Genomic DNA, 57,671 nt, shown 5'->3' on the forward strand with positions numbered 1-57,671 from the left:
GCTACCACCCGGTGATGGCCTGCGAGCTGGAGTTCTACCTGCTGGACCAGCAACCTGATGCCCAGGGCCGCCCGCAACCGGCACTGGACAATGACGGCGGCCGCCCACGCACCACCCAGGTGTATGGCCTGCGCGAACTGGAGCAGATCGAGCCGTTCCTTGCCGACCTTTACGCCGCCTGCAAGGCCCAGGGCATCCCGGCACGCACGGCGATTTCGGAATACGCCCCCGGCCAGGTGGAGATCACCCTCGAGCACGGCGACGCCTTGCAGGCGATGGACCAGGCCGTGCGCTACAAGCGCCTAGTCAAAGGCATTGCCCACGCCCATGGCATGCAGGCCTGTTTCATGGCCAAGCCGTTCGCGCAACTGGCCGGCACCGGCATGCACATGCACCTGAGCCTGGCCGACAGCGCCGGCAACAACCTGTTCGCCAGTGAGGACAAGGCCGGTACCCCGCTGCTGCGCCAGGCCGTGGCAGGCATGTTGCGACACCTGCGCGACTCGCTGCTGCTGTTCTGCCCCAACGCCAACTCGTTCCGCCGCTTCCAGGCCAACAGCTATGCCCCGCTGGCGCCAACCTGGGGCGTCGACAACCGCACCGTGAGCCTGCGCATACCGGGCGGTCCGGCCAACAGCCGGCACGTGGAGCACCGCATCTGCGGCGCCGATGCCAACCCCTACCTGGCCGCTGCGGCGATCCTTGCCGCCAGCCACTGGGGCATTCGCCAACAGCTGGACCCGGGGGCACCGGTGGAAGGCAATGGCTATGCCCAGGCCACCGAACACCTGCCCACCGACTGGCTGACTGCCCTCGACGCCCTGCAGCATTCGAGCTGGGCTCGCGAAGCACTGGGCGAGGACTTCCTTGGCGTATACCTGAAGGTCAAGCGCGCCGAGTACCGCCAGTTCATGGCCGAAGTCAGTGAGCAGGACTGGCGCTGGTATCTGCACCAGGCCTGATCCCCGGATAACAAGGAACACCCATGAATGCAGCATTGAACAAAGGGCCGGCGCAACGCGCGCCGTCCTACTACAGCGCCACCCTCAACGACCACACCGAGTACCCGCAGCTCAAGGGCACGGTACAGGTGGATGTGGCGATCATCGGCGGCGGCTTCACCGGCGTGGCCACGGCGGTGGAGCTGGCCGAGCGTGGCCTGAAGGTGGCCATCGTCGAAACCAACCGCATCGGCTGGGGTGCCAGCGGGCGCAACGGCGGCCAGGTCACCGGCAGCCTGTCGGGCGACGAAGCCATGCGCTCGCAGATGCGCAACCGCCTCGGTACCGAGGTCGATGACTTCATCTGGCACTTGCGTTGGCGCGGGCACCAGGTGATCGAGCAGCGCGTGGCACGCTACAACATCGACTGCGACCTCAAGCGCGGCCACCTGCACGCGGCCATGAAGCCCTCGCACATGGACGAGCTGCGCGCATTCGAAGCCGAGGCCCGGCGGCGCGGCATGGGCGAGCAGGTACAACTGCTGGACCGCGATGGCGTGGCCGAGCACCTGCAAAGCCCGCTGTACCTGGGCGCGCTGAAAAACCTGCGCAACCTGCACCTGCACCCGCTCAACCTGTGCCTGGGCGAGGCCCGTGCTGCCCATGGCCTGGGGGCGCTGATTTTCGAAAACTCCGAAGTGCTGGACATCGTCCACGGCCCGCGCCCGGCGGTAGTCACCGCCCACGGGCGGGTCGAGGCGCGCCAGGTGATGCTGGCCGGCGATGTGTACCACAAACTGGAAAAGCGCCAGCTCAAGGGCAAGATCTTCCCGGCCATGGGCGGCATCGTCACCACCGCACCGCTGGGGGAGCTGGCCGAACAGATCAACCCGCAGGACCTGGCGGTATACGACTGCCGCTTCGTGCTCGATTACTACCGCCTGACCGCCGACAAGCGCCTGCTGTTCGGCGGTGGCGCCAACTATTCCGGCCGTGATTCACGGGATATCGAAGGCGAACTGCGCCCGTGCATCGAGCGCACCTTCCCGGCGTTGAAAGGCGTGCCGATCGAGTTCCAGTGGAGCTGCGCCATGGGCATCGTGGTCAACCGCATCCCGCAGCTGGGCAAGCTGTCGGACAACGTTTGGTATTGCCAGGGTTATTCGGGGCACGGCATTGCCACCAGCCACATTATGGGCGAGATCATGGCCGAGGCGTTGACCGGGACGCTGGAGAAGTTCGACACCTTCGCCCAGTGCAAGCATGTGCGGGTGCCGATGGGGGATTTGCTGGGCAATCCGCTGCTGGCGGCGGGGATGTGGTACTACCAGATGCTGGAGAAACTGCGCTGAACCTGAGGCCTGCGCAACCTCTGTAGGAGCGGCCTCGTGTCGCGATCGGGCCGCGAAGCGGCCCCAGCAATTTCAGCATCACGGCTGAAAACCTGGGGCCGCTTCGCGACCCGATCGCGACACAAGGCCGCTCCTACACAGACCGCGCTGGCTGGGCGTCAGGCGATCTTCTTCAAGCCCTGTTTCTTCAGCTCTTCATCGCGCAGTTCGCGGCGCAGGATCTTGCCAACGTTGGTGGTCGGCAGCGCGTCGCGGAACTCGATCTGGCGCGGGACCTTGTAGCCGGTGACGTTGGCGCGCATGTGCTCCATCACCTGTTCCTTGGTCAGGGTCATGCCCGGCTTGACCACGATGAACACCTTGATCACTTCACCGGACTTCTCGTCCGGCACGCCGATGGCCGCGCACTGCAGCACGCCCGGCAGGGCCGCCAGCACATCTTCCAGCTCGTTGGGGTAAACGTTGAAGCCCGAGACCAGGATCATGTCCTTCTTGCGGTCGACGATGCGCATGTAACCATCTGGCTGGATCACGGCGATGTCGCCGGTCTTCAGCCAGCCATCGCTGTCGAGAATCTCGGCAGTGGCCTCCTCACGCTGCCAGTAGCCCTTCATCACCTGCGGGCCCTTGACGCACAACTCGCCCACCTCGCCCAGCGGCAGCTCGTTGCCGTTGTCGTCGATGACCTTGCACAGGGTGGACGGCACCGGAATACCGATGGTGCCGACCTGGTTGGCCTCCGCCGGGTTCACCGCAGCCACCGGGCTGGTCTCGGTCATGCCATAGCCTTCGCAGATGGCGCAGCCGGTCACGGCCTTCCAGCGCTCGGCCACGCTCAGTTGCAGGGCCATGCCACCGGAGAGGGTGATCTTCAGCGCCGAGAAGTCCAGGGCACGGAACGCCTCGTTGTTGCACAAGGCAACGAACAGAGTGTTGAGGCCGACGAAGCCGCTGAACTTCCACTTGCCCAGTTCCTTGACCATGGCTGGCAGGTCACGCGGGTTGCTGATCAGCACGTTGTGGTTGCCGATCAGCATCATTGCCATGCAATGGAAGGTAAAGGCGTAGATGTGGTACAGCGGCAGCGGGGTGATGAGGATTTCGCAGCCTTCGTGCAGGTTGGAGCCCATCAGCGCCCGGCACTGCAGCATGTTGGCCACAAGGTTGCGGTGGGTAAGCATCGCGCCCTTGGCCACGCCGGTGGTGCCACCGGTGTACTGCAGCACCGCCACGTCGTTAGCCTGCGGGTTGGCCTCGGTCACCGGCTGGCCCTTGCCCTGCGCCAGAGCGTCGTTGAAGCGTACGGCACGCGGCAGGTTGTAGGCCGGCACCATCTTCTTCACGTACTTGATCACGCTGTTGATCAGCAGGCGCTTGAGCGGCGTCAGCAGGTCGGCCACTTCGGTGACGATGACGTGCCTGACCTGGGTCTTGGGCACCACCTTCTCGGCCAGGTGGGCCATGTTGGCCAGGCACACCAAAGCCTTGGCGCCGGAGTCGTTGAACTGGTGTTCCATTTCCCGTGCGGTGTACAGCGGGTTGGTGTTGACCACGATCAGCCCGGCACGCATGGCACCGAATACCGCCACCGGGTATTGCAGTACGTTGGGCAGCTGCACGGCAATGCGGTCACCCGGCTTGAGGTCGGTATGCTGCTGCAACCAGGCGGCAAACGCTCCCGACAGCGCATACAGCTCGCCATAAGTGATAGTCTTGCCCAGGTTGCTAAAGGCCGGTTTGTCGGCAAAGCGTTGGCAGGATTGCTTGAGTACCGCCTGGATATTGGGGAATTCGTCAGGATTGATTTCCGCCGTAATCCCGGCTGGGTACTTATCCTTCCAAAAATTTTCGATCATGGAAGCCCACTCCTTCAGCAACAGCGAAGTTCGATTCACGCGTCGATGCGCTTATTATTGATATGGGATGACGGCTCGTTGCAAACCGGATCATCTGAAAGCGGGCCGAGAGTAACAGCTTTGCCTGGGGTCGCCTAGAGGCCAAAACAGGCCTCACGGTCACAAAAATGACTCAATGAACAATACAGGTCATTTTTAGAGTAATTATCCAAAATGTCGCACATCGGGCTATAAATAGCCTGTTAGAGCGGTTTCACGGCATTCGCGGGCTTGCCCGCTCCCACAGGGACCTCACAGTTCTCGAATGCTGTGCAGTACCTGTGGGAGCGGGCAAGCCCGCGAAGAAGCCAACCCCGGTATCAAGCTATGTCGCGCAGCTCCCGCCGCAGGATCTTGCCCACCGGCGTCATCGGCAACGACTCGCGCAGCACGATGTGCTTGGGCACCTTGTAGCCGGTGAAGTTGGCCTTGCAGTAGGCCTTCAGCTCATCCACGCTCAGCCCGCCCTCGCGCGGCACAACGAACAGCTTCACCGCCTCGCCGGAGCGCTCGTCCGGTACGCCGATGGCCGCGCAGTTGGCGACCTTGGGATGGCCCATCACCACATCCTCGATCTCGTTGGGGTACACGTTGAAACCCGATACGATGATCATGTCCTTCTTGCGGTCGACGATTCGGGTGAAGCCGTCCGGGTCGATCACCGCGATGTCGCCGGTCTTGAACCAGCCCTCCGCATCCAGGGCCTGGGCCGTGGCCTCGGGCTGCTGCCAGTAGCCTTTCATCACCTGCGGGCCCTTGATGCACAGCTCGCCCCGCTCGCCCAGCGGCAGCTCGTTGCCGTCATCGTCGATCACCTTGAAGGCGGTGCCCGCCACCGGGATGCCCACCGTACCCAGACGCGCCAGCTGGCCATAGGGGTTGGTGCTGGCCACCGGCGAGGTTTCGGTCAGGCCGTAGCCTTCGACGATGCGGCAACCGGTAAGCGCCTCCCAGCGCTCGGCGGTGGCCTTCACCAGTGCGGTACCGCCGGAGTTGGTGACCTTCAGCGCCGAAAAGTCGAGCTGGCGGAAGCCCGGGTGGTCCATCAGTGCGACGAACAGCGTGTTCAGGCCCAGCAAGGCGGAGAAACGCCATTTGCCCAGCTCCTTGATGAAGCCGGAAATATCCCGCGGGTTGGTGATCAGCACGTTGTGGTTGCCGGTGACCATCATGCACATGCAGTTCGCGGTAAAGGCATAGATGTGGTACAGCGGCAGCGGCGCGATCATCACTTCCTGGCCGTCCTTGATCAGCTTCTGCCCGTCCGGCCCGTGCTGCGAGAAGCAGGCCAGCACCTGCAGCATGTTGGCCACCAGGTTGCCGTGGGTGAGCATGGCGCCCTTGGCCAGGCCGGTGGTGCCACCGGTGTATTGCAGCACGGCAGTGTCGTCCAGGCTGAGCGGCACCGGCTTGTGAGGCAGCTCGCGGCCCTGGCGCAGCACCTGCTTGAACGACACCGCCTGGGGCAGCTGGTAGGCCGGCACCATCTTCTTGACCTTGTCGACCACGGTGTTGACCAGCCAGCCCTTGGCGGTGGGCAGCAGGTCGCCCATCCTCGCCTCGATCAGGTACTCGATGCCGGTATCGGGCAATACCTCCTGCACGCGCTTGCCGAACATGTTCAGGTACACCAGCGCACGCGCGCCGCTGTCCTTGAACTGATGGCGCATCTCGCGCTCTGTGTACAGCGGGTTGGTGTTGACCACGATCAGGCCAGCGCGCAGGGCACCGAACACAGCGATGGGGTATTGCAGCACATTGGGCATCTGCACCGCGATGCGGTCGCCCGGCTTGAGGTCGGTGTGCTGCTGTAGCCAGGCGGCGAAGGCCGCCGAATGGCGTTCCAGGTCCGCGTAGGTCAGGGTTACGCCCAAATTGCTGAAGGCCGGGCGGTCGGCGAAGCGTTTGCAGGAGCGCTCGAACACCTCGACGACCGAGGTGTAGGCATTGATGTCGATGGTGGAAGGCACGCCCGCCGGGCGCTTGTCATTCCAGAAGTCGGCTTGCATTTATTATTGTTCCTCTGCCTGGACCTGCTGTGAGTCCTGTAATCCTTTCACCTGCCCGCCCGAAAGCGAAAAGGCGTTGATCCGACGTTAGCAGGTAAGCCCAAGGTGGCATATACGCCAAGTGCCGCCATTAACATTGTGAATCTTATTTGTGCCCTTCCTGCAATCCGGTCGGTTGTGCATACACTGTTCGGGTACCTGTGCGCACAAGGACCCGCCATGCCTCACGACGCCTTCTGGTTACCCGCCAGCGAGCACTGCAGCCTGTATGTGCACCAATGGTTGCCGGCCACACCGGTAAAAGCCGTGGTGCTGCTGGCCCACGGCATGGCCGAGCACGCCGGGCGCTACCAGCACCTGGGCCATGCCTTGAGCGAGGCCGGTTTCGCCCTGTTCGCCCCCGACCAGCGCGGCCATGGACGCACGGCCGAGCTGGGCAGCCTCGGCCTGTTCGCCCGCCATCATGGCTGGAATGCCGTGGTCAACGACATCGGGCTGCTGGCCCAGCACATCGGTCAGCAATTCCCGTGCACACCGCTGTTCCTGTTCGGCCACAGCATGGGCAGCTACATCGCCCAGGCCTACCTGCTGCACCACAGTGGCAGCCTGCATGGGGCGATCCTCAGTGGCTCCAACTACCAGCCGGCAGCGCTCTACCGTGTGGCGCGCCTGATTGCCCGGCTGGAGGCCTGGCGCCAAGGGCCGCTGGGAAAGAGCGCGCTCATAGAATGGTTGTCGTTCGGCTCGTTCAACAAGGCCTTCAAGCCCAACCGCACGGCGTTCGACTGGCTCAGCCGCGACCCGGCGCAGGTCGACCTGTATGTCAACGACCCGCTCTGCGGCTTTCGCTGCAGCAACCAATTGTGGCTTGACCTGCTGCAAGGCTTGGCGCAGATCAGCCAGCCGAGTAACCTCGCGCAGATCGATCCGAACCTGCCGCTGCTGGTGATCGGTGGTGAATGTGATCCGGTCAGTGCCGGCAAGCGTCTCACCCATCTGGCCGACGCCCTGCGCGCGACCGGCAATCGACATGTACAGCTGCGCGTCTATCCTGAGGCGCGGCACGAAGTACTCAACGAAACCAACCGTAACGAGGTCACCGCCGATATTCTCGTCTGGCTTGAACAGGCGCTGGCTCTTGGCCGCCCTGTGCGCAGTGAATGATAGCCGCCCTCGCCTACCGCTTAAGGAAGCCCCGATGTCCCAGGTCACCAACACGCCTTACGAAGCCCTCGAAGTCGGCCAGAAGGCCGAGTACAAGAAGTCCGTCGAAGAACGCGACATCCAGTTGTTCGCCGCGATGTCCGGTGACCACAACCCGGTACACCTGGACGCCGAGTTCGCTGCCAAGAGCATGTTCCGCGAGCGCATTGCCCACGGCATGTTCAGCGGCGCGCTGATCAGTGCTGCCGTGGCCTGCACCCTGCCTGGCCCTGGCACCATCTACCTGGGCCAGCAGATGAGCTTCCAGAAGCCGGTGAAAATTGGCGATACCCTGACCGTGCGCCTGGAAATCCTGGAGAAGCTGCCCAAGTTCAAGGTACGTATCGCCACCAATGTCTACAACCAGAACGATGAGCTGGTGGTTCAGGGCGAGGCCGAGATCCTGGCACCGCGCAAGCAGCAGACCGTCGAGCTGGTGTCGCCGCCGAATTTTGTGGCTAGCTGAAAAGTGATGTAGGCAGTACCGGCCTCTTCGCGGGCACGCCCGCTCCCACAGGGATTGCATAGCCTTCAACCCAGTGGAAAACCTGTGGGAGCGGGCGTGCCCGCGAAGAGGCCAGTCCAGCCAACATCATTCAATCGCTTGCAACCGCCGCTCGATATGCCTGCGCTCCGGCTCCTGCCGGGTCAACGCCAGCGCCTGCAGCCAGGCCGCCCGGGCCTCTTCTACATGCCCCAGCTGGTAATGCAGCTCACCCCGCGTCGCATGCGCCAGGTGATAGTCCAGCAACTCTCCCCGCGCCAGAATCCCTTCGACCTCCCGCAGGCCAACCTCAGGCCCATCCCGCTTCGCCAGCGCCACGGCCCTGTTCAGTTCAACCACAGCTGACGGCCAATGCCGCTGCAGCACGTCATACAGCCCGACGATCTCCGCCCAGTCGGTCGCTTCGGCTGTCGCCGCTTCGGCATGCACCGCGGCAATCGCCGCCTGCACGGTATAAGCACCGAACGCCCGGCTTTGCAGGGCCTGGCGCACCAGTTCGCAACCTTCGGCAATGCGTTGCCGGTCCCACAGGCTACGATCCTGCTGCTCGAGCAATACCAGATTGCCCCGGCCATCGGTACGCGCCCGCTGCCGGGATGCCTGCAGCAACATCAAGGCCAGCAGGCCGACCGCCTCCGGGTCGGGCAGCAACTGCACCAACAGGCGCGCCAGGCGAATGGCTTCATCGCTCAGCTCCTGCTGCAACAGCGCCTCGCCCGACGACGCCGAATAGCCCTCGTTGAACACCAGGTAGATCACCCGCAGCACACTCTCCAGGCGCTCGGGCAGTTCGTTCAGCTCCGGCACCTGGTAAGGGATGCCGGCATCGCGGATCTTGGCCTTGGCGCGCACGATACGCTGTGCGATGGTGGCCGGGCTCTGCAGGAAAGCACGGGCGATCTGCTCGGTGGTCAGGTCGCAGACTTCACGCAGGGTCAGCGGCACCTGGGCATCGGCGGACAAGGCCGGGTGGCAGCAGGTGAAGATCAGCCGCAAGCGGTCGTCGGCCAGCAGCTCTTCTTCGCTGGGGTCCTGCGCCTGGCCGTCGAGCAGCATGCTCAGGTCCGCCTGGGAACGGTCGAACCGGGCGTGCCGACGCAGCACATCGATGGCCTTGAAGCGGCCAGTGGACACCAGCCACGCCCGCGGGTTATCGGGAATACCGTCGCGCTGCCAGCGTTCGACTGCGATGAAGAAGGCATCGTGCATGGCCTCCTCGGCCAGGTCGAAATCACCCAACAGGCGGATCAGCGTCGCCAGGATGCGCCGTGACTCGTTTCGGTAGACCGCCTCGACCTCGGCGCGCACCTGCGCCAGTGCCGTCATCAGTCGGGCATCCGCTGGGTCACTACCTCCACCAGGCGGTCCAGGCTTTCTCCCCAGCCCTGGTGGAAGCCCATTTCCTCATGGGCGCGGCAGTCGGCGGCATTCCAGTGCCAGGCGCGGGCGGTGTAGCGAGTTTTGCCTTGCTCCTCGTCAAAACTGATCACGGCAGTCATGAACGCCTTGTCCGAAGGCACCCAGCCTGGGCCGAAGGCATCGGTGAACACCAGCCGTCGCGGAGCAGCAATCTCCAGGAATACGCCCTGGTTCGGGTAATCGCTGCCATCCGGCGCCCGCATCACGGTGCGGAACAGGCCACCGATCCACAACTGCATCTCACATTCCGGGGTGGTCATGCCGTGCGGCCCCCACCATTGCATCAGCCACTGAGGGTCGGTCCAGGCGCGGAACACCTTGGACGGCGGTGCGTCGATCAGGCGACTGATGGACAGCTCGTGCTGCACTTGCGCGGGGTGTGCCAGGCTCATGCTGGGAAGTCTCCATTGCTGTCAGGGTTGCAGTTCGCGCACCGGTCGCACCTCGACACTGCCGACCCGCGCGGCGGGGATGCCCTCGGCGATGTTCAGCGCCTCGTTCAGGTCGCGGGCTTCCACCAGGTAGAAGCCCGCCAACTGCTCCTTGGTCTCGGCGAACGGGCCGTCGGTCAGGCTCATGTGCCCGTTGCGCATGCGCACTGTGGTGGCGGTCTGCACCGGCTTCAGCGCCTCGGCCGCCAGCATTCGCCCGGAGCCTTGGATGGATTCGGCATACGCCATGCATTCGGCGTCTTCCGGGCTGTCGGGCAGGCTGTGCAGCAGCCCCTCGTCACAATAGACCAGGCACAGGTATTTCATGGTCGCCTCCAGGGCATTGGCAAAGTGCGTTTGGCGATAACGGCTCAGGGCTTGAGATCGAACAGGGCTTTCTGGGTTTCCATGTCGAATGGCGCCGACCAGTGTTCGTGGATTACCTGCCACTGGCCACCTTGACGACGATAGCCCACGGTGGCGCGCATGAAGCCGCACTGGCTTTCGTTGTCCGCGGGGCCGCAGCGGTTAAGCCAGTGGGCCAGGGCCAGGTCGCCAGCGGCATGCACGGTGAGTTCGGCGTATTCGAAAACCATGGGGCCGGGGCACATGCCCATGCACATTTCCCAGTGCGCCTGGTAGGTTGCCTTGCCCTTGAACTGCAGGGCCTGGATGGCATCGAAGGCGACGATGTCGTCGGCATAGGGAGCGATGATGTTGGGGATGTCGCGATCGCGCACGGCCTGCATCCAGCGCTCGATCAATTGGCGTATCTCGGTTTCGGCTGCGGTGCTCATCGGGGGTTCCTCCGACAGGTCATGGGTGATTGGGCACGGGGGGCAACGTGCTCTCACCTATTGGTCGAACGGGAACTGGAGGAATCGACAGGCAACGGAAACTATTCTGCATGAGTAATTGCAGAATACCCGCGAGTAACGAAAGCAGGCTTGGTCAGGCCATTGCGGCTTGTTCGAAGACCTCGTCGGCCCACTGGTTGAGGCTTTTGCCGGCGGCACGGGCAGCAACACTCGCGGCAGCATGAACTTCGGGCCGGATACGCAGCATTACTTTGCCCGAGGCAGGCTTTTCCGGCGCAATGCCCTGCTCTGCACAATCGGCCAGGTAATCTTCCAGCGCATCGCGAAACGCCTCATGCAGCTCGGGCACCGAGCTTGCGTGAAAACTGATGATGTCACGCATACCAAGCACACGGCCGACGAAGATATCGTCACGCGCGTCGTACTCGATACGGGCGGCGTAGCCTTTGTAGCGCATGCAACTCATATCCTGACTCCTGCCCGCGAGAGGAATTCACGGGCTTCTTCAATCTGATACCGCTTGGCTTCCTTGCCTGGATGAGGCCGATGGCATCTCCAGCATTGGCCACCCAGCACCAGCTTGACCCTGGAGCCTTGCCGCTCCAGCACCTCACCGCCCAGATGGAGTACCAATGCCTCGATCTCGGAGAAAGCCAACGACGCCGTGGTCGGCGTTCGGAAAATTGCGTCGAGGACTTTGCGGTATCGAGTGTTCATCGAAAAATGCTATCAAATTAAGATAGCACTTTTTCCTCGATATTCATTCAGGATTTTTCTGTTGCTCGAACTGCAAGACGGTTGATGGCCCCGTCACCAGCAAGCCGGCGAAAGGGCCATCAACACCAGGCAAGAGCCCGATCAACCCTGCTGGCACCCCTCACCCATCGCCCGGTACTGGATGGTGTGCACCTGGCCCTGGTGGTCTTCGTAGGTCATGGTCGCAGGTACCACTTCGCAGACGTTGGGGATGGTCGACAGGTTGATCACCCGCTTGATGTCCAGGTTCATGGAGTAGTCGTACTGCTGGGCGACGGGCTCGCTGGAGACGGGTCTGGCCTCATCGGCGAGGGCGAACGAGGACATACCGACCAATGCAAGAATCAGTAATGGTTTCATGTGAGTTTGCCTTTTGAGCATTCAAGCTGATCGATTGACTTCTATAGCCGTGCCCGGCGCGGAGAAGTTGCCATCTGCGGTGAAGATGGCACGAAGTACCGATCCCGCTTCGTACTGCCAGTGGGGATGGCTAAAAGTCTACTCCCGGCCTGGAATAGTTGAACCCCGAACTCGGACATTCACCCTTGCCAGATATGCAACAATCTGCGACAAGTTCACCGCAAAACATCGGGCCAGAGCCTCTGGCCACCTTTCAGGGCAGGGCGCGCAATTTCTGAAAATTTGTACTGTTCGAAACTTTCGGCCCCGGAACGCCGGCTGCTGGACCACTTTTACCGCCAGCACGGCTCACGCATGCGTGCTGCGGGCGATGCTGAGCTGTGGGTGGCGCGGGGCCCCGGCATCATCGCAGGCTTGAGCCTGAGCCCGGTGGGCGATGGCTTGTGGCTGACCGGGTTGTTCGTCGACCCGCAGCGGCGCAGCCAGGGCGTGGCCGGGCGGTTGGTCGAGGCGGCGCTGGCGCAGGCTGGCGGGCCCACCTGGCTGTTCTGCCACCCGGACCTTGCGCCCTTCTACCAGCGCCTGGGCTTCGACATGGCTCTGCAACTGCCGGAAACCCTGGCTGGCCGCCTGCAGCGCTACCAGCGCAGCAAACGCCTGGTGGCACTGCAACGAGGTCAGTCGTCGCTGGCGTCGAGCCCGGGGAACAGCACCTCGGTGTAGCCGAACCGGGAAAAGTCCTGGATGCGTGACGGGTAAAGCCGGCCGATCAAGTGGTCGCATTCATGCTGCACCACCCGCGCATGGAAGCCGTCGGCAAAACGGTTGATCGGGTTGCCCTGGGGGTCGATGCCTTCATAGCAGATGTGCTTGAAACGCGGTACCACACCGCGCAGGCCGGGCACCGACAGGCAGCCTTCCCAACCGTCCTCGATCTCGCTGGATGTGGGCGTGATGACCGGGTTGAGCAGGATAGTCTGCGGCACCGGTTCGGCATCCGGGTAACGCTCGCTGCGCTCGAAGCCGAAGATCACCAGTTGCAGGTCTATGCCGATCTGCGGTGCGGCCAGGCCGACACCGCCCACATGGCGCATGGTTTCGAACATGTCGTCGATCAGTTGCTGCAGTTCGGCGCTGCCGATCATGTGCTCGGGCACTGGCGGGGCGATGCGCAGCAGGCGTTCGTCGCCCATCTTGAGAATGTCACGGATCATCTGGGGTTCGGCTCTGAAGATTGGTGCTCGCTCGGAACGGGGTGCTCATGGCCCAGCACGGTAATGGTTTCGCGGGGTTTGTGCTCATCGACGTCCTTTTCGCCAGGGTTCTTGCCCTCGCTCGACATGTGCTCGATCACTGCGTTCATCTCCGCGCCCAGCAGCAAAACGGCAGCGGAGATATAGAAATACAGCAATAGCACGATGATTGCACCGATACTGCCGTACATCGCGTTGTAGTCGGCAAAGGTCTTCACGTAGTAGGCAAAGCCCAGCGACGCCAAGATCCACACCACCACCGCCAGCACCGAACCCGGGGTGATGAAGCGGAACTGCTGCTTCACATCGGGCATCACGTAGTAGATCAGCGCCACCGCCACCATCATCAGGATGATGATCGCCGGCCAGCGCAGGATGGTCCACACCGTGACGATCACCTCCTGCATGCCTACCTGGGCGGCAATCCACTCCATCACCTGCGGGCCCAGCACCATCAGCGCCGCTGCCACCAGCAACATGCCGGCAATGCCCACGGTATAGATGATCGACAACGGAATGCGCTTCCACACCGGGCGGCCCTCGGGCACATCGTAGGCGGCGTTCATCGCGCTCATCATCAGGCGCACACCAGCCGATGCGGTCCACAAGGCAATTACGATACCTACTGACAGCAGCCCGCCCTTGGACTGCTGCAACTGGTCGATCACCGGGTTGACCTGCTCCAGCGCCTGGGGTGGCAGCACCAGTTCCGATTGCAGGCGCAGCCAGGAGAAGAAGTCCGGCAGGTGCAGGAAACCGATCAGGGCGATCAGGAACAGCAGGAACGGGAACAACGAGAACAGCATCTGGTAGGCCAATGCGGAAGCGTAGGTCGACATCTCGTCGTCGAGGAATTCCTTGACGGTGCGTACCAACACGCGGTGCAGGGGCAGGCCGCGCAGGTCGGGGAAAATCATAGCGTCTCCTTTCGCCGCTTGATTCGTGGGTACCACGGGTAAGTCTAATAGACCATGCCGCTGCTGTGCTGATCCCGGCCATGCTGCAAGAATTTGCTTACGCCAGTAGCGGCCTCTTCGCGGGCACGCCCGCGAAAAGGCCGGGACAGGCCAGTCACATCAAGGTTTTTTCACCGCGTCCTTCACATTGCCCTTGATCTGTTGCCCCTCGCCCTTGAGCTCCTGCGCTTCACCCTCGGCCCGCAGCCGCTCGTTGTCGGTCACTTTGCCGACACCCTGCTTGACGTTGCCGATCGCTTCGTTGGCCAAGCCTTTCGCTTTGTCTTTGGTACCGCTCATGGCAAAACTCCTGCAATTGGGGGCACGTGGACCGTGCCGACAGTCGGTGGACCCGACGCCTTCGCCAAGCGTTCCAACAGTTTTTTCGCCTTCGAACCGAGCGGCAAGGCGGTTGGCAAACCTTGCTCCGCTACCCGCCACCCCTCACAATGCAGGCCTTCATAGCGTCAACCCGCAGGAACCTGCATGAAACTCGACAAACCCGCCGCCATCGCCCGGCGTAACGAAGCACTGGCCCGCCCGGTGCTGACCAGCAGCAACACCCTGTTCGCCATCCTCGACCGCAAGCGCAACCTGTGGTGGTTCGAGGTGCCGGTGGCGCTGCTGCGCAAGGGCCAGCCCGACTGGGTCAACCTGCTGCTGCACACCCCGGAAAGCGACGAGCTGCAGCACCTGAAGGTGCCGACCAACTTCCTGCGCGCTCACCAGGAACAGATGGAAGTGCGCAACCCCGGCAAGCGCCGCTCGACCATCAGCCTGGCCCTCAGCGCCGACCGCGACTCGCTGCTGCGCGACACCCGACCGGGTGGCGAGCAGCTGGACTTCCGTACCTTCGTGCAGGCCTGATCAGGCCTTTTCGATGCGATCGTCATGGATGACGATGCGGCCCTGCTTGAACAGCCCGCCAATGGCCTTCTTGAAGTTGCCCTTGCTGACGTTGAACAGCTTGCTGATCAGCGCCGGGTCGCTCTTGTCGCACACCCCCAGCACCCCACCTTCGGCCTCCAGGCGCGCCATGATCTGCTCCTGCAGGCTGTCGGCCAGGGCAGCACCCACCGGTTGCAGGCTCAAGGCGATCTTGCCGTCCGCGCGCACTTCCTTGATAAAGCCCTTCTCGTGCATGCCCGAGCGCAGGAACTTGAACACCTCGTTCTTGTGGATCAGGCCCCAGTGGCGGTTGTTGATGATCGCCTTGAAGCCCATCGGTGTCTCGCCGGCCACCAGCAGCTCGACCGGCTGGCCCACCTGGTAGTCCGCCGGGGTACGGTCCAGGTAGCGGTCCAGGCGTGAGGTGGCGGTGATGCGGCGGGTGCGCTTGTCGAGATACACGTGTACCACGCAGTAGTCGCCGATTTTCAGCGGCCGCGCCTCTTCCGAGTACGGCATCAGCAGGTCCTTGGACAGGCCCCAGTCGAGGAAGATGCCGGCACCGTTGATATCCTTGACCTTGAGGCTGGCGAACTCGCCAACCTGCACCTTGGGCTTCTCGGTGGTGGCGATCAGCTGGTCTTCGCTGTCCAGGTAGATGAACACGTTCAGCCAGTCATCCACTTCGGTTTCGGCGTTTTTCGGGATGTAGCGCCCGGGCAGCAGGATCTCGCCGTCGGCGCCGCCGTCCAGGTACAGGCCGAAGTCCACGTGTTTCACGATTTGCAAACTGTTGTAACGCCCAAGCAGAGCCATTTCCGATGTTCCTCAAGACAAGGCGGCTATTCTACACCTGAAGCCAGCGCGCCGCCCGACCGCTGATGCAGTGGAACCGTCAGCGTTCCTCTTGCGTCTACCGACGGGCAAGCACCCGCAAGGAGCAGCCCATGCCGCTACGCCTGTCCAAAGCCCTGCTCGTCGCCATCGGCTGCGCCCTGGCCCTGGCCGCCTGCAGCCGTATCGACCTGGCCTACCGCAACCTCGACCGCCTGGTGCCGTGGTCGCTGGGCGACTACCTGGCCATGAACAGCGAGCAGAAGGCCATGCTTGACGACCGCCTGCGGGAGCACCTGGCCTGGCATTGCAAGACCCAGCTGCCTGGTTACCTCGACTGGCTGGACCGGGTACGCGGCATGGTCGCCGACGACCAGGTGACCGACCAATCCCTGCAGCAGCGTACCCGCGAAGCCCGCGAGGCGATTGGCCGGGTAGCCGAGGAAATCACCCCTTCGGCCACCGAGCTGCTGCGCGGCATGAGCGATGCCCAGGTGGCGGAGATGCGCGAGGCGTTCCGCGAAGACATCAGCGAACGGCAGAAGAAGTATGTGGATACGCCGTTGGACAAGCAGATCGCCCGCCGTACCGAACGCATGGAGAAACGCCTGACGCCGTGGTTTGGCGAGCTGACCGCGGTACAGAAGCAGCGCGTGCAGGCCTGGTCCCAGGCGCTGGGCGACCAGAACCGCGAATGGATCGCCAACCGCGCGCACTGGCAGCAGCAATTGCTGCTGGCGATGAACCAGCGCAACGACGCCAGCTTCGAGCCGCGCCTGGCAACGCTGTTGCAGCGCAAGGAGAGTTTGTGGACGCCGGAGTACCGGGCGGCGTATCAGAATACCGAGCAGCAGGCGCGCAGCTTGCTGGTGGACCTGGTGCACCAGAGTACCCCGCAGCAGCGGCGGTACCTGCTGGAACGGTTGAGCAAGGTGCGTACCGATTTCAGTGAATTGAAGTGTTTGAAGGGGTAATTGGGAAAAGCAGGCCCGGCCTCTTCGCGGGCTTGCCCGCTCCCACAGGAACCCACTGCCCTCGAGAGCTGTGATGTACCTGTGGGAGCGGGCAAGCCCGCGAAGAGGCCGGGCCTGCTAAAGCACAGTCACCGCCCCTTGCGCCTATACGGAAACACATCGATCACCTTCCCGTCACGAATCGCCGCCTGCAGCCCCTTCCAGTAATCCGCGTCGTACAACTCCCCATGCAGGCGGCTGAACAAGCGCCGCTGGCCGATATCGGCAAACAGGAACGGCGGAAACTCCTCGGGGAACACGTCATGCGGCCCGATCGAGTACCACGGCTCGCCCGACATCTCGTCCTCCGGGTAACGCGGCGGCGGGATATGGCGGAAGTTCACCTCGGTCAGGAAGCTGATCTCGTCATAGTCATAGAACACCACCCGGCCATGGCGGGTTACGCCAAAGTTCTTCAGCAGCATGTCGCCAGGGAAGATATTCGCCGCCGCCAGCTGCTTGATGGCCAGGCCGTAATCCTCCAGGGCCTCCAGCACCTGGCCCTCGCTGGCGTGTTCCAGGTACAGGTTCAGCGGCGTCATGCGCCGCTCGGTCCAGCAGTGGCGGATCAGCACCGTGTCACCCTCGAGCGCCACGGTCGATGGCGCCACCTCCAGCAGTTCGGCCAGGCACTCCGGCTCGAACTTGCTACGCGGGAATCGAAAATCGGCGAACTCCTGGGTATCGGCCATGCGCCCGACGCGGTCGACGCTTTTCACCAGCCGGTACTTGTCTATCACCGTGGCACGGTCGACCGTCTTCGACGGTGAAAAACGGTCCTTGATGATCTTGAACACGGTGTTGAAGCCCGGCAGGGTGAACACGCTCATGACCATGCCGCGCACCCCGGGCGCCATGACGAAGCGGTCGTCGCTGCTGGCCAGGTGGTTGATCAGCGCCCGGTAGAACTCCGACTTGCCATGCTTGTAGAAACCGATGGAGGTATACAGCTCGGCAATGTGCTTGCCCGGCAAGATGCGTTTGAGGAAGTTGACGAACTCCGCAGGCACCGGCACATCGACCATGAAGTACGAGCGGGTGAAGGAAAAGATGATCGACACCTCGGCCTCGTCGGTGATCAGCGCATCGGCCTCGATACCGTGCCCTTCGCGGTGCAGCAGCGGGATTACCAGCGGCCATTGCTCATCGCTGTTGAACAGACGGCCGACCAGGTATGCACCCTTGTTGCGGTAAAGCACCGGCACAAACAGCTCCAACGCCAAGGTCGGATCCTTGCATACCCAGTCCGGCAGGCAGTCGCGCAACTGATCCTCCAGGCGCACCAGGTCGCCCTCCAGGTCGCCGTACGGCACATCGAACGGGTAATCGCTGAACACCGCCCGCAGCAGGCCCTTGAGCCCACCGTCAGGCCGATAGGTACGGGTTTGCGCGGCGCGCTCACGGCTGCGCATGGACGGTCGGGTGGTGTGGATGAACATGCAGCCGTCGCTGATCAGGTCGTGGCTGAACAGGCTGCAGAACAGCGAGTTGTACCAGGTCTCGGACAGCTCGTCGTCCAGCCTTGGGTCGATCAGGTGGATATAGGCGTTCTTCACCAACGGCCATTGCTCCACATCCAGCAGCACGTCCTCGGCAAAGCTCTGGCGCAGCCAGCCGTTGACCTCGGCGACCTTCTCTTCATAGAGATTGATACGGGCGGCGGCGGCACGCTGGATATCCTGCCAGCGCGCCTGCTCGAAGCGCTGGCGGGCACCGAGGGTGATGCGCTGGAAGTGGTCGCGGTAGTCGTCGAAGCCGGCAAGGATCGTCCGGGCGATTTCGACAGCGGGCCAGGGCTGGGGCATGCGAGGACCTCGGTGCGGTGTTGAGTTACAGAGCTTAGTCGCCTCTTGGTTTTTGTGGAGCCTGTGCCGGCCTCTTCGCGGGCTCGCCCGCTCCCACAGGATTACCACAGGGCCGAGCATTGCAGAGAACCTGTGGGAGCGGGCGTGCCCGCGAAGAGGCCGGCACAGGTTTACACCGCAAGAAAGCACAAGAATCCCCAGCCCCCCTGGCGTACACTCGCGCCCCTGCCCTGCCTCCGGAGACCGTTGTGAGCCCCATCGCCCTAGCCCGCCTGCTGACCCTTGCCGCCGTCTGGGGGGCGAGCTTCCTGTTCATGCGCATCATCGCTCCCGAACTGGGCACGGTGCCGACGGCGTTCTTCCGCGTGTCCATCGCCTGCCTGGGCCTGGTTGCACTGCTCGCTGCCGCCCGCGTGCGCTGGGACTTCCAGGGCAAGCTCGGGGCCTGCCTGGTGCTGGGCATGATCAATTCCGGTATTCCCGCCACGTTCTACTCCGTGGCCGCCCAGGTGCTGCCCGCCGGCTACTCGGCAATCTTCAACGCCACCACGCCGCTGATGGGTGTGCTGGTCGGCGTGCTGTTCTTCCGCGAACCGATGACCCTGGCCAAGCTCTGCGGCATCTTCCTCGGCCTGTTCGGCGTCGGCATCCTCAGCGGTGCCGGCCCGGTGGCCCTGGACCTGGCCCTGCTGCAAGGCGCCCTCGCCTGCCTGGCGGCCACCACCTGCTACGGCTTTGCCGGCTTCCTCGCCCGCCGCTGGGTCAGCGGCCTGGACAGCCGCCTGTCGGCACTGGGCAGCATGCTCGGCGCCACCCTGATGCTGAGCCCGCTGTTCGCCTGGAGCGCGCTGAGCCAGCCACCCGCCAGCTGGGGCGGCTGGCAGGTGTGGCTGTCGCTGCTCGGCCTGGGCCTGCTGTGCACAGCGTTCGCCTACATCCTGTACTTCCGCCTGCTGGAGGAGATCGGCCCGGTCAAGGCCAGTACCGTGACCTTCCTGATCCCGGTATTCGGCGTATTGTGGGGGGCATGGCTGCTGGACGAGCCGCTGTCGATGGCGCACCTGTACGGCGGTCTGCTGATTGGCGTGGCATTGTGGCTGGTGCTGCGTCCGGCCCGCAGCTGAAGCGGGGTACACAATGAACGACGCGTACAAGAAGGTCCTGTTCCGCCTGGAGCAGGACGAAAACGGCTACCCGCCCGCCTCGGTCGAGGGCCTGTGGGCCAAGGCCGTGGAAGGCGGCTATGCCGTCGACAACATTCCCTTCCATGTCTACGGCATCGCCCCGGGCGACGTGATCGGCACCCGTGAGGAAGCCGGCGAAACCTGGTTCGCCGAACTACGCCGCAGCAGCGGCAGCTCGGTGTTCCGGGTGATCGTCAAGCCCCCGGAAACCCTGGACCAGGTATGCGCGGCCTTGCACGACTTCGGCTGCAACTGCGAAACCGAGCAGGCGGTGAAGATGCTGGCGGTCGAGGTCCCGCCGCAGCGCTCGCTCGACACCTTGCTCTACTACCTGCTCACCCAGCGCGAAGCCGGCCTGCTGGACTTCGAGGAAGGCGTACTGCGCCACGCCATCCCCGAAGAGTTCCGCTAGGGCCTACGCCTCGGCCAGGCGCGCGGCGGGCTTGCGGAACACGAACAGCAGGCCCACCACGATCAGCCCCATGCCCAGCAGGCTGAGCGGCGCCAGGCGGTTACCGAAGATCAGCAGGTCCATCACCGCGGTCACTGCCGGCACCAGGTAGAACAGGCTGGTGACATTGACCAGGTTACCCTTGGCGATCAGCCGGTAAAGCAGCAGGGTCGCCAGCAGCGAGACCACCAGCCCCATCCACAGCAGCGCGCCGACGAAACCGCCAGTCCACTCCACATGCAGCGGCTGCAGCGGCGCGAACAGCGCGCACATGGCAAAGCCGGCCAGGTACTGCAGCGGCAGCGTGCCCATGGGGTTGTCGGTGATGCGCTTCTGCAGGATCGAGCCGAAGGTCATGCTGGCCAGCGCCAGCAAGGCGAACAACATCCCCGCCAACGATACCCCGCCCAGGTTGATGCCCTGGTAGACCACCATGATCAACCCGCCAAGCCCCAACCCGAGGCCGAACAAGCGGCTCCAGGAGCGCTGGCGCTCCATCAGCACCACGGTCAGGATCGGTTGTACCCCCATCACCGTGGCCATGATGCCGGGGGTGACATGGGTATCGAGCGCCAGCAGGTAGAAGATCTGGTAGGCGCCGAGCAGCACACAGCCGGTGCCCAGGGCCCGCAGGATGGCCCCGCGACTACGCGGCCAGCGCAGCCCCAGCAACGGGCCGATCAGCAGCAGCCCGGCCAGGGCCAGCGCCGAGCGCAACAGCAGGAAGGCAAACGGGCTGGCATGCGCCAGGCCGAGCTTGGAGACGATCGCCCCGCTGCTCCACAGCAGGACGAACAGGCTGGTAGTGGCCGCCGAGGCCACGGATGCTTTGCTAAAGACAGACATGTATTGCCACCTGATTCAAGGCGAATAAGCCAGACGGACGGCGTGCGCTTCAGCGTGGGAAGTCGCCGACCGTGTTCAGTAGGTTGCGTGTGCGAAGGGATGCGGCCAGAAGCCGATCAGCCCAGCACGACCACGCAAGGAGGCGGAGCTACGCCGCCTACAACGCCACTGACAGGTGGTGGTGGATAGTGACTGATCATCGCCGGCTGCTGGCAGCCACGCACGACCATGCCCGCGACTGGCGCGATGGCAAAGCTTGTGGTGGATGGGCTGGCTGGCATGAACAGGTCTTCGGGAAAAGAACAGTGGGCTGGACTATAGCCCGGTGTTTCCTGGCTGGCAACTACCCCGCCGGCCACAATCCCGTGTAGGAGCGGCCTTGTGTCGCGAGGGGGCGCGAAGCGGCCCCAGTTCTTTGCATCCACGCCGATATTGCCGGGGCCGCTTTGCGGCCCATCGCCGGCAAGCCGGGCTCCCACAAGTACGGCGCAGAACTCAAGATTTTCGCAGTCCTTGTGGGAGCCTGGCTTGCCGGCGATGGGCTGCGCAGCAGCCCCAGTGACGTTAACTGGCTGGTAAGGGGGCGCGTGTGTATTGGTTAATTTCTCACCACCCCGATTCGTCTGAATGCGAAACGCAGCCCGCATTCACCCGTTTCGAGGACCACCGATGAACGTATCCGCCTGGCTCTACCGGCCAGCCCAGATCACCTGCCTGCTGCTGGTCAGCGCCTACGCCCACGCCGCCAAGCCCGGCGACGTGTTCAAAGACTGCAAGGACTGCCCCGAAATGGTCGTGCTGCCCGCCGGCAGCTACGTGATGGGGGCCCCTGACGACGAAGTCGGCCGCCAGCCCGACGAGGGCCCGCTGCACACCGTGACCTTCGCCAAGCCCTTCGCGATGAGCCGCTATCAGGTCACCGCCGGCGAACTGGACGCCTATATCAAGGCCACCGGCACCGTCATCAAGAGCGGCGACGACCGCCCCGACCGCTGGTGCGAAGCCAGCAAGCCCAGCTACAAGCAAGGTCCCCGCCAGCCGGCGGTATGCATCGACTACGACGAAGTACAGGCCTACACCCGATGGCTGGCTGAAACCACCGGCAAGCCATACCGCATGGTCAGCGAAGCCGAACGCGAATATGCCGCCCGTGCCGGTTCCAGCGGCCCGTTCCCCTTCCCCTTCGACGAACCGGGCAAATACGAGATCAGCAAACACGCCAATACCTATGGACCCAAGGACGGTTACACCTTCACCGCCCCGGTGGGCAGCTACCCGCCCAATGCCTTCGGCCTGTACGACATGCACGGCAACGTCTACGAATGGGTCGCCGACTGCTACCACGACAGCTACGAAGGCGCCCCCACCGACGGCAGTGCCTGGATCCAGGACCCCAAGTGCATCCGCGCGCACATGCGCGGCAACGACTGGGGCGAGCCCCCGATCTTCTCCCGCTCGGCCAACCGCAACGACCGCCTCAAGACCACCCGCGGTGACTTCCTCGGCTTTCGCGTAGCACGCGAACTGTGAAGTTGTGACGCGGTTAACGCAGCATCGCCCAAAAAAATCGCCAATAAGAATCGTTCCGGTTTTTCACAGGTGCTGCGTCATATAGCTGACATAGAAAAAAACCCTCTGCCAACGAGACCGCAATAGATGTCCAAGTCCCTCCCCGGCCCGCTCAACCCGCTTGCCAAAGCATTACTGATCCGTCATTCCCTTCGTCCCCAGCGCGCGCTCACACGCATCAGCCTGGGCCTGGCGATATCCGCTGCGATGGTTACCCAGGTGCAGGCACAGGAGTGGACCCTGGATATTCCTGCGCAGTCGATGAACTCGGCGTTGCAGGCACTGGCCAGGCAGACCGATACCCAGTTGCTGTACAGCCCGGAGGACATCAGTGGGCTGCGCTCCACGGCCCTCAAGGGCCGGCATGACCTGCAGTCTTCGTTGCGAACATTGCTGCAAGGCACCGGGCTGCGTTACCAGATCGATGGCAACACCGTGACGGTGACGGCCAGTTCGGGCGCACAGGCCGGCCAGGTCGAGCTTTCGGCGACCAACGTCAATAGCGTGGGCCTTGGTGCCACTACCGAAGGCACGGGCTCCTACACCACCGGTGTGACCAACACCGCCACCAAGATGAACCTGTCGATCCGTGAAACGCCCCAGTCGATCAGCGTGATCACCCGCCAGCGCATGGACGACCAGCAGCTCAACAGCGTGACCCAGGTGCTCAACCAGACCCCCGGCATCACCATGTCCCAGGACGGTGGCCTGCGCTACAACATCTATTCCCGCGGCAGTGCCATCAACATCTACCAGCTTGACGGCGTGACCACCACCCAGGAAAACCAGACCCGCAACATGCCCAGCACGTTGCTGGACATGACCCTTTACGACCGCGTCGAAATCGTCCGCGGCGCCACCGGCCTGATGACCGGCGCGGGTGAACCCGGCGGCGTGGTCAACCTCATTCGCAAACGCCCGACCCGCGAATTCCAGTCGCATATCCAGGGCACTGTCGGCTCCTGGGACTCCTACCGCAGCGAAGTCGATGTTTCCGGCCCCTTGACCGAGGGTGGCAACCTGCGCGGGCGCATGGTGGCGGCCAAGCAGAAAAGCGGCAGCTTTCGCGACTGGTACAAGGAAGACAAAGACATCCTCTACGGCGTTCTCGAAGCGGACCTGAACGACGACACCTTGGTACGTTTCGGCGTCGACTACCAGAAGTTCAAAGCCACCGGTTCACCGGGTGTACCGCTGTTGTTCACCAACGGCAAGCAGACCAACTTTTCCCGCTCTACCAGTTCCGGCGCCCGCTGGATGTACGACGAGCTGGAAACCACCAACTATTTCATGGCCGCCGAGCATACCTTCGCCAATGACTGGCAAATCAAGCTGGCCGCGAACTACATGGATTCCAATCGCGATAACTACAACGGCTCTTATCAGACCTCTTCGGGCCGAGCGTGGATCAATGAAGAAACCGGCGCTGCGCGAATGCTGCGTTACAACGCTGAAGCCGACCAGACCCAGCGTGGCCTGGACCTGACACTGCAAGGGCCTTTTTCCCTGTTCGGGCGTACTCACGAGTTCATCACCGGCTTCAACTACCAGGATTACAAGAACGATCACACCGGTTATGACGTCGGCACCACAACCGTCAACTTCTATTACTGGGACAACTACCTGCCTCGGCCAACCGAGACTGGCGCACTTGGGGAAATTCTCAACATCAAGAGCAGCCAGCGCGGCACCTACGCGGCATTCAAGTTCAACCTGATGGATGACCTGAACGTAATCGTAGGCGCGCGCACCTCCGACTATGACTACGACTATTACTACTGGCCTACCTCGTTCGGATCGCCGGACGTGAAGATGCACGAGCGGGGTGAAGTAACACCGTACGCGGGCATCATCTATGACCTGACCCCCGAGCAATCGGTGTATGCCAGCTATACCGATATCTTCAAGCCACAGTCCAACCTCGATCGTAACGGTTCGGTCATTGGCCCTGTCATAGGCAGCAACTACGAAGTGGGCTGGAAAGGGGCGTTCTACGACGGGCGTCTGAACGCCAGTACGGCACTGTTCCTGGTCAAGCGTGACAACCTGGCGGTGGAGGACAGCGGTGAGATCGTGCAAGGCACGCTCGACCAACAAGCCTACAAGGGCGCAAAGGGTACCGAGACCAAGGGTATCGACCTGGAGTTGTCGGGTGAGGTCTTGCCTGGTTGGCAAGTCATGACCAGTTACAGCCATGCCCGCACGGAAGACGCCGATGGCGTGCGCCAGCTGACGCAATATTCCATGGACACCTTCCGCTTCTGGAACACCTATCGCTTCCAGGGTGACTGGAACAGGCTGACCGTGGGTGGCGGGGTGTCCTGGAACTCCAGCATGTCGCTCTACTACAACAGCCTCAAAGCCCGAGCCACCCAGGATGACTACACGGTTGCCAGCCTGATGGCGCGCTATCAGGTCACCGACCATCTGGCCGCCACCTTGAACCTGAACAATATCTTCGACGAGAAGTACTACTCGGGTATCGGCGGCAGTGTTGGCCATTACGGTGACCCGCGTAATGCCACCATGAGCCTGCGCTACGACTTCTAGGCCGACAGCCACCTGTACCGTTGTAATCGAAGCGGCGTCATCCACACAGGATGACGCCGCTTTTTTTCGTCTCGGTGGCGACACTGCCGACATGAAAAAACCTGTGGGGCCCACGTTGAACGTGGGCCCCACAGGTCATTCAGCCGGCCCTGCCGGGTCAACCCATGACCGGCTCCGCCACCAGCCTGGCCGCGAGCCCCTCGATCACTTCCCGATGCTTGAGGATGTCATAGTGACCCGCTGCAACCGCGTGGTTCTCACCGCTCCCGTGAACCGCGAAGCGTTGGCCATGGTCACCTGCCCACCAGCACAAGGCAGCGGCGCGGGTTGCCGGCAATGCCGGCAACCGTTCCGACAACGCCTTGAGCCGCATCGCCACGGCAAAGGTGTGGGCCAGTTCAGCGCTTTCGACACTGGCGAAGACCGACGCTACCTGCAGCCCCGAGCGTGCCTCTTCGATCAGCCGCTCAAGCAGCGGCACACCACTGCCCGCCGCAACCGCAGGCAGTACCAACTGCTCTTTTGCCAGCCCCAGCAGCACACTCAGGAAGCTGCCAAGGTCGGCACTCCAGTCCGCTGCCGGCGTCGCCGGCGCACCGGTTGGGATAAAACTGTCGACCAGGCCAAGCAACGATACTTGCTGGCCCTGGGCTTCCAGCTCCTGGGCCACCAGCACCGCCAGCGTGCCACCCAGCGACCAGCCGGCAAGCTGGTATGGCCCTTCGGGCTGCTTCTGGCGAATGTACTGGGCATAGTCGATCGCCATGGCCTGCAACGAATCATCCTGCCAGTTGCGATCGAGCAGCATGCGGCATTGCACGCCGTAGACGCTGCAATGCCCTTCCAGCCGGCGCGCCAGCGGCTCGTAGTCGAACACCGTGCCAAAGCCTGCATGCAGGCAGAACAGAGGCTTGGCCCCGGCTACCCGGCTGTTGAGCAGCAGCAGCGGATCAAGGGCGACGTCGCCATCGGTATATCCGGAAAGCTCGCCAATGGTGGGCCTGGCCATGACATCGCGCAGTTTCAGCTCGATCGACAGGTCGGGCCGTGCTCGTACCTTCGACAGCATCTTCAGCACGCGCAGCGAATCGCCCCCCAACTCGAAGAAGTTGTCATCGACACCAACTTCATCCACCTCCAGCACTTCCCGCCAGATGGCCGCCAGCGCCTTCTCCGTGTCATCGCGCGGAGCCACCCGCACCGGGCGCCCGGCCAACTCCGGGGCCGGCAGCGCATTGCGATCGATCTTGCCATTGGGCGTGAGTGGAAACGCCGGCAGCAATACCCACTGGGTCGGCACCATGTAGTCCGGCAGGTCGGCACGCAAGGCGTCACGCAATGGCGTAGCGGAAGTCACCCCATTGCCGGTGACCAGATACGCCACCAATTGCTTGCCGGTAGCGCCCTCCCTGGCCATCACCACAGCATCCCGCACATCCGCCAGATTACGCAGCCGTGCTTCGACTTCCCCAGGTTCGATACGGAAACCGCGAACCTTCAACTGGTTGTCCAGGCGGCCGATGAAATCGATCACGCCATCCGCCCGACGACGCACCCGGTCACCGGTGCGGTACAGCCGCCCGCCCTGGGCAAACGGGTCGGCGACAAAGCGCTCGGCGGTCAGGGACGGACGCTGGTGATACCCGCGCGCCACACCCTCGCCACCAATGTAGAGCTCCCCGGCCACGCCATCGGGCACCGGGTTCAGGCCCTGGTCCAGCACATGCAGCGTGCGCTGGCCAACCCGCTCACCGATCGGCGCATACACCGCCTGGCATGACTGCTGTGCCGATACTTTCCACAACAGGGGGGTCACGACCGTTTCGGTAGGCCCGTAGCCATTGGTCAGGAACTGCGGGCGCAAGGTCCGCTTGACCAGTTCGAACAGTGCATCGGGCACCGCGTCACCGCCAAAGCAATAGATGCGCACCGGCGGTGCGGCTTCCTGCCGGGATTGCGCGAACTCGGCCAGTTGCTGCAGATACGCCGGTGGGAAGCAGGCAATGTCGATGCGCTCGGCATGCAGTACCTGCCAGGTTTGCTCGGCAGTCCACAGCTGGCTACCGCGCACCACCAGGCAGCCGCCTGACGACAAGGTCGACAGCCAACGCTCCTGGGCACCGTCGAAAGCGAACGACATGAACAACAGCTCGCGAGTGCTTTCATCCATTTCGTAAAGGCGGGCGATTGCCTGGCAGTGCATGCCGATCTGCCCGTGGCTGACCGCCACGCCCTTGGGCTTGCCGGTAGAGCCAGAGGTATAGATCAGGTACGCCAGGTTGGTGTCGTGCACCATCACCTGAGGGGCATCGGACGGCAAGCTGGTGATAGCCAGAAGGTCCAGCTCCACGCAGTGCTCCACCCCGGCAAAACGCTGGCGCAAGCCGCTGCTGGTCACCAGCAGGTGCATGGCCGAATCCTCGACAATCCACTGCAAGCGATCCTGCGGGTAGTCGATATCCAGCGGCACATAGGCGGCGCCGGTTTTCATCACCGCCAGGAATGCCACGATCACCTCCACCGAGCGTTCCAGGGCGATGCCGACCGTAACCTCCGGGCGCGCCCCCAAGGCAATCAGGTGGTGTGCCAGGCGGTTGGCACGCTCATCCAGTTGGGCATAGCTCAACTGTCGCTCGCCACAGGCCACCGCAATTGCCTCTGGCCGCGCCTGGGCATGCCTGGCAATCAGCTCGGCCAGCCTTGGCATGGCCTGCTCGCATGGCTGCAAGCCGTTGCGAGCCTGGGCCTGCTGCGCTTGCGCCGGGGTCAGCATGTCCAGGCTGCCCACGGTGGCGTGAGGGTTGTCGAGCATGCCCTCGAGCAGCCGTTCGAAACTGCCACGAATGCTGTCGGTGGCTTGCTCCGTGAAGCGGTTGCGCAAGTAGAGGAACTCGACAGAGAGCGTCTCGCCCAGATGCACCGCCAGGTCCATGGCGTAGTTGGTCACGTCGCGGTTGCTCACCTCACCGAACTGCAGCGAGCCACCACCACCTTCCTGCAGGCGCTCGTCCACCGGGTAGTTCTCGAACACCACGATGCTGTCGAACAACGCTTGCCCTGCCTGCCCTGCCCAGCGTTGCACATCGGCCAAGGCTGCATGTTCGTGGTCGCGCAGTTCCAGGTTGCAGGCCTGCAGTTGCTGCAGCCAGTCGACAATCCGCTGCTGCGGTTGGGGCGTCTGCACCACCGGCAAGGTGTTGATGAACAAACCCAGCATTTCGTCGGCACCGGGCAAGCCGGCTGGCCGGCCCGCCACGGTGGCGCCGAAGCACACCGTGGCTTGCCCGGTATAGCGCTGAAGCAGCAGCAGCCAGGTCGCTTGGATCAAGGTGTTTGGGGTGATGCGCAAGCGCTGGGCCTGCTCGCGCAGTTGCCGGGTACGCGAGGCATCCCAACGCAGGTACAGCGCGGCGTGCCCCTGCAGGTCTGCCGCGGGGCGAGCCGCCAGGCTGTCCGCCAGCCAGGTGGGGCTTTCCAGCTCTTGCAGCTTGCCGCGCCAGAACTGCTCCAGCGCCGCCTTGGGCTGCCCGGCAAGCCAGCGGATGTAATCGCCAAACCGCCCTGCCGGCGCTCGCGCAGGGTGGCCATGGTAAGTCTGCAACACCTCGCCAAGCAGCCGCGAGGTACTCCAGCCGTCCATCAGTATGTGATGACGGGTCCACAGCAGGTGCAAACGTTCGTCGTCCAGCCGCACCAGGGTCAGGCGCATCAACGGTGCGACACTCAGGTCCAGGCCTTGTGCGGCATCGGCCTCGGCCAGCGCCTGCAGCATCTGCGCACTTACCGGACGATCGCGCCAGTCATGCACGACCACCGGCAATTCGACCTTGCGGTAGACAAGCTGCAAAGGTTCGGCCAAGTGGGGCGCCGACCAGAAGGCACTGCGCAGGATATCGTGGCAGTCGATCACCTGCTGCCAGGCTGCCACGAACCGTTCGATTTCCAGGCCTTTGACTTCCACCGAAGTCTGGTTTATGTAAAGCGCGCCTTCAGGCCCCTGCAGCGAATGGAACAGCATGCCCTGCTGCATCGGCGACAGCGGGTAGATATCGGCAACCTGCCGTGCAACTGCCGGCAGCTCATCCAGCTGTTGTTGGCGCAGCGCGGCCAGTGGGAAGTCCGAAGGCGTAACACCACGGTTGCCCGGCTCGCAGCAATGAGCGATCAGCGCGCCAAGCTCTGCGGCATAGTCATCTGCCAACTTTTGCATGACCGCTGTGTCGTAGCGCTGCGCACTGAAGGTCCAGCCAAGTTTCAGCTCGCCGCCGTATACCTGGCCGTTCAGGGCGATCTGGCTATCGAGTGGCGCATCGGCTGGTTTGGCCGCACCGCCGTATTCGCGCGCGGGTGCGAACAAGCCCGACTGCTCGTCGAAGCTACCGTCGAACTGCCCGAGGTAGTTGAACACGATCTCGCCCTGAGGCAACGCAGCCAGGGCCTCACGCGCACCAGCCGGCCCCATGTACTTCAGCGCGCCATAGCCAAGGCCTTTGTTCGGCACAGCCCGCAGCTGCTCCTTGACCGCCTTGATCGATTCGGCGATCCCGCCCAGCGGGCTCAGCTTCACTGGGTACATGCTGGTGAACCAGCCCACCGTGCGGCTCAGGTCAATGTCATCGAACAGGTCTTCCCGCCCATGGCCTTCCAGCCTGACCAGCACCTCCGGCCGCTCGGTCCAGCGGGCGATCACCCGAGCCAGGGCTGTCAGCAACAGGTCATTGATCTGCGTGCGATAGGCCGCAGGGGCATCGTGCAACAACTGCCAGGTGGCTTCGCGGCCCAGCCTCGTACTGACCGACGCAGCGTGCTGCTGCTGGTTGCCGCCCAGCGCATTGGCGCACGGCAGGTGGTCGCTGGTGCCTTGCAACTGCGCTTGCCAGTAGGCAAGTTCCGCTTGCAGCGCCTCGCTCTGGGCATAGGCCTGCAGGTGCTGCGCCCAGGTCTTGTAGGCGCTGGTCTTGGCTGGCAATTGCAGCGGCTGTCGGTTGCCCAGGGCCTGATAGGCCTGTTGCAGGTCCTCCAGCAACAGGCGCCACGACACGCCATCTACCGCCAGGTGATGAATGACCAGCAGCAGACGCTGGCTGCCATCGGGCAGGCTGGCCAGCAGCGCACGGACCAGCAAGCCTTGCTGCAGGTTCAGGCTGCGTTGGGCCTGTTCAGCAAGTGCGGCCAACGCCTCCTCGTCCGCGCACGCATGCTCCCAGAGTATCCGCGCCTGCCGCTGTGGCTTGTACTCGGCTTGCCAGACCCCCTCCTGCTGCTCGAAGCCCAGGCGCAGTGCATCATGATGGGCGACCAGTGCCAGCAACGCATCGTGCAGGCGGTCCGCTTGCAGGGGTTCGCTGGGTGTCAGCAGAATCGACTGGTTCCAATGCCCACGCTCGCCAATGTCGGCCTCGAAGAACCATTGCTGAATCGGTGTCAGCGGTGTGCTGCCCGTGATCGGCCCTTGCTCGCCAATACCTTCGACAACACGCCGCGCCACCGTGGCCAGGCCTTGTACGGTCTGATGCTGGAACAGTTGCTTGGGGGTGAACTGCACGCCGGCCTGGCGGGCCTTGCCCACGACCTGCAGGGAAACGATGGAATCGCCACCCAGTTCGAAGAAGTTGTCGTCCAGGCCTACGCGCTCCAGTTTCAGCACATCGGCCCAGATCGCCGCGATCTGTTGTTCCAGTTCGCTCTGCGGGGCCACATATGCCGCTTGCAGCAGGCTGGCGTCCGGTTGCGGCAGCGCACGGCGGTCCAGCTTGCCGTTGGCGGTCAAGGGCAGTTTGGCCAGGAATAGCAGGTGGGCCGGCACCATGTAGTCCGGCAGGCTCGCCTTCAGCGCAGTGCGCAGCGCCTCGCGCTCGGCAGCCTGGGCCTCGGTGCTGGCCATCACGACCGCATCGGCAGGCACCACATAACCCACCAGCTGCTTGCCGCCCGGGCCGTCCTGGGCCAGTACCACGCCCTGGGCCACGCTGGCCTGCGCCTGCAGCCGCGCCTCGATTTCGCCCAGTTCGATGCGAAAACCTCGAATCTTCACTTGATGGTCGATCCGCCCCAGGTACTCCACCGCCCCCGCGCCGCCGTAGCGGGCCAGGTCGCCCGAGCGGTACAGGCGGCCACCCTGGCTGTCGAACGGGTTGGGCACGAAGCGCTCGGCGGTCAGCCCCGGGCGCCCGTGATACCCCCGCGCCAGGCCCGCCTGGCCGATCACCAGCTCGCCGTGGCTGCCCGGGACCACCGGGTTCAGCGCGGCATCCAGCAGGTACCACGACAGGTCCGGGATCACCTCGCCGATCGGGCTGCTCGCGCCCTTGGCCAGGTCGGCCTGGGTGATCGGCCGGTAGGTCACGTGCACCGTGGTTTCGGTGATGCCGTACATGTTGATCAGCCGTGGCTGCTGGTCGCCGAACACCTCGAACCAGGGCTCGAGGCTGCTCACATCCAGCGCTTCGCCGCCGAACACCACATGCCGCAGGGCCAGGCCCTGCCCCTGACGCGCTGCCGCGCAGGCCACCGGGATCAACTGGCGGAACGCCGACGGCGTCTGGTTCAGCACCGTTACCCGCTCGCGCTGCAGCAGCGCATGGAAGTCCTCGGTGGAACGTGCCACGTCCTTGGCCACCATCACCGCCCGGCCGCCATACAACAGCGCGCCGAACAGCTCCCATACCGAGAAGTCGAAGGCATAGGAGTGGAACACCGTCCACACGTCACTGGCATCGAAACGGAACCAGTCCTGGGTCGCCGCGAACAGCCGGACCACGTTCTGGTGCGGCAGCAGCGTACCCTTGGGCTTGCCGGTGGAGCCGGAGGTGTAGATCACGTAGGCCAGGTTCTGCGGGGCTACTTCGATATTCGGGTTGGCATCGCTGTAGCCGGTCAGGTCTTCGACATCCAGATCCAGGCTGTGCAGGCCAACCGGGATCGGCAGGGCTTTGCGCAGGTGCGACTGGGTCAGCAGCAAGGCGATGCCACTGTCGGCAAACATGTAGCTGAGGCGGTCTTCCGGGTACTCCGGGTCCAGCGGCACATAGGCACCACCGGCCTTGAGAATGCCCAGCAGGCCGACCACCATGTCCAGGCTGCGCTCCATGGCGATGCCTACCAGCACATCAGGGCCAACGCCGCGCTCGATCAGCTTGTGCGCCAGCTGGTTGGCCCGGCGGTTCAGTTCGCCATAGCTCAGGGTCTGCTCGCCGAAGGTGACTGCCGGGGCTTCGGGGGCGGCGACCACTTGGGCCTCGATCAGCTCATGAATGGTTCGCTCATCCGGGAAGGCGACGGTGTTGCGGTTCCAGTCACGCAGCACGGCCTGCTGCTCGTCCTCGCCCAGCAATGGCAGCTCACTGATGCGTTGCCCGGGCTGGCGCACGATAGCTTCCAGCAGGTTGAGCCAATGCCGCGCCATGCGCTCGATGGTGCTGGCGTCGAACAGGTCGGTGGCGTACGTCAACGAAGCCCCGATGCCCTTTTCATGCTCGGAGGTGTCCAAAGCCAGGTCGAACTTGGCGGTGTGGTTGTCCCAGGCCAACTCCTCCATCTCCAGCCCCGCTATACGTCGGGGCTCGCCCTTGGCCTGGGTCTGATGGTTGTACAACACCTGGAACAGCGGATTGTGGCTCAGGTTGCGCTCCGGTTGCAGCGCATCGACCAGCTGTTCGAACGGCAGGTCCTGATGGGCCTGGGCACCCAGGGCACGTTGCCTGACCTGTTGCAGCAGCTCGCTGAACGTCAGTTGCACATCGAACTCGGCACGCAGCACCTGGGTGTTGACGAAGAAGCCGATCAAGCGCTCGGTCTCGACCCGGTTACGGTTGGCAATCGGTACCCCAACGCGGATATCAGCCTGGCCCGAGTAGCGATGCAGCAGGGTCTGGAAGCTGGCCAGCAGCAGCATGAACGGCGTCACGCCCTGCTGCTGGGCAACCCTTTTCAGGTTGTTGGCCAGCCCATCGCCCAGCACGATCGGCAACCGTGCCCCTCTGTGGCTCGGCATGGCCGGGCGCGGATGGTCCAGCGGCAGCTCCAGCACCGGTTGCTCATCACCCAATTGTTCGGTCCAGTAGGCCAGCTGCCGCGCCTGCTCGCCGGCTTCCATCCAGCTACGCTGCCAAATGGCATAGTCGGCATACTGGATCGGCAGGGCCGGCAGTTGCGTTACCTGGCCCTGGCTGAAACCTTGATAGAACTGCACCAGCTCATTGACCATCACTGGCATCGACCAGCCGTCGGCGACGATATGGTGCAGGGTCAGCACCAGCACGTGCTGGTCCGCCGCCAGGCGCAGCAACCGGGCCCGCAGCAGCGGCCCCTGCTCCAGGTCGAACGGTTGCCCTGCCTCGGTCTCGACCCAGGCCCGCACAGCGGCCTCGTCGGCGTTTGCCTGCTCTTCGATGACCAGCTCGAACGGCAGCTGGCCATGAATGACCTGCACCGCCTGCTCACCGTCGCGACGGAACGTGGTACGCAGGGTTTCATGTCGCTCGATCAAGGCCTCGAAGGCCAGTTGCAGAGCTGTGGTGTCCAGATTCCCCTTGAACTTCAAGGCAGCCGGGATGTTGTAGGTGGCACTGGCAGGCTCCCATTGCCACAGGAACCACTGCCGTTGCTGGGCGTATGAAAGCGCCGGCAACGGATGTTCGCCGCGCACCTCGGGGATCGGCAACTGGGCCAGGCTCATGCCTTTCGCCGCCAGTTTCTCGAGGAAGAGTTTGCGCTGTGGCAGCGGCAGGCCGATGAAGCGCTGCACCAGGGCCATGTTTCTGTTATCCGTTTGCATTTCAGACTGCCTCAAGCTCGCTCATGAAGTCCTGGAGTTCATCCAGGTCTGCATCGCTATGGGTATTCAAGCTATTGATCATTGCTGCGTAGTCCTGCAGCGTTTGCGCCTGGAACAACAACGCCAGGGGCAGGCTCGTGCCAAGCTCGACCTGTAGCCGTGCCATGACCTGGGTAGCCAGCAAGGAGTGCCCACCCAGTTCGAAGAAGTTGTCGCCCAGGCCTACCCGCTCCAGCTTCAGCACATCGGCCCAGATCGCCGCGATCCGTTGCTCCAGTTCGCTTTGCGGCGCGAGGTACGCGCGCTGCAACTGGCTGGCATCTGGTTGCGGCAGCGCACGGCGGTCCAGCTTGCCGTTGGCGGTCAACGGCAGTTTGGCCAGGAACAGCAGGTGGGCCGGCACCATGTAGTCCGGCAAGCTCGCCTTCAGCGCAGTGCGCAGCACCTCGCGCTCGGCAGCCTGGGCCTCGGTGCTGGCCATCACGGCCGCATCGGCAGGCACCACATAACCCACCAGCTGCTTGCCGCCGGGACCGTCCTGGGCCAGAACCACGCCCTGGGCCACGCTGGCCTGCGCCTGCAACCGCGCCTCGATCTCGCCCAGTTCGATGCGAAAACCTCGAATCTTCACCTGATGGTCGATCCGCCCCAGGTACTCCACCACCCCCGCGCCGCCGTAGCGGGCCAGGTCGCCCGAGCGGTACAGGCGACCACCCTGGCTGTCGAACGGGTTCGGCACGAAGCGCTCGGCAGTCAGTCCCGGGCGCCCGTGATAACCCCGCGCCAGGCCGGCCTGGCCGATCACCAGTTCGCCATGGCTGCCCGGGGCCACCGGGTTCAGCGCGGCATCCAGCAGGTACCACGACAAGTCCGGGATCACCTCGCCGATCGGGCTGCTCGCGCCCTTGGCCAAATCGGCCTGGGTGATCGGCCGGTAGGTCACATGCACCGTGGTTTCGGTGATGCCGTACATGTTGATCAGCCGTGGCTGCTGGTCACCAAACGCTTCGAACCAGGGGGCGAGGCTGCTCACGTCCAGCGCTTCACCGCCGAACACCACGTGCCGCAAGGCCAGGCCCTGCCCCTGCCGCGCTGACGCGCAGGCCACCGGGATCAACTGGCGGAACGCCGACGGCGTCTGGTTCAGCACCGTCACCTGCTCGCGCTGCAGCAGCGCATGGAAGTCCTCGGTGGAGCGCGCCACGTCCTTGGCCACCATCACCGCCCGGCCGCCATACAACAGCGCGCCGAACAGCTCCCATACCGAGAAGTCGAAGGCGTAGGAGTGGAACACCGTCCACACGTCACTGGCATCGAAGCGGAACCACGCCTGCGTCGCCGCGAACAGGCGGACCACGTTCTGGTGCGGCAGCAGCGTGCCCTTGGGCTTGCCGGTGGAGCCGGAGGTGTAGATCACGTAGGCCAGGTTCTGCGGGGCTACCGTAACCCCGGGGTTGGCGCCGCTGTAGCTGGCCAGAGCTAGCTCATCCAGCTCCAGGCACTCGATGGCGACTGGAATTGGCAGCACCTCACGCAGGTGTGCCTGGGTCAGTAATAAAGTGATGCCGCTGTCGGCGAACATGTAGCTGAGGCGATCTTCCGGGTATTCCGGGTCCAGCGGCACATAGGCACCGCCGGCCTTGAGAATGCCCAGCAGGCCGACCACCATTTCCAGGCTGCGCTCCATGGCGATGCCCACCAGCACATCCGGGCCAACGCCACGCTCGATCAGCTTGTGCGCCAGCCGGTTGGCCCGGCGGTTCAGTTCGCCGTAGCTCAGGGTCTGCTCGCCGAAGGTGACTGCCGGGGCTTCGGGGGCGGCGACCACCTTGGCCTCGATCAGCTCATGAATGGTTCGCTCATCCGGGAAGGCGACGGTGTTGCGGTTCCAGTCACGCAGCACAGCCTGCTGCTCGTCCTCGCCCAGCAACGGCAGCTCGCTGATGCGCTGGCCCGGTTGGTGCACAATGGCTTCGAGCAGGTTGACCCAGTGCCGCGCCATGCGCTCGATGGTGCTGGCATCGAACAGGTCGGTGGCATAGATCAGTGCCGCACCGATCCCCTGCCCGTCTTCGTAGGTATCCAGGCTCAGGTCGAACTTGGCGGTGTGAGTGCTCCAGTCCAGGCCGGACATTTCCAGGCCCGGCAAGCGGTGCTGGCTGCCCTTGAGCTCGGTCTGGTGGTTGTACAGCACCTGGAACAACGGGTTGTGCCCAAGGTTGCGCTCAGGCTGCAAGGCTTCGACCAGTTGCTCGAATGGCAGGTCCTGGTGGGCCTGCGCGCCCAGAACACGTTGCTTGACCTGTTGCAGCAGCTCGCCGAACGTCAGCTGCATATCGAACTCGGCACGCAGCACCTGGGTGTTGACGAAGAAGCCGATCAGGCGCTCGGTCTCGACCCGGTTGCGGTTGGCCGTGGGCACACCAACACGGATGTCGGCCTGGCCCGAGTAGCGATGCAGCAAGGTCTGGAAGCTGGCCAGCAACAGCATGAACGGCGTCACGTTCTGCTGCTGGGCAACGCGCTTGAGGTTGGCCGCCAGCTCATTGCCCAACTCAATCGGCCAACGCGCGCCTTGATGGCTCGGTACAGCCGGGCGCGGATGATCCAACGGCAGCTCCAGCACCGGTTGCTCATCACCCAATTGTTCGGTCCAGTAGGCCAGCTGCCGCGCCTGCTCGCCGGCCTCCATCCAGTTGCGCTGCCAAACGGCAAAGTCCGCGTACTGAATCGGCAGGACCGGCAGCGTCGGCGCCTGGCCTTGGCTGTAGCCCGCATACAGTTGCACCAGCTCTTCGACCAGCACCGGCATCGACCAGCCATCGGCGACGATATGGTGCAGGGTCAGCACCAGCACGTGCTGGTCCGCCGCCAGGCACAGCAGCCGGGCCCGTAGCAGCGGCCCCTGCTCCAGGTCGAACGGTTTCCCTGCTTCGGCTTCGACCCAGGCCCGCACAGCGGCCTCGTCGGCGTGCGCCTGCTCCTCGATGGCCAGCTCGAACGGCACTTGATCATGAATGACCTGCACTGCCTGCTCGCCATCCAGGCGGAAGGTGGTACGCAGGGTTTCGTGACGCTCGATCAAGGCGCCGAAAGCCTGTTGCAGGGCGGCGACATCCAGCGCCCCGGCCAGCTTCAGTGCGGCCGGAATGTTGTAGGTGGCGGTGTGCGGTGCCCATTGCCACAGGAACCACTGCCGTTGCTGGGCGTAGGAAAGCGCCAGCGGCTGCTTCCGGGAAACCCGTGCAATGACGGCAGAGCAAGCCTGCTCACCTTGCGCTGCAAGCCTGGCGAAGTCGGCCAGGCTCGACGTTTCGAACAGCGCACGCAACTGCAGCTCCACGCCCAGGCTCTGACGTACCCGGGAGATCACCTGGACGGCAAGCAAGGAATGCCCACCCAGTTCAAAGAAGTTGTCGCCCAGGCCCACCCGCTCAAGCTTCAGCACATCGGCCCAGATTGCCGCGATCTGTTGTTCCAGTTCACTCTGCGGGGCCACGTATGCCGCTTGCAGCAGACTGGCGTCCGGTTGCGGCAATGCACGGCGGTCCAGCTTGCCGTTGGCGGTCAACGGCAGCCTGGCCAGGAACAGCAGGTGGGCCGGCACCATGTAGTCCGGCAGGCTCGCCTTCAACGCAGTGCGCAGCGCATCCCGCTCGGCAGCCTGGGCCTCGGTGCTGGCCATCACAGCCGCATCGGCAGGCACCACATAACCCACCAGCTGCTTGCCGCCCGGGCCGTCCTGGGCCAGCACCACGCCCTGGGCCACGCTGGCTTGCGCCTGCAACCGCGCCTCGATCTCGCCCAGTTCGATGCGAAAACCTCGAATCTTCACCTGATGGTCGATCCGCCCCAGGTACTCCACCACCCCCGCGCCGCCGTAGCGGGCCAGGTCGCCCGAGCGGTACAGGCGACCACCCTGGCTGTCGAACGGGTTCGGCACGAAGCGCTCGGCAGTCAGTCCCGGGCGCCCGTGATAACCCCGCGCCAGGCCGGCCTGGCCGATCACCAGTTCGCCATGGCTGCCCGGGGCCACCGGGTTCAGCGCGGCATCCAGCAGGTACCACGACAAGTCCGGGATCACCTCGCCGATCGGGCTGCTCGCGCCCTTGGCCAAATCGGCCTGGGTGATCGGCCGGTAGGTCACATGCACCGTGGTTTCGGTGATGCCGTACATGTTGATCAGCCGTGGCTGCCGGTCGCCGAACACCTCGAACCAGGGCTCGAGGCTGCTCACGTCCAGCGCTTCGCCGCCGAACACCACATGCCGCAAGGCCAGGCCCTGCCCCTGCCGCGCTGCCGCGCAGGCCACCGGGATCAACTGGCGGAACGCCGACGGCGTCTGGTTCAGCACCGTCACCTGCTCGCGCTGCAGCAGCGCATGGAAGTCCTCGGTGGAACGCGCCACGTCCTTGGCCACCATCACCGCCCGGCCGCCATACAACAGCGCGCCGAACAGCTCCCATACCGAGAAGTCGAAGGCGTAGGAGTGGAACACCGTCCACACGTCACTGGCATCGAAGCGGAACCAGTCCTGGGTCGCCGCGAACAACCGGACCACGTTCTGGTGCGGCAGCAGCGTGCCCTTGGGCTTGCCGGTGGAGCCGGAGGTGTAGATCACGTAGGCCAGGTTCTGCGGGGCTACGTCGATATTCGGATTGGCATCGCTGTAGCCGGTCAGGTCTTCGACATCCAGATCCAGGCTGTGCAGGCCAAGCGGGATCGGCAGGGCTTCACGCAGGTGCGACTGGGTCAGCAGCAAGGCAATGCCGCTGTCGGCGAACATGTAGCTGAGGCGGTCCTCCGGGTAGTCCGGGTCCAGCGGCACATAGGCACCACCGGCCTTGAGAATGCCCAGCAGGCCGACCACCATGTCCAGGCTGCGCTCCATGGCGATGCCCACCAGCACATCCGGGCCAACGCCGCGCTCGATCAGCTTGTGCGCCAGCTGGTTGGCCCGGCGGTTCAGTTCGTCGTAGCTCAGGGTCTGCTCGCCGAAGGTAACTGCCGGGGCGTCGGGGGCGGTGGCCACCTGGGCCTCGATGAGCTCATGGATGCTGCGTTCATCCGGGAAGGCGGCGGTGTTGCGGTTCCAGTCACGCAGCACGGCCTGCTGCTCGTCCTCGCCCAGCAACGGCAGCTCGCTGATGCGCTGGCCCGGTTGGCGCACGATAGCTTCCAGCAGGTTGAGCCAATGCCGCGCCATGCGCTCGATGGTGCTGGCGTCGAACAGGTCGGTGGCGTACGTCAACGAAGCCCCGATGCCCTTTTCGTGCTCGAATGTGTCCAGAGACAGGTCGAACTTGGCTGTATTCGTGCTCCACTCCAAGCCGGACATTTCCAGGCCCGGCAAGCGGTGCTGGCTGCCCTTGAGCTCGGTCTGGTGGTTGTACAGCACCTGGAACAACGGGTTGTGCCCAAGGTTGCGCTCAGGCTGCAAGGCTTCGACCAGTTGCTCGAATGGCAGGTCCTGGTGGGCCTGCGCGCCCAACGTGCGCTGGCGTACCTGTTGCAGCAGCTCGCTGAACGTCAGTTGCACATCGAACTCGGCCCGCAGTACCTGGGTGTTGACGAAGAAGCCGATCAGGCGCTCGGTCTCGACCCGGTTGCGGTTGGCCGTGGGCACACCAACACGGATGTCGGCCTGGCCCGAGTAGCGATGCAGCAGGGTCTGGAAGCTGGCCAGCAGCAGCATGAACGGCGTCACGCCCTGCTGCTGGGCAACGCGCTTGAGGTTGGCCGCCAGCTCATCGCCCAACTCAATCGGCCAACGCGCGCCTTGGTGGCTCGGTACAGCCGGGCGCGGATGGTCCAACGGCAACTCCAGCACCGGTTGCTCATCACCCAATTGTTCGGTCCAGTAGGCCAGCTGCCGCGCCTGCTCGCCGGCCTCCATCCAGTTGCGCTGCCAAACGGCAAAGTCCGCGTACTGAATCGGCAGGACCGGCAGCGTCGGCACCTGGCCTTGGCTGTAGCCCGCATACAGTTGCACCAGCTCTTCGACCAGCACCGGCATCGACCAGCCGTCAGCGACGATATGGTGCAGGGTCAGCACCAATACATGCTGGTCCGCCGCCAGGCCCAGCAGCCTGGCCCGCAGCAGCGGCCCCTGCTCGAGGTCGAACGGTTTCCCTGCTTCGGCTTCGACCCAGGCCCGCACAGCGGCCTCGTCGGCGTGCGCCTGCTCCTCGATGGCCAGCTCGAACGGCACTTGATCATGAATGACCTGCACTGCGTGCTCGCCATCCAGGCGGAAGGTGGTACGCAGGGTTTCGTGACGCTCGATCAAGGCGCCGAAAGCCTGTTGCAGGGCGGCGACATCCAGTGCCCCGGCCAGCTTCAGTGCGGCCGGAATGTTGTAGGTGGCGCTGTGCGGTGCCCATTGCCACAAGAACCACTGCCGTTGCTGGGCGTAGGAAAGCGCTAGTGGCTGAGCCCTGCTCACGCATTCGATGACAGCAGCCTGTGCCCGTTCACCGTGCTCGACACGTTTGGCAAAGTCCCTCAACACCGGAGCCTCGAACAGGGTAAGCAACTGCACGTCCAGCCCCAGGTGCTGACGAATGCGGGCAATCACCGAAACTGCCAGCAGAGAGTGCCCTCCCTGCATGAAGAAATGGTCGTCGAGGCCAACCCTCTCCAGCTTCAGCACATCGGCCCAGATCGCCGCGATCTGCTGCTCCAGCGCGCTCTGCGGGGCGATGTATTCACCCTGAGACTGGCTGGCATCCGCCTGCGGCAGGGCCTTGCGGTCCAGCTTGCCGTTCGGCGTCACCGGCAGCTTGCCGAGCAGCAGCAGGTGCGCCGGCACCATGTAGTCCGGCAGGCCGGCCTTCAGCGCCTCGCGCAGGCTGTCGCGCAACGCGCCTTCGTCTTGCGTGCTGTCGGCAGGCACCACATAGCCCACCAGCTGCTTGCCGCTTGGCCCGTCCTGGGCCAGCACCACGGCTTCCTGCACACTCGGCAGCTCCAATAGACGCGCCTCGATCTCGCCCAGTTCGATGCGCAGGCCGCGGATCTTCACCTGATGGTCGATGCGCCCGGCGTAGTCGATCACCCCATCGGCGCGGTAGCGCGCCAGGTCGCCGGTGCGGTACAGGCGCCCGCCATTGTCGCTGAACGGGTCCGGCACGAAGCGTTCGGCGGTCAGCGCCGGGCGTTGGTGGTAACCACGGGCCAGGCCGACACCGCCGAGGTACAGCTCGCCGGCACTGCCGCGCACCGCCGGTTGCAGGCTGCCTTCGAGGATATGGGTCTTGAGGTTGTCGATCGGCTGGCCGATCGGCACGCTGATGCTTTCGTCCGGCTGGCAGGTCCAGTGGGTCACGTCGATCGCCGCCTCGGTCGGGCCGTACAGGTTGTACAGGCCCGCCGCCGGCAGGCGTTGCAGGGTTTGGCGGGCCAACTCGGCCGGCAACGCTTCACCGCTGCACACCACGCGCTTGAGGCTGACGCAGCTTTCGACCGCTTCGTGGGTCATGAACGCCTGCAGCATCGACGGCACGAAGTGCAGCGTGCTGATGCCGTGGTGGTTGATGGTTTCGACCAACAACTGCGGGTCGCGGTGCGCGCCGGGCTGGGCCATGACCAGGCGCGCGCCGGTCATCAGCGGCCAGAAGAACTCCCACACCGACACGTCGAAGCTGAACGGGGTTTTCTGCAGCACGCTGTCGCTGGCGTCCAGGCCGTAGGCCTTCTGCATCCAGCACAGGCGGTTGACCAGCGCCTGATGGCTGTTGCCAGCACCTTTCGGGCGACCGGTGGAGCCGGAGGTGTAGATCACGTAGGCGAGGTTCAGCGGGGCCACGTCGATGTTCGCGTTGGCATCGCTGTAGCCATCTAAGTTCTCGGTGTCCAGGTCCAGGCTGCGCAGGCCGGCCGGGATCGGCAGGGCTTCATGCAGGTGCGACTGGGTCAGCAGCAAGGCGATGCCGCTGTCCTCGAACATGTAGCTCAGGCGATCCTGGGGGTATTCCGGGTCCAGCGGCACATACGCGCCGCCGGCCTTCACGATGCCGAGCAAACCGATGACCATCTCCAGGCTGCGCTCCATGGCGATGCCCACCAGCACATCCGGCCCCACGCCCTGCTCGCGCAGCTTGTGCGCCAGCTGGTTGCTACGGCGGTTGAGCTCGGCATAGCTCAGGGTCTGCTCGCCAAAGGCCAGCGCCGGGGCGTCCGGGGTGGCGAGGACCTGGGCTTCGATGAGCTGATGGATGCTTTGCCCTGCCGGGTAGTCCGCTTCGGTGGCGTTCCAGCCGCGCATGATGATGTGCCGTTCAGGCTCGTCCAGCAGCGGCAGGTCGGCAACCCGCTGCCCAGGTTCACATACGATCCCCTGCAGCAGGTTCAGCCAATGCCGGGCCATGCCCTCGATCGTCGCGGCGTCGAACAGGTCGGTGGCGTAGGTCAGTGCCGCGCCAATGCCTTGCTCGTGCTCGAAGGTATCCAGGGCCAGGTCGAACTTGGCGGTATGGTTGTCCCAGACCAGCTCTTCCATCTGCAGCCCTTGCAAACCAACACGTTCACCCTTGGCCTGGGTCTGGTGGTTGAACATCACCTGGAACAGCGGGCTGTGGCCCAGGTTACGCTCGACCTGCAAGGCCTCGACCAACTGCTCGAACGGCAGATCCTGATGGGCCTGGGCGCCCAGTGCGCGTTGCTTCACCTGCTGCAGCAGGTCAATGAAGGTCATCTGCAGGTCGAACTCGGCCCGTAGCACCTGGGTGTTGACGAAAAAGCCGATCAGGCGCTCGGTCTCGACCCGGTTGCGGTTGGCAACCGGTACACCGACGCGGATATCTGGCTGGCCGCTGTAGCGGTGCAGCAGCGTCTGGAAGCTGGCCAGCAACAGCATGAACGGCGTCACGCCCTGCTGCTGGGCCAGCTGCTTGAGCGCCCCGGCCAGTTGCTGGTCCAACGCGACCTTTATCCGTGCGCCCTGATGACTGCTCACGGCGGGCCGCGGGCGGTCGGTGGGCAGCGCCAGCACGGGATGCTCCTCTCCCAGTTGCGCGGTCCAGTAGGCCAGTTGCTTTTCCTGCTCGCCGGCCTCCATCCAGTTGCGCTGCCAGGTGGCGTAATCGGCGTACTGCACCGGCAGTGTCGGCAACTCCACGGGTTGGCCCTGGCTGTAGCCGTGGTAGAGCTGCACCAGCTCGTTGACCATTACCGGCATCGACCAACCGTCGGAGACGATGTGGTGCAGGGTCAGCACCAGCACATGTTCGTCTGCTGCCAGGCGCAACAGGCGCACACGCAACAGCGGGCCCTGCTGCAGGTCGAAAGGCAGGTGGGCTTCGGCCTCGACACGCTGACGCAGGTAGCTGTCATCGGCCTGCACCAGCACTTCAACGGCCAGTTCGAAAGGGACATGTGGGTGGATCACCTGAACCGCCTGTTCCCGTTCCAGGCGGAAGGTGGTACGCAGCGTTTCGTGGCGCTTGATCAGGGCCTCGAAACTGCGCTGCAGGGCTTGGGTATCCAGGTGGCCTTTGAAACGCAAGACGGACGAGAGGTTGTACGCGCTGCCCACCTCGCCCAATTGCGACAGTATCCACAGGCGCTGCTGAGCGTAGGAAAGCAGCACCGGCTCTGCAGGATCCCTCGGGAAGATCGGCGTGACACCGTACAGGTTCACGCCTTGTTTCTTGAGCAAGGCTGCCAACGCCTTACGTTTTTGGGTGGACAACGATACGACCGTATCGAGCAGCTCTTGCACAGGGAATCTCCTAAGAAATCAGCTCATCAATTTCCTCCGTAGTTAGACGGTTGAGTGGTGGCATGGATTTAGATGGAAATTCGGTGGAGGCAGCGCCCGGTGCAGGTACAGCGTGACCCTGAAACCTGCACCGAACCCACTTCCCATGGCACAGCACATAAATAATTGGCAGGGCCCCTGTGGGACCCGGAAACCTGCGCCATACCTGTGGGAGCGGGCGCGCCCGCGAACACCGGCGCAGCCGGTGCCATCCACCGCGTCGCCTGCTTCGCGGGCATGCCCACTCCCACAGGGACCCCACCAGCTGAAGGAATGCCTCATATCTATGGGAAAGGGTTTACCCACATGCACAGATCACATCAGGTCAGGAAATCAGTTCATCGAGCTCTTCCATGCTCAGGCTATCGAGCAGCGCCAGGGATCTGGCCAACTGGTCCTGGGTGGAATCGACCAGGGGCGTCCTGGCTTCCAGTTGACGACTGAAGTCAGCCAGCACCGGGAACTCGAATAGTTCTTTCAATTCGGCCACTACCCCCACCTGCTCCTGGATGCGCACGATCACCGAGGTGGCCAGCAAGGAGTGCCCGCCAATCTCGAAGAAGTTGTCACCCAGGCCGACCGTCTCCAGCTTCAGCACATCCGCCCAGATCGCCGCGATCTGCTGCTCCAGCGCGCTCTGCGGGGCGATGTATTCACCCTGAGACTGGCTGGCATCCGCCTGCGGCAGGGCCTTGCGGTCCAGCTTGCCGTTCGGCGTCACCGGCAGCTTGCCGAGCAGCAGCAGGTGCGCCGGCACCATGTAGTCCGGCAGGCCGGCCTTCAGCGCCTCGCGCAGGCTGTCGCGCAACGCGCCTTCGTCTTGCGTGCTGTCGGCAGGCACCACATAGCCCACCAGCTGCTTGCCGCTTGGCCCGTCCTGGGCCAGCACCACGGCTTCCTGCACACTCGGCAGCTCCAATAGACGCGCCTCGATCTCGCCCAGCTCGATGCGCAGGCCGCGGATCTTCACCTGGTGGTCGATGCGCCCGGCGTAGTCGATCACGCCATCGACGCGGTAGCGCGCCAGGTCGCCGGTGCGGTACAGGCGACCGCCGTTGTCGCTGAACGGGTCCGGCACGAAGCGTTCGGCGGTCAGCGCCGGGCGTTGGTGGTAACCACGGGCCAGGCCGACACCACCGAGGTACAGCTCGCCGGCACTGCCGCGCACCGCCGGTTGCAGGCTGCCTTCGAGGATGTGGGTCTTGAGGTTGTCGATCGGCTGGCCGATCGGCACGCTGATGCTTTCGTCCGGCTGGCAGGTCCGGTGGGTCACGTCGATCGCCGCCTCGGTCGGGCCGTACAGGTTGTACAGGCCCGCCGCCGGCAGGCGTTGCAGGGTTTGGCGGGCCAGTTCGGCCGGCAACGCTTCACCGCTGCACACCACGCGCTTGAGGCTGACGCAGCTTTCGACCGCTTCGTGGGTCATGAACGCCTGCAACATCGACGGCACGAAGTGCAGCGTGCTGATGCCGTGGTGGTTGATGGTTTCGACCAGCAGCTGCGGGTCGCGGTGCGCGCCCGGCTGGGCCATGACCAGGCGTGCCCCGGTCAGCAGCGGCCAGAAGAACTCCCACACCGACACGTCGAAGCTGAACGGGGTTTTCTGCAGCACGCTGTCGCCGGCGTCCAGGCCGTACGCCTTCTGCATCCACCACAGGCGGTTGACCAGCGCCTGATGGCTGTTGCCAGCACCTTTCGGGCGACCGGTGGAGCCGGAGGTGTAGATCACGTAGGCGAGGTTCAGCGGGGCCACGTCGACATTCGGGTTGGCATCGCTGTAGCCGTCGAAGTTCTCGGTATCCAGGTCCAGGCTGCGCAGGCCGGCCGGGATCGGCAGGGCTTCATGCAGGTGCGACTGGGTCAGCAGCAAGGCGATGCCGCTGTCCTCGAACATGTAGCTCAGGCGATCCTGGGGGTATTCCGGGTCCAGCGGCACATACGCGCCGCCGGCCTTCACGATGCCGAGCAAACCGATGACCATCTCCAGGCTGCGCTCCATGGCGATGCCCACCAGCACGTCCGGGCCCACGCCCTGCTCGCGCAGCTTGTGCGCCAGCTGGTTGCTACGACGGTTGAGCTCGGCATAGCTCAGGGTCTGCTGGCCAAAGGTCAGCGCCGGGGCATCCGGGGTGGCGAACACCTGGGCTTCGATCAGCTGGTGAATGCTGCGCTCGTCCGGGTAGGTCGCCTGGGTTTCGTTCCAGCCTTCGACCATCTGTCGCTGTTCTGGCAGGCCCAGCATTGGCAGCTCGCCAACCACCGCGTCAGCATTCTCCACCAGCGCCTGCAGCAGGTTGGCAAAGTAGCCAGCCAGGCGGCCAATGCTCTCGTCGCTCCACAGCGCACGGTCATGGCTGTACTGCATCGACAGCGTGGTGCCCAGTTCCACCACCAGGGTCAGCGGGTAGTTGGTCTGCTCCTGCACGGCCACATCGCCGAAGCGCAGGCCACCGGGCGCGCCCTGTTGCAGCGCCTCGGCCACCGGGTAGTTCTCGAACACCAGGATGCTGTCGAACAAGGCGTCACCGCCCTGCCCCGCCCAGCGCTGAACATCGTACAGCGGGGTGTGCTCGAACTCGCGCACGGCCAGGTTGCCGGCCTGCACCAGGCCGATCCACTCGGCCACGGTCTGCTCGGTACGCGGGGCGCCGATCACTGGCAAGGTGTTGATGAACAGGCCGATCTGTTCCTCTACCCCCGGCAGGTCTGCCGGGCGGCCGGCGACAGTGGCACCGAAGCACACGCTGGCCTGGCCGGTGCAGCGCTGCAACAGCAGCAGCCAGGCCGATTGCACCAGGGTGTTGACCGTGACCCGGTTGGCCCGGGCGAAGGCTTCGATGCGTGCGGTCTGCTCAGGGTCGAAGGCCAGGCGGTGGTCGCCATGACCGCTACCGCTTGTGCCTGCACTGCCGGCGATGGCCTGGGCCAGGCGGGTTGGCTCATTCAGGGCTGCAAGCTGGGCTTTCCAGAAGGCTTCGGCAACGGCCGCGTCCTGGCCCTGCAGCCAGGCGATGTAGTCGCGGTAGTGCGTGGCCTGGGCCTGCGGCGCCAGGCCGGCATAGCGCTGGAGCACTTCGCCCAACAGGCGCGAGGTGCTCCAGCCGTCCATCAGGATGTGGTGGTTGGTGTAGATCAGGTGGTGGCGGGTATCGCCCGTGCGTACCAGTACCAGGCGCAGCAGCGGCGCGGCAGCAAGGTCGAAACCGCGCTGGCGTTCACCCTCGGCCAGGGCCTGCAATGCCTGCTCCAACGCCGGCTGGCCACGCCAGTCATGCTCGCTGCATGGCAGTTCGACGGCCTTGCGAACCACCTGTACGGCTTGCTCCAGTTCGCCTTGCAGGATGAAACCGCTGCGCAGGATGTCGTGGGCATCGAGCGTGGCCTGCCAGGCCTGGCGGAACCGCTGCACATCCAGCCCCTCCACATCCACGCGCAGCTGGTTGATGTAGTTACCGGCCTGCTGGTCGTAAAGGGTGTGGAACAACATGCCCTGCTGCATGGGTGACAGCGGGTACACATCGGCGATCTGCCCGGCCTCCAGCGGCAGGCTGTCCAGTTGCGCCTGGGTCAGCGCGGCCAGCGGGAAGTCCGACGGCGTCACGCCCTGGTGCCGCGCATCGCAGCAGTGCTCGACCAGCTCTGCCAAGGCCTGCCCGTAGGCCTGGGCCAGCTTCTCGATGGTGGCCGGGTGATGAACGTCGGCGCTGTAGGTCCACTCCAGGAACAGCTCGCCGCCGTACACCTGGCCGGTGATGCTCAGCCAGTTGCCCAGCTGCGCGCCGGCACATTGGGTACGGCCTGCGCTTTCCCCACTCGGGGTGAACAGGGCGCCGGCCTCGGCATCGAAGCTGGCATCGAACTGGCCCAGGTAGTTGAAGGTGACACGAGCCTGGGCGGCACGCTCGAGCTGGTCACGCACTTCAGCATCGCCGAAGTAACGCAGCAGGCCGTAGCCGAGGCCTTTGTCCGGCACGCCGCGCAGTTGTTCCTTGATCGCCTTGATCGACTGGCCAAGGTCCTGGCCGGGTGTGAGACGCACCGGGAACAGGCTGGTGAACCAGCCCACGGTGCGGCTGAGGTCGAGGTCGTCGAACAGGTCTTCGCGGCCATGGCCCTCCAGCAGTACCTGCACGTTGTCCTGTGCGCTCCACTGGCACAGGGTGCGGGCCAGCGCGGTCAGCAGCAGGTCGTTGATCTGCGTGCGGTAGGACGCCGGGGCCTGTTTCAGCAGCTTGGCGGTGCGCTCGGCATCCAGCCGTGTGGCGGCGGTACGGGCATGGGTGTTGGCCAGGCTGCCCAGCGGGTTGTCACGCGGCAGTTCGGCGTGGTCGCCGGCCAGCGCCTGCAGCCAGTAGTCGCGCTGTGCTTGCAATGCGGGGCTGCCGGCATGGCTGGCCAGGCGCTCGGCCCAGGTCTTCACCGAGGTGGTCTTGGCGGGCAGGCTCACGGCCTGGCCGTTCAGCAATTGCCGGTAGGCCGCTTGCAGGTCTTCCAGCAACACCCGCCACGACACACCGTCGACCACCAGGTGATGGACCACCAGCAGCAGGCGCTGCTGGCCATCGGCGAAATCGAACAGTTCGGCACGCAGCAGCGGCCCGTGCTCCAGGTTCAGGCTGGCCTGCACCTGGTTACCGGCGGCGTCCAGCTCACTCAGTGCGGCCAGGTTGCGCTGGCGCAGCAGTGGTGCATTGTCCAGCGGCTGGAAGCGCGCCTGCCACTGGCTTTCGCCACGGCTGAAGCGCAGGCGCAGGGCATCGTGCTGCTCGACCACGGCGCGCAGGGCTGCCTCCAGGTGTTGCACCTGCACCGGGCTGGCCGGCTTGAGCAGCACCGACTGGTTCCAATGCGCCGGCTGGGCGATCTCCATCTCGAAGAAACGCGCCTGGGCCGGCAGCAACGCCACCTCGCCGCTGGTGGCGGTGTCCATGGCTGCGGTCGCAACCGCTTGCTTGGCCTCGATGCGCTTGGCTACCTGGGCCAGCTGGGCGATGGTCTGTTGTTCGAACAACTGCTTGGGGGTGATCCTGATGCCCTGGCGTTTGGCCCGGGCGATGATCTGCAGGCTGAGGATCGAGTCCCCGCCCAGTTCGAAGAAATTGTCGGTGCTGCCGACCTGCTCCAGCTTGAGCACATCGGCCCACACTGCAGCCAGCTTCTCCTCGATATCGCCTTGCGGCGCCACATAGCCACGGCTGACCGCGCCCGGTGCCGGCAAGGCGCGCTTGTCGAGCTTGCCATTGGCGGTCAGTGGCAGGCGCTCCAGCAGCAGTATCTGCGCCGGCACCATGTAGTCCGGCAGGCGTGCCTGCAATTGCGCCTGCAGTTGCTGCACGGTCACGCCTGCGTCGGCCACCCCGTAGGCCACCAGCTGCAAGCGCTCGGCATCGCCCTCCAGTGGCAAGGCCAGTACCACGGCCTCGTTGACACCAGGCAGGCCGGCCAGCACCCGGCCGACTTCACCTGGCTCCACGCGATAGCCGCGGATCTTCACCTGGTCGTCGGCACGGCCGATGAACTCGACCAGGCCATCGGCAGTCAGCCGCGCGCGGTCGCCGGTGCGGTACAGGCGGGCACCACCCTCGGTCGGCACGAAGCGTTCGGCGGTCAATGCGGGCTGGCCCAGGTAGCCCTGAGCGACACCCTGCCCGCCCAGGTAAAGCTCACCGGGCACCTGCGCCGCCAACGGGTTGAGGTAGCCATCCAGCACCTGGGCGCAGGCGTTGCCCAGCGGGCGCCCGACCGGCACCGTGCGGCAACCTGGCAGCGGCTGCCCCGGCTCGAAGGTGAGCACGCCGACAGTGGTTTCGGTCGGGCCGTAGTGGTTGATGACCCGGCAGGCCGGGCGCAGTTCGCGGATTTTTTCCAACAGGCCCCAGCTGCATGCCTCACCACCCAGGATCAATGCCTCGGCGGGCAGCACATCGGCGGCGCGGGCCGCTTGCAGCAAGCCTTGCAGGTGGCTCGGCACCAGTTTGAGCACGCCGACCTGGTGCTGCGCCATGTAGCTGGCGAAGCCATCCGGGTCGAACGCCAGTTCCTGTGGCAACAAGTGCAGCAGGCGGCCCGAGGCCAAGGCACCGAACAGCACGGTGTGGCCCAGGTCGGCCGCGGTGGTGGACACCATCGCCATGCTCGCCGCGGCCGGCAGTTGCAGGCGCTCCAGCACCGCCTGGGTGTAGCTGGCCAGCGCCCCGTGGCTGACCACCACGCCTTTCGGCTGGCCGGTCGAGCCCGAGGTGTAGATCAGATAGGCCGGTTGCTCGGCGGCAATGGCCACCTCGACCGGGCTGTCGCTGCAGGTTGCCCAGGCGGTGTGATCGCAGGCAATCCGCTGCACGCCGTCCAGGCCGGCGAAGCGCTGGTCGCCCGGCTCATGCAGGAGTACGGCGGCGCCACTGTTGGCAATCAGTTGCTGCAGGCGCTCCGGCGGTTGCTGGGCGTCCAGCGGCAGGTAGGCGGCGCCGGTCTTGAGCACTGCGAGCAAGGCGCCGACCCACTCGATGGAGCGCGGCAGGCACAGGGCAACGATGCTGCCGGCACCGACGCCGTGCTGGCGCAGGTAGTCGGCCAGGCGGTTGGACGCCGCCTCCAGCCCGGCCTGGGTCATGAACCGGTCACCAGCACGCACACCGCCGTGGGCCTGGCCTTGCGCCATTGCCTGGCGCCACAAAGCGAGGAAGTTGCCGTGCGGGTAGGCCTGCGTGGCCGCCGGCAGCAGCGTCGCCACTTGCGGGCTGTCGACGATCGCCTGCTGCGGGTCACGGATCAGCGCATCCAGCACCTGGCGCAGCGAAGCGGCCATGCGTTCGATGGTGGCCTGCTCGAACAGGTCGGTGGCGTAGGTGAAATAGCCTTCGATGCCGTCGGCCTTGTCCGAGAAGTCGAACGCCAGGTCGAAGCGGGCATCGCCGCCGTCACGGGCAAAGCCTTCCACCTCCAGCGCGCCCAGGCGCTTGCGCCCTGCATCGCTGGCGGCCACGTGCTGGTTGATCTTGAACTGGAACAGCGGGTTGTGGGCCAGGTTGCGCTCGGGCAGCAAGGCATCGACCAGGTGCTCGAACGGCAGCTCCTGATGCGACTGGGCGCCGCCGATCACGTCTTTTACCTGCTCCAGCAGTGCGGCGAAGGTGGCGCGCTCGTCCACCTGCACGCGCAGCACCTGGGTGTTGATGAAGAAGCCGATCAGGCCTTCCAGCTCCTTGCGGTTGCGCCCGGCGTTCGGGGCGCCGATGCGGATGTCGGCCTGGCCGCTGTAGCGCGACAGCACCACCGCCATGGCCGCCAGTACCAACACGAACAACGTGTGGCCACCCTTGCGCGCCTGGCTGCGCAGGGCCTCGGCCTGTTCGGCGCCGATGTCCACACGCACCACCGCGCCACGCTGGCTGGGCGTGGCCGGGCGCTCGAAGTCCAGCGGCAGGCTCAGCACCGGCTGCTCGCCGCCCAACTGGGCCTGCCAGTAGGCCAGTTGGCGCTGCGCTTCACCTGCCTCGAGCCAGGCGCGCTGCCAGATGGCGTAGTCGGCGTACTGGATCGGCAAGGCCGGCAACTCGGCCTGCCGGCCTTCGGCCAGGGCGCTGTACAGCTGGATGAATTCCTGCACCAGCACATCGCTGGACCAGCCGTCCGAGATGATGTGGTGCATGCTCAGCGCCAGCACGTGGTGATCGGCGGCCACGCGCAGCAGGGTCACCCGCAGCAGCGGGCCACTCAGCAGGTCGAAGGGCTGCTTGAGGGCGGCGTCCACGGCCACGCTCAGCGCTGTCTCATCGACGGCACCGTCGAGCATCAGCAATTCCAGCGCCAGCGGGCAGTGCTCGAGGATTTCCTGGTAGAACTCGCCCTCCTCCGAGGCAAAGCGCGTGCGCAGCGATTCGTGGCGTTGCACCAGCGCATCCAGCGCCTGCTGCAGCACTGCCTGGTCCAGCGCGCCCTTCAGGCGTACCGCCATCGGCACGTTGTAGGCTGGGCTGTCGGGCTCCAGCTGCCAGAGAAACAGCAGGCGTTGCTGGGCGTACGACAGCGGAATACGCGCCAGGCCCTGGCGCGCGGGCACGATGGGCAGCAGGCGGAAGCTCTGGCCGGTGGCCTGCATCTTTTCCAGGATCTGCTGGCGTTGCTCCACAGGGAGGCCAACGAAACGTTGGGCGATACGTTGTGCGGCAGTGAGTTCCATGTCAGGCCTCTGTGAATGCATTCATCATGTGTTCGATATCGCTCAGGCCATCGTCGGAGAGCGACAGGCCCTGCTCGTCCAGTGCCTGGGCGAACGCGCGTAGTTCGGGGTGGCTGAAGATCAGCCGCAGGGGTATGTCCAGCCCCAGCTCGACGTTGATCCGCGACACTGCCTGGGCCGCCAGCAAGGAGTGGCCGCCCAGTTCGAAGAAGTTGTCGCTCAGGCCGACCCGGGCAACGTTAAGCAACTGCGCCCAGATGTTCGCGAGCTGCTGCTGCCGCTCGGTCTGCGGCGCCTGGTAGTCATGCTGTGGCTGGTTCGGGTCGGGCAGCGGCAGCGCCTTGCGGTCGAGTTTGCCGCTGGGGGTCAGCGGCATGCTCGGCAGGGTCACCAGGTAGGCCGGGATCATGTAGTCCGGCAGGCTGGCCTTGAGGTACTGCTTCAGGGCCTGGCGCAGATCGCCGCGGTAGCCTTCGGCCGGCACCGCATAGGCGCATAGCTGCTTGCCACCGGGCAGGTCGATGGCCAGCACGGTGGCTTCGCGAACGTCCGGGTGCGCCCGCAGGTACTGCTCGATCTCGCCCAGCTCGATACGGAAGCCGCGCACCTTCACCTGGTGGTCGACCCGGCCGCGATAGGCCAGCTGGCCGTTTTCGTCGTAGCACCCGAGGTCGCCGGTGCGGTACAGGCGGCCACCGCCAACCGGGTCGAACGGGTCGGGGATGAAACGCTCGGCGGTGAGTGACGGCCGCTGGTGATAACCGCGCGCCAGGCACCCTGCCCCGCCGATGAACAGCTCGCCGGGCACGCCCACCGGTGTCGGCGCCAGGCCATCGTCCAGAGCATGCAGGGTACGCCCCGGCAAGGCACGGCCGATCGGTACGCCGCCCAGGCTGATCTGCTCCACGGTCATCTGCGAACAATCGTAGGTGGTGGCGACCACGGTGGCTTCGGTCGGGCCGTAGGTGTTCAGCAGGCGCACTGCTGGCGGGCCATCGGCCAGCCAGGCGCGCAGGGCATCTTCCGGCACCGCTTCTCCCCCCACGTGAATCTGCTTCAGCCGGCCATAGGCCTCGGGGGCGCGGCGCTCCAGCGCCAGCAGGCGCCAGTAGGCCGCCGGCAGGTCGGCCACAGTCACGCCGTGGCGGTTGATCTCGTCCAGCAGGGTGGCGGTGTCCCACAGCCGCAGGTCGCGCAGCACCACACAGGCGCCCTGGGCCAGCGGCGGGAAGAACTGCTCGATGAAGCCATCGAAGCTGATGGTGGCGAACTGCAGCACGCGATCGCTCGGGGTGAGGCGCGAATAGTCGCCGGCCACCTGGCAGAACAGCGACAGGGCCTGGTGGTCGATGGCCACGCCCTTGGGCATGCCGGTGGAGCCGGAGGTGTAGATGACGTAGGCGAGGTTGTGCGGTGCCGCCAGGTTGGCCAGCGGTTCGGCGGGCCAGGCTTGCAGCCACTCGGTGCCCGGCTCCAGTACCACGCAGGGCAGTTGCTTGCCCAATTGCAGGCGCTCACGCGAGGGCGCATCGGCCAGCAGCAGGCCGATATTGCTGTCCTCGACCATGTAGGCCAGGCGTTCTTGCGGGTAGTCCGGGTCCAGCGGCACATAGGCGCCACCCGCCTTGTGAATGGCGATCAGCGCCAGGGCCATGCCCAGGCCGCGCTCGACAGCCACGCCAACCAGGCAGTCCGGCCCCACACCCAGCGCCCGAAGGCGGTGAGCCAGCTGGTTGCTGCTGCGGTCCAGTTCGGCGTAGGTCATCTGCTGGTCGTCGAAGATCAGCGCCAGCGCATCCGGCCGCTCGTGGGCCTGTCGCGCCAGCAGCTGGTGCGCACACAAGCCGCTGCCAGCCTGGGGCGCCGGGTTCCAGCCGTGGGTCAGCTGCTGGCGTTCGCTACTGCCAAGGAAGTCCAGCTCGGCAATGCAGCATTGTGGTTCGGCGCAGATGGCTTCCAGCAGTGCTTGCCAATGCCCGGCCATGCGCTCGATACGCGCGGCATCGAACAGGTCGGTGCAATAGTTGAACGAGGCCGTCACGCCATCGGAGCGCTCCAGGGTGTTGAGCGATATGTCGTACTGCGCGCCCGGCTCCAACAGGTCCACTTCCTTGACCTGCAGGCCGTGCAGGGCATCGCTGGACACCTGCTCGCCGAGGTCGCGCAGGTGGTTGTACAGCACCTGGAAGATCGGGTTCACACCCTGGTCACGCTCCGGATACAGCGCCTCGGCTACTTCGAGGAACGGCACATCCTTGTTGGCCTGGGCCTGCAGGGTGGTCTCCTTGATCGCCGCCAGCAGCTGCGAGAACGGCTGGCTGCCATCGACACGGATACGAGCCACGACCACGTTGATGAAGAAGCCGATCAGCCCCTCAAGCTCCAGGCGGTTGCGGTTGGTGACCGGCACGCCAATGTTGAGCGTGCCCTTGCGGCTGTAGCGCGACAGCACGATGGCATAGGCCGCCAGGAACACATGGAACAATGTGGCGTTGGATGCCACCGCCAGTGCCCGCAGGCGCTCGGTGAGGGCCTGTGGCAGGCGCACGTCGAAGCGGCTGCCCTGGTAGCTTTTGACCTGCGGGCGAATGCGGTCGGCAGGCAGTTCCAGCACTTCGAAGTCGTCTTCCAGGCGGGCCTTCCAGTAGTCGATCTGCGCCTGCATCTGCCCCTCGGCCAGCCACTTGCGCTGCCAGGCGGCGAAGTCGGCGTACTGCACCGGCAGCGGCTCGACGGCTTGCGCCTGGCCCGTGGCGGCGGCGTTGTAGGCGGCGGCGAACTCGCGCACCAGCAGGCTCATCGACCAGCCATCGGAGACGATATGGTGCAAGGTCAGCGACAGCAGGTGCTCCTGCGCATGCACCCTGAACAAGCGTGCGCGCAGCAGCGGGCCGTGCTCCAGGTCGAACGGGACGAAGGCTTCAGCTTCCAGCTTGCGCATCTGCGCGGCGTGGTCCTGGCCGCTGAGGTCTTCGAAACCGATCGGTACCGTGGCAGCCGGCAGGATGCGCTGCCAAGGCAGGCCGTCGGCCTCGACGAAAACAGTGCGCAACGATTCGTGGCGGGTTACCAAGGCATCCAGCGCAGCCTGCACGGCGCAGTGGTCGAGGTGGCCCTGCATGCGCACGGCCATCGGCGTGTTGTAGGCCAGGCTTTCGGGGTTGAGCTTCCAGAACAGCCACTGGCGGTTTTGCGAGCGGGACACCGGCAGGGGTTGCTGGCGATCGAGGATCTCGATGTCCAGGCCTGCGCCCTGCTCGCCTTCGGCCACTGCCTGGGCAAAGGCCTGCAGGTCGACGGTGTCGAACAGGCTGCGCAGCGGAATATCCACCCCCAATTGCTTGCGTATCCGCGATACCGCCTGGGTGGCCAGCAGCGAATGGCCGCCAAGGGCAAAGAAGTTGTCGCCCAGGCCTACCTGCGGTACTTGCAGGACTTGCGCCCAGATCTGTGCCAATTGCGTTTGCAGCGGGGTCTGCGGCGCTTGATAGGCCACCTGGGTGGCGGCGGGTTCCGGCAGTGCCTTGACATCGACCTTACCGTTGACCGTGACCGGCAGGTGCTCCAGCACCATCAGGTGGGTCGGCACCATGTGCTCGGGCAGCAGGCTCTTGAGGCTGGCGCGGATCGATTCCTGCCAGGCCAGGCTGTCGGCCGGCATCTGGCTGGGCACCAGCCAGGCAGCCAGTTGCAGTTGCGGCCCCTGGCCATGCACACGCACCAGGGCATTGGCGACACCGCCCAGGGCACGCAGCTGGTTTTCGATTTCGGCCAGTTCCACGCGATAGCCACGGACCTTGACCTGGCCATCCATGCGACCGGCGAACTGCAGGTCGCTGCCTTGGCGAACCCAGTCACCGCTGCGGTACAGGCGCTGGCCGTGGCCGTTCGGGTCGGGAACGAAGCGCTCGGCGGTGAGTGCCGGGCGGTTCAGGTAGCCGCGGGCCAGGCCGGCGCCACCGATGTACAGCTCGCCCTTGGCTTTGGCCGGCAGGGGTTGCAGGCAGCGGTCGAGCACCGCGACGCGGGTGTTGGCCAGTGGCTGGCCGAGGCTGGCCTGCCCGTTCAGTTCGGCGACCAGCACACCGACGGTGGTCTCGGTCGGGCCGTAGTGGTTGAACACCTTGAGCGTCGGGGCCAGGTTGCGGACCTTGCCCAGCAGGCTCGGGCTGATGGCCTCGCCGCCGAGCACCAGGCACTGTGCCGGCAGCGCCGAGCGGCCAGCCACCAACATGGCTTCCAGGTGCGACGGTACGATCTTCAGCGCGTCTACCTGGTGTTCGTTCAGGTAGGCGGCGAAGCCTTCGGCATCCAGCACCTGCTCGCGTAGCAGCAAATGCAGGGTGTGGCTGCCGCACAAGGCGCCGAACAGCATGGTGTGGCCGAGGTCGGCAGCCGGGGTCGAGACCTGGGCCATGCTACGGATGCGCTCGAGCGGCAAACGTGCGGCGATGCCTTCGACGTAGTTGGCCAGGCCGCCATGGCTGATCGCCACGCCCTTGGGCTGGCCGGTGGTGCCGGAGGTGTAGATCACGTAGGCCAGGTTGGCCGGCGCCGGGGCGATGCGGGCGGCGCTGCCGCTGCCGGTTTGCGCCCAGTCCAGGCGCTGCACGCCCTCGGGCAGTTCGGCCTGCCAGTTACCGGGCGCCAGTACAAGGCGCGTAGCGCTGTCGGCGAGCATGTAGGCCAAGCGTTCGGCCGGCTGCTCGGGCTCCAGTGGCAGGTAGGCGCCACCGGCCTTGAGCACGCCGAGGATACTGGCGAGCATGCCGACACTGCGGTCGGCCAGCACGCCGACCAGTGTGTCCGGCCCTGCTCCGGCTTCCACCAGCCGGCCTGCAATTGCTTCGGCGCGGGCATCGAGTTCGGCGAAGCTGGCCTGCTCGCCCGCAGCCATCACCGCCGTGCGTTCGGGGTGGCGGCTGGCGGCCGAGGCAAAACGCTGGTGAACCAGCAGCGTTGCGTCAGCCTGCGCAGGCGCGCCAATGGCAGGGGCCAGGCCTGGCAATGGCAGCTCGCCGACTGCGCCACCCGCTTCGTCGGCCAATGCCTGCACCAGGGCCAGCCACTGCTCGCCAAGGGCTTCGACGGTGGCCGTATCGAACACGTCGGTCGCATAGGTGAACGCTGCGTGCAGTTGCCCCGCTCGCTCATGGGTGTCCAGCGCCAGGTCGAAGCGGGCGCTGTGCTTTGCCAGGTTGACCGGCGCCAGGTGCAAACCGGAGCGGGTCTCGATGGCCTGCACATCCGCCACCTGCGCCTGGTGGTTGAACAGCACACGGAACAGCGGGCTCTCGCTGCTGCGCGGCAGGTCCAGGGCTTCTACCAGTTGCTCGAACGGCAGGTCCTGGTGGCTTTGCGCGCCTAGGGCGGTTTCGCGCACGCGCTGGAGCAGGCCGGTGATGTCCAGCAGTGGGTCGATTTCGGTGTGCAATACCTGGGTATTGATGAAGCAGCCGATCAGCCCTTGGCTTTCGGCGCGGTTGCGGTTGGCGATGGGCACGCCGACACGGATCGCCGACTGGCCGCTGTAGCGCTGCAGTAGCAGCTTGAAGGCGGCCAGCAGGACCATGAACAGGGTGACGTTATGCTTGCGTGCCAGGCCGCGCAGCCGTTCGACGACATCTGCGGCGATGGGGAACTCGTGACGCGCGCCACGATAGCTGGGGCGGCCCTCGCGGCTGCGGTCCAGTGGCAGCTCCAGCGGCGAATGGTCATCGCCCAGGCGCGCCTGCCAGTAGGCCAGCTGGCGCTCCTGCTCACCGGCCTGGAGCCAGCTGCGCTGCCACAGGGCGTAGTCGCGGTACTGGATCGGCAGCGGTTCCAGGCGGGCTTCGCTGCCGGCCACGGCGGCGTCGTACAGGTGCAGGAATTCGTCGATCAGCACGTTCATCGACCAGCCGTCGGCGACGATGTGG

Annotated in this window: 29 protein-coding genes and 1 pseudogene (2 of these 30 running past the window's edge); 11 read left to right on the forward strand and 19 right to left on the reverse strand. The window is 64.8% G+C overall.

Annotated elements, in window-relative coordinates; genetic code table 11:
- Together ACK56M_RS21790 and ACK56M_RS21795 are read left to right on the forward strand one after the other, a co-directional pair.
- Nucleotides 1-962 carry the 3' portion of a glutamine synthetase family protein gene (locus tag ACK56M_RS21790; protein WP_054573792.1) on the forward strand. 403 nt of this gene lie to the left of the window's left edge, so the window shows 962 of its 1,365 coding nt (coding positions 404-1,365); its start codon lies beyond the left edge, outside the window; its stop codon occupies nt 960-962.
- 23 nt (nt 963-985) lie between these two features.
- The gene (locus ACK56M_RS21795; protein WP_015271308.1) at nt 986-2,293 is read left to right on the forward strand and encodes an NAD(P)/FAD-dependent oxidoreductase; all 1,308 of its coding nucleotides are present in this window, start codon (nt 986-988) and stop codon (nt 2,291-2,293) included.
- Nucleotides 2,294-2,451: 158 nt separating this feature from the next.
- Here the strand turns inward: ACK56M_RS21795 and fadD1 are convergent, their stop codons facing one another.
- Entirely contained in the window at nt 2,452-4,149 is a 1,698-nt protein-coding gene (gene fadD1 / locus ACK56M_RS21800) for a long-chain-fatty-acid--CoA ligase FadD1 (RefSeq protein WP_411959042.1), read from the reverse strand.
- Nucleotides 4,150-4,508: 359 nt separating this feature from the next.
- The gene (fadD2, locus tag ACK56M_RS21805) at nt 4,509-6,197 is read right to left on the reverse strand and encodes a long-chain-fatty-acid--CoA ligase FadD2 (RefSeq protein ID WP_054573790.1); all 1,689 of its coding nucleotides are present in this window, start codon (nt 6,195-6,197) and stop codon (nt 4,509-4,511) included.
- A gap of 219 nt (nt 6,198-6,416) precedes the next feature.
- Between fadD2 and ACK56M_RS21810 the strand changes: the two genes are divergently transcribed.
- Together ACK56M_RS21810 and ACK56M_RS21815 are read left to right on the forward strand one after the other, a co-directional pair.
- On the forward strand, nt 6,417-7,361 hold the full coding sequence (locus tag ACK56M_RS21810; RefSeq protein ID WP_054573789.1) for an alpha/beta hydrolase: 945 nt from the start codon (nt 6,417-6,419) through the stop codon (nt 7,359-7,361).
- Nucleotides 7,362-7,395: 34 nt separating this feature from the next.
- On the forward strand, nt 7,396-7,866 hold the full coding sequence (locus ACK56M_RS21815) for a MaoC family dehydratase (RefSeq protein WP_012273633.1): 471 nt from the start codon (nt 7,396-7,398) through the stop codon (nt 7,864-7,866).
- A 126-nt stretch (nt 7,867-7,992) separates the two neighbouring features.
- On the opposite strand, the gene ACK56M_RS21820 is transcribed toward ACK56M_RS21815, so the two are convergent.
- The 7 genes from ACK56M_RS21820 to ACK56M_RS21850 all read right to left on the reverse strand — a co-directional run bounded on the left by ACK56M_RS21820 (nt 7,993) and on the right by ACK56M_RS21850 (nt 11,689).
- Nucleotides 7,993-9,231: an RNA polymerase sigma factor gene (locus tag ACK56M_RS21820; protein ID WP_137137654.1), complete on the reverse strand. Its 1,239-nt coding sequence runs from the start codon at nt 9,229-9,231 to the stop codon at nt 7,993-7,995.
- Nucleotides 9,231-9,716 (reverse strand): SRPBCC family protein, encoded by a 486-nt coding sequence (locus ACK56M_RS21825; protein WP_013973720.1) that lies wholly within the window; start codon nt 9,714-9,716, stop codon nt 9,231-9,233. The genes ACK56M_RS21820 and ACK56M_RS21825 overlap by 1 nt, the downstream gene beginning before the upstream one ends.
- 21 nt (nt 9,717-9,737) lie before the next feature.
- On the reverse strand, nt 9,738-10,082 hold the full coding sequence (locus ACK56M_RS21830; RefSeq protein WP_411959043.1) for a YciI family protein: 345 nt from the start codon (nt 10,080-10,082) through the stop codon (nt 9,738-9,740).
- A gap of 44 nt (nt 10,083-10,126) precedes the next feature.
- A complete protein-coding gene (locus ACK56M_RS21835) occupies nt 10,127-10,552 on the reverse strand; it encodes a YybH family protein (RefSeq protein WP_054573787.1) in 426 nt (141 codons plus the stop codon).
- A 154-nt stretch (nt 10,553-10,706) separates the two neighbouring features.
- A complete protein-coding gene (locus ACK56M_RS21840) occupies nt 10,707-11,039 on the reverse strand; it encodes a type II toxin-antitoxin system HicB family antitoxin (RefSeq protein WP_015271315.1) in 333 nt (110 codons plus the stop codon).
- A complete protein-coding gene (locus tag ACK56M_RS21845) occupies nt 11,036-11,290 on the reverse strand; it encodes a type II toxin-antitoxin system HicA family toxin (RefSeq protein WP_085721171.1) in 255 nt (84 codons plus the stop codon). Before ACK56M_RS21845 ends, ACK56M_RS21840 begins: the two co-directional genes overlap by 4 nt.
- Nucleotides 11,291-11,431: 141 nt before the next feature.
- On the reverse strand, nt 11,432-11,689 hold the full coding sequence (locus tag ACK56M_RS21850; protein ID WP_004375752.1) for a DUF2790 domain-containing protein: 258 nt from the start codon (nt 11,687-11,689) through the stop codon (nt 11,432-11,434).
- 354 nt (nt 11,690-12,043) lie between these two features.
- Here ACK56M_RS21850 and ACK56M_RS21855 point away from each other — a divergent pair, with 354 nt between their 5' ends.
- Nucleotides 12,044-12,412 (forward strand): GNAT family N-acetyltransferase, encoded by a 369-nt coding sequence (locus ACK56M_RS21855; RefSeq protein WP_015271317.1) that lies wholly within the window; start codon nt 12,044-12,046, stop codon nt 12,410-12,412.
- Here ACK56M_RS21855 and def read toward each other — a convergent pair.
- The 3 genes from def to ACK56M_RS21870 all read right to left on the reverse strand — a co-directional run bounded on the left by def (nt 12,367) and on the right by ACK56M_RS21870 (nt 14,198).
- Entirely contained in the window at nt 12,367-12,903 is a 537-nt protein-coding gene (gene def, locus ACK56M_RS21860) for a peptide deformylase (protein WP_015271318.1), read from the reverse strand. The two genes, ACK56M_RS21855 and def, sit on opposite strands and share 46 nt — an antisense overlap.
- Nucleotides 12,900-13,859, reverse strand: coding sequence for a YihY/virulence factor BrkB family protein (locus tag ACK56M_RS21865; protein WP_013973725.1), 960 nt, complete (start codon nt 13,857-13,859; stop codon nt 12,900-12,902). The genes def and ACK56M_RS21865 overlap by 4 nt, the downstream gene beginning before the upstream one ends.
- A gap of 159 nt (nt 13,860-14,018) precedes the next feature.
- Nucleotides 14,019-14,198 carry a CsbD family protein gene (locus tag ACK56M_RS21870; RefSeq protein WP_015271319.1) on the reverse strand — a complete coding sequence of 60 codons (180 nt, stop codon included), beginning with the start codon at nt 14,196-14,198 and terminating at the stop codon, nt 14,019-14,021.
- Nucleotides 14,199-14,384: 186 nt separating this feature from the next.
- Here ACK56M_RS21870 and ACK56M_RS21875 point away from each other — a divergent pair, with 186 nt between their 5' ends.
- The gene (locus ACK56M_RS21875) at nt 14,385-14,765 is read left to right on the forward strand and encodes a hypothetical protein (RefSeq protein WP_013973727.1); all 381 of its coding nucleotides are present in this window, start codon (nt 14,385-14,387) and stop codon (nt 14,763-14,765) included.
- On the opposite strand, the gene ACK56M_RS21880 is transcribed toward ACK56M_RS21875, so the two are convergent.
- Nucleotides 14,766-15,602, reverse strand: a complete 837-nt coding sequence (locus tag ACK56M_RS21880) for a S1 RNA-binding domain-containing protein (RefSeq protein ID WP_013973728.1) — start codon at nt 15,600-15,602, stop codon at nt 14,766-14,768.
- 131 nt (nt 15,603-15,733) lie between these two features.
- On the opposite strand from ACK56M_RS21880, the gene ACK56M_RS21885 reads away from it, so the two are divergent.
- A complete protein-coding gene (locus ACK56M_RS21885; RefSeq protein ID WP_015271320.1) occupies nt 15,734-16,594 on the forward strand; it encodes a DUF6279 family lipoprotein in 861 nt (286 codons plus the stop codon).
- Nucleotides 16,595-16,722: 128 nt separating this feature from the next.
- Here the strand turns inward: ACK56M_RS21885 and aceK are convergent, their stop codons facing one another.
- On the reverse strand, nt 16,723-18,438 hold the full coding sequence (gene aceK / locus ACK56M_RS21890; protein ID WP_013973730.1) for a bifunctional isocitrate dehydrogenase kinase/phosphatase: 1,716 nt from the start codon (nt 18,436-18,438) through the stop codon (nt 16,723-16,725).
- Between the two features lie 248 nt (nt 18,439-18,686).
- Here aceK and ACK56M_RS21895 point away from each other — a divergent pair, with 248 nt between their 5' ends.
- Both ACK56M_RS21895 and ACK56M_RS21900 read left to right on the forward strand, forming a co-directional pair.
- A complete protein-coding gene (locus ACK56M_RS21895) occupies nt 18,687-19,562 on the forward strand; it encodes a DMT family transporter (protein WP_015271321.1) in 876 nt (291 codons plus the stop codon).
- Between the two features lie 13 nt (nt 19,563-19,575).
- Complete coding sequence (locus tag ACK56M_RS21900) at nt 19,576-20,034, forward strand: DUF4265 domain-containing protein (RefSeq protein ID WP_232881374.1); 459 nt, start codon at nt 19,576-19,578, stop codon at nt 20,032-20,034.
- Nucleotides 20,035-20,037: 3 nt separating this feature from the next.
- On the opposite strand, the gene ACK56M_RS21905 is transcribed toward ACK56M_RS21900, so the two are convergent.
- Nucleotides 20,038-20,919 (reverse strand): DMT family transporter, encoded by an 882-nt coding sequence (locus ACK56M_RS21905; protein WP_041505660.1) that lies wholly within the window; start codon nt 20,917-20,919, stop codon nt 20,038-20,040.
- A 669-nt stretch (nt 20,920-21,588) separates the two neighbouring features.
- Here ACK56M_RS21905 and ACK56M_RS21910 point away from each other — a divergent pair.
- Nucleotides 21,589-22,449 carry a formylglycine-generating enzyme family protein gene (locus ACK56M_RS21910; protein WP_015271324.1) on the forward strand — a complete coding sequence of 287 codons (861 nt, stop codon included), beginning with the start codon at nt 21,589-21,591 and terminating at the stop codon, nt 22,447-22,449.
- A gap of 126 nt (nt 22,450-22,575) precedes the next feature.
- Nucleotides 22,576-25,038 (forward strand): TonB-dependent siderophore receptor, encoded by a 2,463-nt coding sequence (locus ACK56M_RS21915; protein ID WP_411959044.1) that lies wholly within the window; start codon nt 22,576-22,578, stop codon nt 25,036-25,038.
- A gap of 157 nt (nt 25,039-25,195) precedes the next feature.
- On the opposite strand, the gene ACK56M_RS21920 is transcribed toward ACK56M_RS21915, so the two are convergent.
- The 4 genes and pseudogenes from ACK56M_RS21920 to ACK56M_RS21935 all read right to left on the reverse strand — a co-directional run.
- Nucleotides 25,196-33,793, reverse strand: a complete 8,598-nt coding sequence (locus tag ACK56M_RS21920) for an amino acid adenylation domain-containing protein (protein WP_411959045.1) — start codon at nt 33,791-33,793, stop codon at nt 25,196-25,198.
- A gap of 22 nt (nt 33,794-33,815) precedes the next feature.
- Nucleotides 33,816-43,409, reverse strand: a pseudogene (locus ACK56M_RS21925) (amino acid adenylation domain-containing protein); the annotation flags it as partial.
- A gap of 490 nt (nt 43,410-43,899) precedes the next feature.
- Nucleotides 43,900-51,753 (reverse strand): amino acid adenylation domain-containing protein, encoded by a 7,854-nt coding sequence (locus tag ACK56M_RS21930; RefSeq protein WP_411959046.1) that lies wholly within the window; start codon nt 51,751-51,753, stop codon nt 43,900-43,902.
- Between the two features lies 1 nt (nt 51,754).
- Nucleotides 51,755-57,671, reverse strand: the 3' portion of a protein-coding gene (locus ACK56M_RS21935; protein ID WP_411959047.1) for an amino acid adenylation domain-containing protein. It continues 548 nt past the right edge of the window; the window shows 5,917 of its 6,465 coding nt (coding positions 549-6,465); its start codon lies off the right edge, out of view; the stop codon is at nt 51,755-51,757.

It is taken from the genome of Pseudomonas sp. s4 (assembly GCF_046764235.1).
In the GTDB taxonomy this organism is placed as follows: Bacteria; Pseudomonadota; Gammaproteobacteria; order Pseudomonadales; family Pseudomonadaceae; genus Aquipseudomonas; species Aquipseudomonas asiatica.

Bases quoted from the DNA above. Each gene is read 5' to 3' on its own strand.
- ACK56M_RS21810 (WP_054573789.1), top strand. From the start codon at position 6,417: ATGCCTCACGACGCCTTCTGGTTACCCGCCAGCGAGCACTGCAGCCTG.
- ACK56M_RS21920 (WP_411959045.1), bottom strand. From the start codon at position 33,793: ATGGCCCTGGTGCAGCGCTTCATCGGCCTGCCGCTGCCACAGCGCAAA.
- ACK56M_RS21880 (WP_013973728.1), bottom strand. From the start codon at position 15,602: ATGGCTCTGCTTGGGCGTTACAACAGTTTGCAAATCGTGAAACACGTG.
- ACK56M_RS21870 (WP_015271319.1), bottom strand. From the start codon at position 14,198: ATGAGCGGTACCAAAGACAAAGCGAAAGGCTTGGCCAACGAAGCGATC.
- fadD2 (WP_054573790.1), bottom strand. From the start codon at position 6,197: ATGCAAGCCGACTTCTGGAATGACAAGCGCCCGGCGGGCGTGCCTTCC.
- ACK56M_RS21865 (WP_013973725.1), bottom strand. From the start codon at position 13,859: ATGATTTTCCCCGACCTGCGCGGCCTGCCCCTGCACCGCGTGTTGGTA.
- ACK56M_RS21930 (WP_411959046.1), bottom strand. From the start codon at position 51,753: ATGGAACTCACTGCCGCACAACGTATCGCCCAACGTTTCGTTGGCCTC.
- ACK56M_RS21885 (WP_015271320.1), top strand. From the start codon at position 15,734: ATGCCGCTACGCCTGTCCAAAGCCCTGCTCGTCGCCATCGGCTGCGCC.
- ACK56M_RS21855 (WP_015271317.1), top strand. From the start codon at position 12,044: ATGCGTGCTGCGGGCGATGCTGAGCTGTGGGTGGCGCGGGGCCCCGGC.
- def (WP_015271318.1), bottom strand. From the start codon at position 12,903: ATGATCCGTGACATTCTCAAGATGGGCGACGAACGCCTGCTGCGCATC.
- ACK56M_RS21905 (WP_041505660.1), bottom strand. From the start codon at position 20,919: ATGTCTGTCTTTAGCAAAGCATCCGTGGCCTCGGCGGCCACTACCAGC.
- ACK56M_RS21845 (WP_085721171.1), bottom strand. From the start codon at position 11,290: ATGAACACTCGATACCGCAAAGTCCTCGACGCAATTTTCCGAACGCCG.
- ACK56M_RS21820 (WP_137137654.1), bottom strand. From the start codon at position 9,231: ATGACGGCACTGGCGCAGGTGCGCGCCGAGGTCGAGGCGGTCTACCGA.
- ACK56M_RS21840 (WP_015271315.1), bottom strand. From the start codon at position 11,039: ATGAGTTGCATGCGCTACAAAGGCTACGCCGCCCGTATCGAGTACGAC.
- ACK56M_RS21900 (WP_232881374.1), top strand. From the start codon at position 19,576: ATGAACGACGCGTACAAGAAGGTCCTGTTCCGCCTGGAGCAGGACGAA.
- ACK56M_RS21915 (WP_411959044.1), top strand. From the start codon at position 22,576: ATGTCCAAGTCCCTCCCCGGCCCGCTCAACCCGCTTGCCAAAGCATTA.
- ACK56M_RS21825 (WP_013973720.1), bottom strand. From the start codon at position 9,716: ATGAGCCTGGCACACCCCGCGCAAGTGCAGCACGAGCTGTCCATCAGT.
- aceK (WP_013973730.1), bottom strand. From the start codon at position 18,438: ATGCCCCAGCCCTGGCCCGCTGTCGAAATCGCCCGGACGATCCTTGCC.
- ACK56M_RS21875 (WP_013973727.1), top strand. From the start codon at position 14,385: ATGAAACTCGACAAACCCGCCGCCATCGCCCGGCGTAACGAAGCACTG.
- ACK56M_RS21835 (WP_054573787.1), bottom strand. From the start codon at position 10,552: ATGAGCACCGCAGCCGAAACCGAGATACGCCAATTGATCGAGCGCTGG.
- ACK56M_RS21910 (WP_015271324.1), top strand. From the start codon at position 21,589: ATGAACGTATCCGCCTGGCTCTACCGGCCAGCCCAGATCACCTGCCTG.
- ACK56M_RS21815 (WP_012273633.1), top strand. From the start codon at position 7,396: ATGTCCCAGGTCACCAACACGCCTTACGAAGCCCTCGAAGTCGGCCAG.
- ACK56M_RS21830 (WP_411959043.1), bottom strand. From the start codon at position 10,082: ATGAAATACCTGTGCCTGGTCTATTGTGACGAGGGGCTGCTGCACAGC.
- ACK56M_RS21795 (WP_015271308.1), top strand. From the start codon at position 986: ATGAATGCAGCATTGAACAAAGGGCCGGCGCAACGCGCGCCGTCCTAC.
- ACK56M_RS21850 (WP_004375752.1), bottom strand. From the start codon at position 11,689: ATGAAACCATTACTGATTCTTGCATTGGTCGGTATGTCCTCGTTCGCC.
- fadD1 (WP_411959042.1), bottom strand. From the start codon at position 4,149: ATGATCGAAAATTTTTGGAAGGATAAGTACCCAGCCGGGATTACGGCG.